The sequence below is a fragment of the Agrococcus casei LMG 22410 genome, assembly GCF_900163565.1.
Taxonomy (GTDB): Bacteria; Actinomycetota; Actinomycetes; order Actinomycetales; family Microbacteriaceae; genus Agrococcus; species Agrococcus casei.
This window is the reverse complement of record NZ_FUHU01000048.1, coordinates 1-54,957: the sequence shown is the minus strand read 5'-3', so window position 1 is coordinate 54,957 and position 54,957 is coordinate 1. Positions and strand designations below refer to the sequence as shown.

At 64.7% G+C, this 54,957-nt stretch carries 51 protein-coding genes and 1 tRNA gene; 16 read left to right on the top strand and 36 right to left on the bottom strand.

Annotated features, from left to right (window positions below; all coding sequences use genetic code 11):
• Positions 1–776, top strand: a 776-nt coding sequence (locus tag CZ674_RS13865) for an ISL3 family transposase (RefSeq protein ID WP_143244760.1), incomplete at its 5' end; no start/stop codon positions are given.
• Here CZ674_RS13865 and CZ674_RS13860 read toward each other — a convergent pair.
• The 6 genes from CZ674_RS13860 to CZ674_RS13835 all read right to left on the bottom strand — a co-directional run bounded on the left by CZ674_RS13860 (position 759) and on the right by CZ674_RS13835 (position 8,629).
• On the bottom strand, positions 759–1,862 hold the full coding sequence (locus CZ674_RS13860; RefSeq protein ID WP_086993111.1) for a DNA methyltransferase: 1,104 nt from the start codon (positions 1,860–1,862) through the stop codon (positions 759–761). The two genes, CZ674_RS13865 and CZ674_RS13860, sit on opposite strands and share 18 nt — an antisense overlap.
• Positions 1,863–2,309: 447 nt before the next feature.
• Entirely contained in the window at positions 2,310–5,444 is a 3,135-nt protein-coding gene (locus CZ674_RS13855) for a type I restriction endonuclease subunit R (protein WP_086993110.1), read from the bottom strand.
• Entirely contained in the window at positions 5,441–6,604 is a 1,164-nt protein-coding gene (locus tag CZ674_RS13850; RefSeq protein WP_086993109.1) for a restriction endonuclease subunit S, read from the bottom strand. The genes CZ674_RS13855 and CZ674_RS13850 overlap by 4 nt, the downstream gene beginning before the upstream one ends.
• Positions 6,601–8,169: a type I restriction-modification system subunit M gene (locus tag CZ674_RS13845; RefSeq protein WP_086993108.1), complete on the bottom strand. Its 1,569-nt coding sequence runs from the start codon at positions 8,167–8,169 to the stop codon at positions 6,601–6,603. The genes CZ674_RS13850 and CZ674_RS13845 overlap by 4 nt, the downstream gene beginning before the upstream one ends.
• Positions 8,170–8,263: 94 nt before the next feature.
• Entirely contained in the window at positions 8,264–8,407 is a 144-nt protein-coding gene (locus tag CZ674_RS13840; protein WP_081014865.1) for a TrmH family RNA methyltransferase, read from the bottom strand.
• Between the two features lie 6 nt (positions 8,408–8,413).
• Entirely contained in the window at positions 8,414–8,629 is a 216-nt protein-coding gene (locus CZ674_RS13835; RefSeq protein WP_081014864.1) for a helix-turn-helix domain-containing protein, read from the bottom strand.
• Between the two features lie 120 nt (positions 8,630–8,749).
• Here CZ674_RS13835 and CZ674_RS14470 point away from each other — a divergent pair, with 120 nt between their 5' ends.
• Both CZ674_RS14470 and CZ674_RS13825 read left to right on the top strand, forming a co-directional pair.
• Positions 8,750–9,634, top strand: coding sequence for a transposase (locus tag CZ674_RS14470; RefSeq protein WP_234988611.1), 885 nt, complete (start codon positions 8,750–8,752; stop codon positions 9,632–9,634).
• Positions 9,635–9,801: 167 nt separating this feature from the next.
• Positions 9,802–10,725 (top strand): toll/interleukin-1 receptor domain-containing protein, encoded by a 924-nt coding sequence (locus CZ674_RS13825; RefSeq protein WP_159457007.1) that lies wholly within the window; start codon positions 9,802–9,804, stop codon positions 10,723–10,725.
• Positions 10,726–10,787: 62 nt separating this feature from the next.
• On the opposite strand, the gene CZ674_RS13820 is transcribed toward CZ674_RS13825, so the two are convergent.
• The 11 genes from CZ674_RS13820 to leuC all read right to left on the bottom strand — a co-directional run bounded on the left by CZ674_RS13820 (position 10,788) and on the right by leuC (position 22,852).
• Positions 10,788–11,975 carry a serine/threonine protein kinase gene (locus CZ674_RS13820; protein WP_086993106.1) on the bottom strand — a complete coding sequence of 396 codons (1,188 nt, stop codon included), beginning with the start codon at positions 11,973–11,975 and terminating at the stop codon, positions 10,788–10,790.
• Between the two features lie 527 nt (positions 11,976–12,502).
• Positions 12,503–13,576 (bottom strand): redox-regulated ATPase YchF, encoded by a 1,074-nt coding sequence (gene ychF, locus CZ674_RS13815; RefSeq protein ID WP_086993105.1) that lies wholly within the window; start codon positions 13,574–13,576, stop codon positions 12,503–12,505.
• Between the two features lie 32 nt (positions 13,577–13,608).
• Positions 13,609–14,859: an alpha/beta fold hydrolase gene (locus tag CZ674_RS13810; RefSeq protein WP_086993104.1), complete on the bottom strand. Its 1,251-nt coding sequence runs from the start codon at positions 14,857–14,859 to the stop codon at positions 13,609–13,611.
• 9 nt (positions 14,860–14,868) lie between these two features.
• Positions 14,869–15,765 carry an alpha/beta fold hydrolase gene (locus tag CZ674_RS13805; RefSeq protein WP_086993103.1) on the bottom strand — a complete coding sequence of 299 codons (897 nt, stop codon included), beginning with the start codon at positions 15,763–15,765 and terminating at the stop codon, positions 14,869–14,871.
• A 39-nt stretch (positions 15,766–15,804) separates the two neighbouring features.
• Positions 15,805–16,572: a CPBP family intramembrane glutamic endopeptidase gene (locus tag CZ674_RS13800; RefSeq protein WP_086993102.1), complete on the bottom strand. Its 768-nt coding sequence runs from the start codon at positions 16,570–16,572 to the stop codon at positions 15,805–15,807.
• Positions 16,573–17,691, bottom strand: coding sequence for a D-alanine--D-alanine ligase family protein (locus CZ674_RS13795; protein WP_086993101.1), 1,119 nt, complete (start codon positions 17,689–17,691; stop codon positions 16,573–16,575).
• Positions 17,681–18,691, bottom strand: a complete 1,011-nt coding sequence (locus CZ674_RS13790; RefSeq protein ID WP_234988610.1) for an NAD(P)H-dependent glycerol-3-phosphate dehydrogenase — start codon at positions 18,689–18,691, stop codon at positions 17,681–17,683. The genes CZ674_RS13795 and CZ674_RS13790 overlap by 11 nt, the downstream gene beginning before the upstream one ends.
• A complete protein-coding gene (locus CZ674_RS13785; RefSeq protein ID WP_234988609.1) occupies positions 18,684–19,424 on the bottom strand; it encodes a lysophospholipid acyltransferase family protein in 741 nt (246 codons plus the stop codon). Before CZ674_RS13785 ends, CZ674_RS13790 begins: the two co-directional genes overlap by 8 nt.
• A gap of 4 nt (positions 19,425–19,428) precedes the next feature.
• Positions 19,429–20,745 (bottom strand): UDP-N-acetylglucosamine 1-carboxyvinyltransferase, encoded by a 1,317-nt coding sequence (gene murA, locus CZ674_RS13780; RefSeq protein WP_086993114.1) that lies wholly within the window; start codon positions 20,743–20,745, stop codon positions 19,429–19,431.
• Between the two features lie 62 nt (positions 20,746–20,807).
• Positions 20,808–21,416: a 3-isopropylmalate dehydratase small subunit gene (gene leuD, locus CZ674_RS13775; protein WP_086993099.1), complete on the bottom strand. Its 609-nt coding sequence runs from the start codon at positions 21,414–21,416 to the stop codon at positions 20,808–20,810.
• 2 nt (positions 21,417–21,418) lie between these two features.
• Positions 21,419–22,852, bottom strand: a complete 1,434-nt coding sequence (gene leuC / locus CZ674_RS13770; protein ID WP_086993098.1) for a 3-isopropylmalate dehydratase large subunit — start codon at positions 22,850–22,852, stop codon at positions 21,419–21,421.
• 105 nt (positions 22,853–22,957) lie between these two features.
• On the opposite strand from leuC, the gene CZ674_RS13765 reads away from it, so the two are divergent.
• Positions 22,958–23,941, top strand: a complete 984-nt coding sequence (locus CZ674_RS13765) for a malate dehydrogenase (protein ID WP_086993097.1) — start codon at positions 22,958–22,960, stop codon at positions 23,939–23,941.
• Between the two features lie 42 nt (positions 23,942–23,983).
• On the opposite strand, the gene CZ674_RS13760 is transcribed toward CZ674_RS13765, so the two are convergent.
• From CZ674_RS13760 to pdhA, 9 genes are all read right to left on the bottom strand, one after another.
• Positions 23,984–24,056 (bottom strand) — tRNA-Glu (locus tag CZ674_RS13760).
• A 67-nt stretch (positions 24,057–24,123) separates the two neighbouring features.
• Positions 24,124–25,293: an acyl-CoA dehydrogenase family protein gene (locus CZ674_RS13755; RefSeq protein ID WP_086993113.1), complete on the bottom strand. Its 1,170-nt coding sequence runs from the start codon at positions 25,291–25,293 to the stop codon at positions 24,124–24,126.
• Positions 25,294–25,362: 69 nt separating this feature from the next.
• The gene (locus CZ674_RS13750) at positions 25,363–26,175 is read right to left on the bottom strand and encodes an HpcH/HpaI aldolase/citrate lyase family protein (RefSeq protein WP_086993096.1); all 813 of its coding nucleotides are present in this window, start codon (positions 26,173–26,175) and stop codon (positions 25,363–25,365) included.
• Positions 26,172–26,648, bottom strand: a complete 477-nt coding sequence (locus CZ674_RS13745) for a MaoC family dehydratase (RefSeq protein WP_086993095.1) — start codon at positions 26,646–26,648, stop codon at positions 26,172–26,174. Before CZ674_RS13745 ends, CZ674_RS13750 begins: the two co-directional genes overlap by 4 nt.
• On the bottom strand, positions 26,645–28,624 hold the full coding sequence (locus CZ674_RS13740) for an acetyl/propionyl/methylcrotonyl-CoA carboxylase subunit alpha (RefSeq protein WP_086993094.1): 1,980 nt from the start codon (positions 28,622–28,624) through the stop codon (positions 26,645–26,647). The genes CZ674_RS13745 and CZ674_RS13740 overlap by 4 nt, the downstream gene beginning before the upstream one ends.
• On the bottom strand, positions 28,624–30,228 hold the full coding sequence (locus tag CZ674_RS13735; RefSeq protein WP_086993093.1) for a carboxyl transferase domain-containing protein: 1,605 nt from the start codon (positions 30,226–30,228) through the stop codon (positions 28,624–28,626). Before CZ674_RS13735 ends, CZ674_RS13740 begins: the two co-directional genes overlap by 1 nt.
• A 17-nt stretch (positions 30,229–30,245) precedes the next feature.
• Entirely contained in the window at positions 30,246–31,535 is a 1,290-nt protein-coding gene (locus CZ674_RS13730; protein WP_086993092.1) for a dihydrolipoamide acetyltransferase family protein, read from the bottom strand.
• Positions 31,532–32,557 carry an alpha-ketoacid dehydrogenase subunit beta gene (locus CZ674_RS13725; protein ID WP_234988608.1) on the bottom strand — a complete coding sequence of 342 codons (1,026 nt, stop codon included), beginning with the start codon at positions 32,555–32,557 and terminating at the stop codon, positions 31,532–31,534. Before CZ674_RS13725 ends, CZ674_RS13730 begins: the two co-directional genes overlap by 4 nt.
• Positions 32,554–33,672: a pyruvate dehydrogenase (acetyl-transferring) E1 component subunit alpha gene (gene pdhA, locus CZ674_RS13720; RefSeq protein ID WP_086993091.1), complete on the bottom strand. Its 1,119-nt coding sequence runs from the start codon at positions 33,670–33,672 to the stop codon at positions 32,554–32,556. Before pdhA ends, CZ674_RS13725 begins: the two co-directional genes overlap by 4 nt.
• Positions 33,673–33,822: 150 nt before the next feature.
• On the opposite strand from pdhA, the gene CZ674_RS13715 reads away from it, so the two are divergent.
• The 4 genes from CZ674_RS13715 to CZ674_RS13700 all read left to right on the top strand — a co-directional run bounded on the left by CZ674_RS13715 (position 33,823) and on the right by CZ674_RS13700 (position 36,284).
• Entirely contained in the window at positions 33,823–34,305 is a 483-nt protein-coding gene (locus tag CZ674_RS13715) for an Lrp/AsnC family transcriptional regulator (protein WP_086993090.1), read from the top strand.
• Between the two features lie 114 nt (positions 34,306–34,419).
• The gene (locus CZ674_RS14290) at positions 34,420–34,905 is read left to right on the top strand and encodes a hypothetical protein (RefSeq protein WP_086993089.1); all 486 of its coding nucleotides are present in this window, start codon (positions 34,420–34,422) and stop codon (positions 34,903–34,905) included.
• Between the two features lie 226 nt (positions 34,906–35,131).
• Positions 35,132–35,602 (top strand): hypothetical protein, encoded by a 471-nt coding sequence (locus CZ674_RS13705; RefSeq protein ID WP_086993088.1) that lies wholly within the window; start codon positions 35,132–35,134, stop codon positions 35,600–35,602.
• A 49-nt stretch (positions 35,603–35,651) separates the two neighbouring features.
• Positions 35,652–36,284 carry an MBL fold metallo-hydrolase gene (locus tag CZ674_RS13700; RefSeq protein WP_086993087.1) on the top strand — a complete coding sequence of 211 codons (633 nt, stop codon included), beginning with the start codon at positions 35,652–35,654 and terminating at the stop codon, positions 36,282–36,284.
• 21 nt (positions 36,285–36,305) lie between these two features.
• Here the strand turns inward: CZ674_RS13700 and CZ674_RS13695 are convergent, their stop codons facing one another.
• From CZ674_RS13695 to CZ674_RS13685, 3 genes are all read right to left on the bottom strand, one after another.
• The gene (locus CZ674_RS13695; RefSeq protein ID WP_086993086.1) at positions 36,306–36,728 is read right to left on the bottom strand and encodes a DUF4870 domain-containing protein; all 423 of its coding nucleotides are present in this window, start codon (positions 36,726–36,728) and stop codon (positions 36,306–36,308) included.
• Positions 36,721–38,409: a leucine-rich repeat domain-containing protein gene (locus tag CZ674_RS13690; RefSeq protein ID WP_143244758.1), complete on the bottom strand. Its 1,689-nt coding sequence runs from the start codon at positions 38,407–38,409 to the stop codon at positions 36,721–36,723. The genes CZ674_RS13695 and CZ674_RS13690 overlap by 8 nt, the downstream gene beginning before the upstream one ends.
• A 118-nt stretch (positions 38,410–38,527) precedes the next feature.
• Complete coding sequence (locus tag CZ674_RS13685; RefSeq protein ID WP_159457006.1) at positions 38,528–39,460, bottom strand: NAD(P)/FAD-dependent oxidoreductase; 933 nt, start codon at positions 39,458–39,460, stop codon at positions 38,528–38,530.
• A 28-nt stretch (positions 39,461–39,488) separates the two neighbouring features.
• On the opposite strand from CZ674_RS13685, the gene CZ674_RS13680 reads away from it, so the two are divergent.
• Positions 39,489–39,881 carry a helix-turn-helix domain-containing protein gene (locus CZ674_RS13680; protein WP_086993083.1) on the top strand — a complete coding sequence of 131 codons (393 nt, stop codon included), beginning with the start codon at positions 39,489–39,491 and terminating at the stop codon, positions 39,879–39,881.
• 6 nt (positions 39,882–39,887) lie between these two features.
• Here the strand turns inward: CZ674_RS13680 and CZ674_RS13675 are convergent, their stop codons facing one another.
• Entirely contained in the window at positions 39,888–41,258 is a 1,371-nt protein-coding gene (locus CZ674_RS13675) for an MFS transporter (protein ID WP_086993082.1), read from the bottom strand.
• 125 nt (positions 41,259–41,383) lie between these two features.
• Between CZ674_RS13675 and CZ674_RS13670 the strand changes: the two genes are divergently transcribed.
• From CZ674_RS13670 to CZ674_RS13645, 6 genes are read left to right on the top strand one after another with little or no spacing between them, the layout of a single operon-like run.
• The gene (locus CZ674_RS13670; RefSeq protein ID WP_086993081.1) at positions 41,384–42,862 is read left to right on the top strand and encodes a fumarylacetoacetate hydrolase family protein; all 1,479 of its coding nucleotides are present in this window, start codon (positions 41,384–41,386) and stop codon (positions 42,860–42,862) included.
• Positions 42,859–43,545, top strand: a complete 687-nt coding sequence (locus CZ674_RS13665) for a GntR family transcriptional regulator (RefSeq protein ID WP_327078630.1) — start codon at positions 42,859–42,861, stop codon at positions 43,543–43,545. The genes CZ674_RS13670 and CZ674_RS13665 overlap by 4 nt, the downstream gene beginning before the upstream one ends.
• Positions 43,542–45,038, top strand: a complete 1,497-nt coding sequence (hpaE, locus tag CZ674_RS13660; RefSeq protein ID WP_086993079.1) for a 5-carboxymethyl-2-hydroxymuconate semialdehyde dehydrogenase — start codon at positions 43,542–43,544, stop codon at positions 45,036–45,038. The genes CZ674_RS13665 and hpaE overlap by 4 nt, the downstream gene beginning before the upstream one ends.
• Positions 45,039–45,071: 33 nt before the next feature.
• Positions 45,072–46,238, top strand: a complete 1,167-nt coding sequence (hpaD, locus tag CZ674_RS13655) for a 3,4-dihydroxyphenylacetate 2,3-dioxygenase (protein WP_086993078.1) — start codon at positions 45,072–45,074, stop codon at positions 46,236–46,238.
• Entirely contained in the window at positions 46,238–47,056 is an 819-nt protein-coding gene (locus tag CZ674_RS13650; protein ID WP_086993077.1) for a 2-keto-4-pentenoate hydratase, read from the top strand. The genes hpaD and CZ674_RS13650 overlap by 1 nt, the downstream gene beginning before the upstream one ends.
• Positions 47,057–47,066: 10 nt before the next feature.
• Positions 47,067–47,891 carry an HpcH/HpaI aldolase family protein gene (locus CZ674_RS13645; protein ID WP_086993076.1) on the top strand — a complete coding sequence of 275 codons (825 nt, stop codon included), beginning with the start codon at positions 47,067–47,069 and terminating at the stop codon, positions 47,889–47,891.
• Between the two features lie 30 nt (positions 47,892–47,921).
• On the opposite strand, the gene CZ674_RS13640 is transcribed toward CZ674_RS13645, so the two are convergent.
• From CZ674_RS13640 to CZ674_RS13630, 3 genes are all read right to left on the bottom strand, one after another.
• On the bottom strand, positions 47,922–49,667 hold the full coding sequence (locus CZ674_RS13640; RefSeq protein WP_086993075.1) for an L-aspartate oxidase: 1,746 nt from the start codon (positions 49,665–49,667) through the stop codon (positions 47,922–47,924).
• Positions 49,668–49,790: 123 nt separating this feature from the next.
• Positions 49,791–50,075 (bottom strand): PLDc N-terminal domain-containing protein, encoded by a 285-nt coding sequence (locus CZ674_RS13635; protein WP_086993074.1) that lies wholly within the window; start codon positions 50,073–50,075, stop codon positions 49,791–49,793.
• Positions 50,076–50,084: 9 nt separating this feature from the next.
• A complete protein-coding gene (locus CZ674_RS13630; RefSeq protein WP_159457005.1) occupies positions 50,085–51,344 on the bottom strand; it encodes an acyltransferase family protein in 1,260 nt (419 codons plus the stop codon).
• Positions 51,345–51,433: 89 nt separating this feature from the next.
• Here CZ674_RS13630 and CZ674_RS13625 point away from each other — a divergent pair, with 89 nt between their 5' ends.
• Positions 51,434–52,462: a threonine ammonia-lyase gene (locus CZ674_RS13625; RefSeq protein ID WP_086993072.1), complete on the top strand. Its 1,029-nt coding sequence runs from the start codon at positions 51,434–51,436 to the stop codon at positions 52,460–52,462.
• Here CZ674_RS13625 and CZ674_RS13620 read toward each other — a convergent pair.
• From CZ674_RS13620 to CZ674_RS13610, 3 genes are all read right to left on the bottom strand, one after another.
• Positions 52,394–53,590: a Dyp-type peroxidase gene (locus tag CZ674_RS13620; protein WP_086993071.1), complete on the bottom strand. Its 1,197-nt coding sequence runs from the start codon at positions 53,588–53,590 to the stop codon at positions 52,394–52,396. The genes CZ674_RS13625 and CZ674_RS13620 overlap by 69 nt on opposite strands.
• Positions 53,590–54,087, bottom strand: coding sequence for a copper chaperone PCu(A)C (locus CZ674_RS13615; RefSeq protein WP_086993070.1), 498 nt, complete (start codon positions 54,085–54,087; stop codon positions 53,590–53,592). The genes CZ674_RS13620 and CZ674_RS13615 overlap by 1 nt, the downstream gene beginning before the upstream one ends.
• A gap of 92 nt (positions 54,088–54,179) precedes the next feature.
• A complete protein-coding gene (locus CZ674_RS13610; protein WP_086993069.1) occupies positions 54,180–54,800 on the bottom strand; it encodes a hypothetical protein in 621 nt (206 codons plus the stop codon).
• Positions 54,801–54,957 lie beyond the last annotated feature (157 nt).

Below are 54,957 nucleotides of genomic sequence, written 5' to 3'. Positions count from 1 at the left end.
AGCCGTCACACTGGCGGCATAAACCCCCCGACTCAACCAAACCCTCAGCAGACCCCTCACGCCTGCTGGACGTGGTCGAAGGTCGGTCGAAGAAGGCGTTCAAGGACTGGCTGGCCGAGCGGGACCAGGCTTGGCGCGATGGGATCGAGGTCGTGGCCATGGATGGGTTCGCGGGCTTCAAGACCGCCACTACCGAGGAGCTGCCGGACGCCGTCACGGTTATGGATCCCTTCCACGTCATCCGGTTGGCCGGGGACGCTCTCGATGAGTGCCGCCGCCGAGTCCAGCAGGAACTGCACGGACACCGCGGACGCAAGGGCGACCCGCTCTACACCGCGCGGCGGACCCTGCACACCGGGGCTGACCTGCTCACCGACCGCCAGCACGAGCGCCTTGACAAGCTCTTCGCTGGGGACCGGCACGTGCAAGTCGAGTGCACCTGGGGGATCTACCAGCGCATGATCTCCGCCTACCGTCACCCCGACCGGGCAGCCGGCCGCGTCGAGATGAGCTCCGTGATCGACGCCCTCGCCGACAGTGTGCCTGAGGCGTTGGTAGAACTGCGCAAGCTCGGCCGCACCCTGACCAGACGCGCCTGCGACGTCCTGGCCTACTTCGACCGGCCGCGCACGAGCAACGGACCTACCGAAGCCGTGAACGGTCGCCTCGAGCACCTGCGTGGCCTGGCCCTCGGCTTCCGCAACCCCACCAACTACATCGCCCGCGCACTCCTCGAAGCCGGCGGATTCAGACCACACCTACACCCCGAATTGTGAAGAGCCCCTAATAGGCCAGATCGGCGTCAGGCCATCCTGCGGACTGAAGTCAGGAGTTTCGTCAAGTGGCAATGCTTCGCCCGCGTGGCTGAGTCGCCCAGTCGACTCATCGAACCACACCGGATAGAACATATCTTTACGGTCAGCTCGAAGCGAGTCGTCGCCCGACCGCAAGAGCCCCTTCCATCGAGGCCTCTGCAGTTCCCCTTCAGCATCGGCCATGTCTCGATGCGTCAGAAGGTCGTCATCGACCGAACCGATTCGCGCGTCAGGACCAAATACAAAGAACGCATACTCTTCGACCCTCGAAAGATATCCCTGAGTAACGCCTTTAGGGTTGTTGACAATTGTGACGAGTTGCCGCGTAGATTCCGGGAAGAGCTGATCTAGCAACACGCCCAAACGGTTTACTTCATGCTCATCGATAGTTGCCACAAGAGTAGCATCGCTACGCATGAGCTCCCGACAGATCTTCAACCGTCGCTCCATGAACGCCAGCCATTTCGAGTGTCGATAGTCGTCATCACTCGCGACGTAATCGTTGTCGTACTTCCAGTCCCTCGCCCCGGTGTTGTACGGCGGGTCGATGTAGATGGCGTCGATGGAATGCCGGTGCGTATAGGTCAGCATCTCCAGCGCGTGGTAGTTCTCAGCGTTGACGACCGTGTGGAACGGCTTGTCGCCGCCCCGCTCAACCCTGCCTGTCTCCACCAGGCCGGGGTAGATGCGATCCCGGAACTCCGCGACGACCACCACGTCGTCGGCAAGCACTGCCCGAGTCTCGGGTTCTTCGACGTCGAGCTCCGCGAGATGAGCCACACGCTGCCCGTCGACGCACTCGATCCGAGTTGTCCACCACAGCCGTTGGTCACCTGCCTTTGTCCCCCCTCGCGGAGGCAGCACCCGCACCTTGTCGCCGCGACGGACGACCCTGCCGGGCAGCTCGACAGCCTCAGGCTGATGCTGCTCAAAGACGAGCCCGAAGGTGCGACGCTTGGTCAGCGCAGCGACCTCGGCTTCCAGGTCAGTACCAAGTTGCGCGTCCGCCTTGCGCACCTGCCGCAGCAGTTCCGTCAGTCTCGACACGGATAGGGCTCCTTCGTCATCATCCGTAGCGCGTCCGGGCTATTTCTTACTTCCCGACGTAAGTCCCGTCCGGAACTCCACCGCATTCCGGTGATTTCGGAACCTTTGGCGCTAAGGCTGTCCCTTTGCCGCCATATGACCTGAAACCAAGCTATCACCCAGGGTTCTGGCAGAGTCGCGAGGGTGCCAGCCGGCGCGCCACTGGACGGCTTGGCATGGCTACCCGACTCCCTCTACCGAGATGGGAGGTTTGGCCTACCGCCAACGCTGACCCAGTACGGACACTCGCCATCGTGGTTCCCCCAGTCGCAAGCGTGAGGGCCCTCGTGGTGGTGCCAGCCGCCGAAGCGACCAAGCTCCTCAGACCAGTGCTCACAGCGGATGACCTTCGGCGCGCGCTCGGGGTTGTCCTCGGTCATGAGCCCATGATCCCACTCATTGCTGGCCTCAGTCCCTAGACTCTTCATCCCCCGAGGCAAGCCCGCGGAACCGCTCGAAGAATCTGGAGAGCGCTTCGATGACCCGCTTCTTCTTGTCGCCGTGGTTGGACTCGCGGTTGAACCGTGACACTGGCTGCAAGATGCGGGTGATCTCAGTTCCCGCCGTGCGCAGCTGTCCGTCCCGGAACGCCTCATCCACGAACGACTGCGTCTCCTCCAGCTTGAGCTTGTGCGCTTCGATGAGCTCCTGAAGCTCAGCCTCGCGCTTCGCGGCGATATACGCCTGCCACTGCGCATCGACCGCGCCCAGCAGCGACACCGACTCGACGAAGTCCTCGACGAGATCGCGCTTGCTTCGCAGGGTCGGGCTCGCATCGACAGCGCGCGTGATCTCGGCGCGGACTTCCTTGTCCTCTCCGTCGCCCTTCTCGGCGCGGAGCTTCTCGACGAGCATGAGGATGTAGTCGACGTTGATCTCGACCTGCTTGACGAGCTCGATCTCGAACACGACGTCCTCGTTGATGACTTCTCTGTCGCCGTCACGATCGCGCGTGAACTCATCGCGGAGCCGCAGGTAGATGCTGGTGTAGTCCTGCCGCTGTCGCTCGGTCAGTGGGTCGTTGCCGTCGAAGTCGTCGAAGGACGTGAGGATGTTCTGCAGCCGCAGGATCGTGCCGAACAGCTGGATGAAGTCCTTCTGCGCCTGCTCCCCCACGATCTGCTGCCCAATTGGGAAGTGCGTGAGCAGTTCGGTGACCTTGTCGACATACTCGCCGTAGTAGTCGCCGTACGGTTTCAACAGGACGACGCCTCGGGCATCCTTGTTGCCGAACAGCTCCAGCGCGGCGTTCGTCTCTTCCTCGAGATCGCGGAAGGCGACGATGTTGCCGTAGGTCTTCACCGAGTTGAGGATGCGGTTCGTGCGCGAGTACGCCTGGATCAGTCCGTGGGCGCGCAGGTTCTTGTCGACGAACAGCGTGTTCAGCGTCGTCGCGTCGAAGCCGGTGAGGAACATGTTCACCACGATGACCAGGTCGATCTCGCGGTTCTTCATCCGCTGCGACAGGTCCTTGTAGTAGTTCTGGAACCGGTCGGCGCTCGTGTCGTAGCTGGTCCCGAACATGTCGTTGTAGTCCTGGATCGCATCTTCCAGGAACGAGCGCGCGTCAAGGTCGAGCGCATCGGTGTCGAACGCTTCATCATCGAGGATTCCGTCGGCTTCGGCCTCGTTCGCGCCGTAACTGAAGATCAACCCGACCTTCAGCCGCTTGTCCGGTGGCAGCTCCTCCATCTGTAGTTGGAACTGGTTGTAGTAACGGCGTGCGGCATCGATCGACGCCGTCGCGAACAGCGCGTTGAATCCGCGAACTCGTTTCCGCTCCTTGAGTCCCTCCGCCTGACGACGGCCCCGCACCGAGTCGGCGACGTTCGTCACGACGCCATGCTCGTAGCTCGATGAGCGCTTCGTCTTCTGATCGAAGTGCTCCAGGGTGTACGCCACGACGTCGCGGATCCGACGCACGTCCAGGAGAGCTCGCTCACGGTCGATCGCTGACACCTGCGAGTCGTCGGGGTTCCCGACCTTGATGGTGTTGATGTAGTCGATCCGGAACGGCAGCACGTTCTTATCGGTGATGGCGTCGACGATCGTGTAGGTGTGCAGTTTGTCGCCGAACGCCTGCTCAGTCGTGCGCAACTGTGGGTTGCCACCGCTGCCGGCGTTCGCGGCGAAGATCGGCGTGCCAGTGAACCCGAACACGTTGTACTTCTTGAACGCACGGGTGATGTCTGTGTGCATGTCGCCGAATTGCGACCGGTGGCACTCATCGAAGATGATCACAGCGTGGCCCGAGAAGACTTCGTGACCCTTGTTCGCCTTGATGAACGTCGACAACTTCTGAATCGTCGTGATGATGATCCGCGCACCGGGGTCCTCGAGCTGCTTCTTCAGCACCGCAGTGGACGTGTTCGAGTTCGCCGCGCCCTTCTCAAACCGGTCGTACTCGCGCATTGTCTGATAGTCGAGGTCCTTGCGGTCCACGACGAACAGCACCTTGTCCACACTCGGCATCTTTGATGCGAGCTGCGCCGCCTTGAACGAGGTGAGCGTCTTACCCGAACCAGTGGTGTGCCAGACATATCCTCCGGCGTCGAGTGTGCCGAGCGTCTTGTAGTTCGTCGAGATCTGGATCTTCTGCAAGATCCGCTCGGTCGCGACGATCTGGTACGGCCGCATCACAAGCAGGTCCCGATCCGCGGTGAGCACGCAGTACTTCGTCAGGATGTTCAACAGCGAGTGCTTCGCGAAGAACGTCTTCACGAACGCCGTCAGCTCGGTGATCGGCTTGTTGTTCGCATCGGCCCACCAACTGGTGAACTCGAATGAGTTACTCGTCTTCCTACCCCCGCCAGCACCACCAGAATTCTTCTGCTCGGCCAGGTGCCTGTTGCGAGTGCTGTTGGAGTAATACTTCGTGAGAGTGCCGTTGCTGATCACGAACAACTGCACGTACTCGAACAGGCCCGACCCCGCCCAGAAGCTATCGCGCCGATAGCGATTGATCTGGTTGAAGGCCTCCCGGATATCCACACCGCGACGCTTCAGCTCGATGTGCACCATCGGCAGCCCGTTGACGAGCACGGTCACGTCGTAGCGATTGGCGTACCTCGCACCGCCCTCGCCAGCGTCGCCCTCACCGCGTCCGATCTCGTACTGATTGATGACCTGCAGCCGATTGTTGTGGATATTCGTCTTGTCGATCAGCGCGATGTTCTTCGTCGTACCATCGTCGCGCCTGAGGATCTGGACGTGATCCTCCTGCACACGCACCGTCTTCTCGACGATGCCGTCGTTAGCACCTGCGATCTTCGTCGTAAAGAACTGCTCCCACTCGGCATCCGAAAAGGTGATCCTGTTGACCTTCTCGAGCTGCACGCGAAGATTCGCGACCAGCTCCGCCTCGGAGGTGAACGGCAGGTAGTCGTAGGCCTGCCCCTGAAGGAGTCGGACAATCTCCTTCTCGAGCGCGGACTCCGACTGATACGCATCAGCCTGCGACGGGTCGTGAACGTACTCCGCGACGACCGTGCTCTCCGACGAGACAGCGATCGGATCGTACGCACGCGCCGGAACATCGCTCATGCCGTCAGCTCCTTGAACGTCAGGAGCCGGTCACGGTAGTACTCGTACTGCTTGCGACGTGCCGTGAGCTCGGCCGGGAGGCCGATGCTGATGTCGTTGACGAGGGCGTCGAATTGGTCCAGGATTGTGACAATCTCGCGCTGGCGCTTCAAACTCGGAACCGGGACCGTCATCTCCCTTGCAACAGTCCAGTGCCGGTTGTACCCACGACTCGGAATCTCTAGTTGCTGGAAAGCAAAGAATGCGTATCGAGGTAGTACCCCCTCTCGAGCACGAAAGACTCGTGTGCCGTCCGCGCCGGGAGCAAAATCGTGATCGACCCACTTGACGGCACGAGTGTGGTCACCAAAAACGATATGCTCGCCGGCCGGAACGCGGAAGGAATCGTCATCCGTGAAACCGGCGATCGCAGACTTCCCTTGGTCGACAATTGGGATCGCGCTCCCGTCTCCGTAAGCGCCCCGCTTGACGCCTTTCGGAACTCGAACTGAGATCAGCAACTTCCCGAGCGGCTGGAGAGAATCGCGTTCTTCAGCACCCAGGAGCGCTCGGCGATAAAGCTCGTACTGGGCGCGTCGAGCTTCCAGCTCCGCTTCCAGCTCCGCTTCCAGCTCCGCTTCCAGCTGAGTGAACTTATCCAATACTCGCACGATCTCGCGTTGCACCTCGAGAGGTGGCACGGGGATGCGGAACTTCTTCACCACGTTGTCAGGAATAGCCGGATAGCTAGCACCGCGTTCGTTCGTTTGGACGTATTCGTAGAACGTGGCCGTTCCGAGAAGATGGAAGAGGAAGTTCGTCAGAATGCGATCGGTGTTCGCGCGAAGCACACAAAATCCGGTACTCGCTACCTGCCCGTCGTAATCCGCCGGAACGATGCAGTATCGCTTGAGCATCGGCCGCGTCGTCCCGAACAGAACGTCGCCTTCGCGCACCACTTGCTGCGCTCGACTCGGAGCGTTCTCTTTCGTGATCGTCTCTGTGCCGTTGATTGAATGCGTGACACGGTCAACCGTGCTGAGGTCGATGTAACGAAATTCGTCGGTCTGATCGAGGTCGTCCCAATGCACCTTCTCACTACGAGTGATGAGTTCCGCGATCGCCTCGTACTCCACACCGGACGGACACAGGTCCTGAATCAGTTCGTCGATGCGGCTCACCTGGAGCCCTCCAAGTCCGTCACGATCTCATCGATCGCCGTGCGGAGCTCGGCCTGGCGCTCGACGATGCGCGCGATCTCGGCGTTCAGCTCCGCGATGTCGACTTCCTCGCGAGTGTCCTCGGCCTCGACATACGACGACACCGCGATATTGTAGTCATTCGCCGCAATGTGCTCGTTGCCTACGATCGTGGCGAAGTGAGCCTGGGGCTCGCGCGTCGTGAACGCCTCGAGGATCCTCGCCTGGTGCTCCTCGAGCAGCTTGTTCTTGTTGCCGACGCGCTTGAACTCGGCCGACGCGTCGATGAATAGCACGTCGCCGGACTTCTTCGACTTCTTCAGCACGAGGATGCAGGTCGCGATCGTCGTGCCGAAGAACAGGTCCGGCGGCAACTGAATGACCGCATCGATGTAGTTGTTGTCGACCAGGTACTGGCGAATCTTCTGCTCAGCTCCCCCGCGGTACAGCACGCCGGGGAACTCGACAATCGCCGCCGTGCCGTTGACGGCGAGCCAGCTGAGCATGTGCATCGTGAAGGCGAGGTCGGCCTTCGATTTCGGCGCGAGGACGCCGGCTGGCGAGAATCGCTCGTCGTTGATCAGGAGCGGGTTGGCGTCGCCTTCCCACTTGATCGAGTAGGGCGGGTTGGAGACGATCGCCTCGAACGGCTCGTCGTCCCAGTGGGCGGGGTCGAGTAGTGTGTCGCCGTGCGCGAGGTTGAAGTCCGCGTAGTTCACGTCGTGCAGGAACATGTTGATCCGCGCGAGGTTGTACGTGGTCAGATTGATCTCCTGACCGTAGAACCCCTGGCGGACGTTGTTCTTCCCGAGCACCTTGTCGAACTTCAGCAGCAGCGACCCCGATCCGACGGCCGGGTCGTAGACCTTGTTGACCTGCTTCTTGCCGACCACAGTGATGCGCGCCAGCAGCTCCGAAACCTCCTGCGGCGTGTAGTACTCACCACCGGACTTACCCGCGTTGGCCGCATACATCTGCATCAGGTACTCGTAGGCATCACCGAACAGATCGATCGAGTTGTCCTCCCACCGCGCCAGCGGCAGATCACCGATCGCGTCGAGCAGCTTCACCATCTTCTGATTGCGCTTGGCAACAGTTGAGCCCAGCTTGTTGCTGTTGACATCCAAGTCGTCGAACAGACCCTTGATGTCATCCTCACTGTCCGTACCCATCGCCGACGCTTCGATGTTCTTAAAAACCCGCTCGAGCGTCTCGTTGAGATTCTCGTCGCCCGAGGCACGATCGCGCACATTGGCGAACAGGTCGGACGGCAGGATATAGAACCCCTTCTCCGCGACGACCTCGTCGCGAGCGAACTCCGCGTCGGAATCCGCCACCAGCCGGTAGTCGAACGACACGTCGCCCGCATCGTGCTCGTGCTTGTTGAGGTACGCCGTGAGGTTCTCGGAGATGAAGCGATAAAACAGCATGCCCAGCACGTAGGACTTGAAGTCCCACCCGTCGACGCTGCCACGCAGGTCGTTCGCGATGCGCCAGATCGTCTTGTGCAACTCAGCTCGCTGCGCCTCTTTGGTGGTCGGTGCCATAGGTCGTGCTCCTCCGCGCCACTGCGCAATCACGGTGTTGGGGTATTTGCTCTCACGATATCGGGTGCCACTGACACTCGGGCTTCCCGCATCATCACCGCGTCGACTCGTTGAACGCCACAGCCGCTGCGGCCGTCATGTTCAACGAGTCGACGCGGCCACTCATCGGGATCGTGACCCGGCAATCGAGCAGTGCGTCGGTCTCAGGCGTGATGCCGTGGCCCTCCAGCTCACGCAACGAGCATCACCGACGAACGATTAGTGCGTGCGCCTCGACGCCGAGTTGCTCGGCGAGGGCGTCGACCGAATCCAGCGTGAGGTTGCGCTCGCCACGCTCGATGCCGGCAAGGTACCGAGTCGACACTCCGAGTTCTTCGGCAAGACCTTCCTGCGACAGGTGGCGCACAAGACGCAGGTCGCGCACCTGCGCTCCGAGCACCTTCTTCAGCGGTTCTGTCACACATCCAGCCTCATGCCTGGTAGTCATGACTTCCAGGAAGTTATCGCTTCCAGTTGCGGCCCGGGTGTTCGCGCACGACTCGCCCCGCGCCCGCATCAGACCTCGAAGGAGAGCGTGACGATGCCCGACCCACAACAGATCCCAGAGGACGGCCCGAACGCCCTCCCCCGCGTCCTGCACACACCACGCAGCAGGGCACTGCTCTCGGAATCGTGGGCCCAAGCGGAGGAGGCAAAGCGAGAGGAGTGGGCAGGCAACGACCCCCAGTTGCCGTATGAAGCCTATGCGGCGGGCGAACCATGCCGCGCGTGTGGGCGTGCCCTTCTCGGTGAGCCGGCCCTGGGCACGGACGAAGAGAGCCTTGCGCGGATCGACGCCGATAATGCCGAGTTCCGAGTCGAGCACACGGCATGCAAGATGGGTGTTTGGCGTCTCGAGAACAACAGGGTGGAGCACTGTCATCTGTGCTGCCCGTTCCCGCCGCTTTCGCCGGCTCAGCGCGATGAGCTCCGACAGCTCCTGTACCCGCCCTCATTGCACATCGACCGCAGCGCCACCTGGCGAGTGGAACTGACCTGCCAGCACGTCGAGACCTTGGTCGGGCACTCCCCTCGCTACGTGGAACCAACCGTCCAATGCACCGAATGCGCTGTCATCCGCGGCGTGGTCAAAGCCGTGCGACTCGATGACCAGGCGAAGAACGGTGACGACAGCACCGACATCGAGAGACTCCAGCCTGGCTATCAACGACTCACGGATGAACAATGGAGCTGGATCAAGCACATCGTTCATTCAGAAGAGGGCCCTCGCCGCGGGCGTCCACGCACTGACGTACGCACGATCGTCGACGCGGCTCTCTACAAGACCCGCACCGGCATCACGTGGCGCGAGCTCCCCGCAGAGTTCGGGTCATGGCAGACCGCCTCACGCCGGCACCGCGAATTGATCGCAAGCTCCCAGTGGGACGAGATCACTCGCACTCTGACGGAACGAGACCTGCCCTAGTGAATGAGGTCGTCCAGGCCCTACTCCACGCCGACAGGTCGCTCCCGGTGTCGCCAATACGGTGCCGAGTCTGGCCATGGCCCCAATTTGTCCGTCGCCGACCGTAGTCTCCTGATGACAGCTGCTCACGTGCGAGCAGCACTCAGCCGATCGGAATGAGGAAACCCATGGGCGCTGACCTGTTCATCTCGTACGCCTGGACGTCGGAGAGGCACCGCGAGTGGGTGCGCCTGCTCGCTGCGCAGCTCAAGGCACTGGGGTTCGACGTCCTGGTTGATGCCGACGTCGACTACGGCGACGACCTGAGCGGATTCATGCGCCGAGTCGCGGACTGCGAGCACGTTCTGCTAGTCGTGGACCAGAACTACGTCGAACGAGCCGACACCAAGCCCGAGTCAGGTGTGGGCAAAGAGAGCCGCTGGATAGCCGAGGTCTACGAGGACCGCGCCCCTGCCTGGCTCTCCACCCTCTTCGTCGACAACGCCTCGTGCGCCCTGCCAGCATGGTTCGGCGACCGGATGCCCAAGGGCTTCGATTTCAATCACTCCCCCGGCAGCCAGCAGGAGTTCCCCGGGGCAGGGCAGATCGAGGATCTGTGGCGCTGGGTCGCAGGGCTGCCGGCCAACCGCGACAGCGCTACACCTATCGCGACTCTACGTGAGCGAGCCACACGGCTCGAGCGGCAGGACCTGAGCAGTTCCCCAGCCCAATGGAGAAGTCCACATCTCGTCGGCGAGACCCACTTCATGTACGAAGACGCGCCCGGTAACAGGTTCCATTGGGGCTGTGGAGCTTCTGAGTTCGCGCTCGATATCAGCGGACGCTCGTACGACTCGGTGTACGTGCACAAGGACCCAATCAAGTCCGTCGGCCTGATCCGAGGCAACGACGTCGACGACGCCGATCTCGCACAGCACCTCACGCCCGGACGATCTGTCACTCCACAGGTTGGCCACAGCGTCGTGCTCATGAATGCGCACGGGCGACTGGCCGTCGTCGAAATCCTCCGGGTACAGCACGAGGACACCAACGGCAGTCAATACGTCCCACCCTTCGTCGACTTCCGCTGGAGAGTCGTCGAATCGTCCTGACCGTCACTCCGCACACGAAGGAGCTCATATCGCCGTCCGTGGCCGGCGCGAAGCGTGGAAGTCTACGCTGGGGCTTCGCCAGTCACGGTCGTGTCCAGTGCCTCAACGTCAGCGATCAGGTCCATCACCGACTGGTAGCGCCGGCCAGGCTGAGAATCGACGCACTTGTGGATGATCTGCTCGATCGGAGTTGCATCGTTCCGCCCGGTGCTTTTCCGCCCAGTGAAGATGTACAGCAGTACGAAGCCAGCCGCGAAGATGTCATGGACAGCAGTGAAGTCCTTGAACGAGCCGAGAGCTGGATCGATCTTCGTACCCTTGAGTTCGGTCTCCGTCATCGTGAACTCGGACCCTTTGAGCTTGGCCAGGCCGAAGTCGGACAGTTTAACCAGCACAGCTGAACCGCCGAAGGTGCGGAGCAAGACGTTCTTGGTGCTCAGATCCCGGTGGAAGTGCCCCTTGGAGTGGATGAAGTTAAGGCCGTAGAGGAACTGCAGCGCGATTCGCTTGCGGGTGGTCGGGCCGAAGCCTGGCTGATTGTTGCGTTTCGCAACGTACTCCTCCAGCGAGGTGTCGCAGTGTTCCATGGTGTACGACCAGTCCGACTCCTTGAAGTTGAAGACCTCAAGGACATACGGGAACTGAAGCTCTTTCATCAGCTCGAACTCCCGGCGGAAGCGCTCCTTCTCCCGATCATCAGCCCCTGGTTTGAGCTTCTTCCTTGCCAGGGTCATGCCGTAGTTCGGATCAGTGAACCGATGAACCAAGGCGAATGCACCCTCACCGATGGGCGTCAGCTTCACAATGCGGGAATCGGACACTGGTACGGCTTGGTCACCAAGGCTGAAGACTGGCGCGTAGCTTTCGACCTCGACGGGAGTGAAGCCTTCTGGGATGGGGCTCCCTCCACTATCAACGAGCCATGCCGGCGCGTTCTCGATGACCCGCTGGTACTCGGGAGCCATGGTCAGCGAGTGACCGGCCTTGTTGAGCATCGTGCGGGCTTCGGTCAAGAGGTCGATGAGACCTAGTAAGTTCCTCGAGTTGTCAGCATTGAAGTGCCCGCTGCTACCACCACGGGCCTTGTAGTTCATGTGCTTGAACTCGATATCGAGGCCAGCGTGGATGTAGGCGAAGGCCCGGGGCAGGACCTGCTCCCGGCGGTACAACTCGAGGTAGGTCGAGTCGATGTCTCTCTCATAGAACGTGCGCTCAAAGCGCTCCACCCGCTCCTGCTCCATGGTCTTCATACCTCGAGGCTATCGATGACCTGTGAAGGAGTCTCCGAACTGCTCCACATGGCGTATCCCGAGCAGCCGCAGGAGCTGGCGTGGCCTGACCGCCTATGGCATCTAGCCCCGGTCACGGCTCGCTCTCGCCGTCGCCAGCGTCTCCGCCAAGCACCCGCAAACACTGGTGACTCGACCAGTGCCTGCGGCCTCCGCTGGTTACGCTCGGAAGCATGGACGGTATGTCAATGAAGGCTGATCTCCCAAGCATTGAATATTGAGTCGGAGTGATTTTTGAATCAGCGCTCGCGCCGAAAGGCCGCCCGTCGAACGACTCGAACCCGATCCGGAACAGGCCAACCGAGGCCGCTTGCCATCGACGCTCATGCACCCACGCAAAGAGAATCGTCCCCTGCGGAACTTCCGCAGGGGACGATCAAAAGAGCAGGTCAGCGCGACAAACGCTTAGCAACTGATGGTAAAGCGGAACCTGTCCATCGAACCCAACCGGAGGCCGAGAAGATAAAACCCCTGGTCAGAGGCCCTTTTTAGACATTGAACCTGAATTCAACCACGTCACCATCAACCATGACGTAGTCCTTGCCCTCCATGCGCACACGGCCGGCAGCCTTCGCATCCGCCATCGATCCGTGCTTGTCGAGATCCTCGAACGACACGATCTCGGCCTTGATGAAGCCGCGCTCGAAGTCGGTGTGGATCACACCGGCCGCCTGCGGAGCCGTCGCACCCTTGCGAATCGTCCAGGCACGAGCCTCCTTGGGCCCCGCCGTGAGATACGTCTGCAGACCAAGAGTCTCAAACCCAACGCGCGCAAGTTGATCGAGACCAGACTCGTCCTGGCCGAGTGACTGCAGCAGTTCGAGCGCTTCGTCAGCCTCAAGGTCGATGAGCTCCGACTCGACCTGCGCGTCGAGGAACACAGCCTTGGCCGGCGCCACAAGATCAGCAAGCTCCTGCTTCTTCGCCGGGTCAGAGAGCACTGCCTCGTCGACGTTGAAGACAAACAGCACCGGCTTCGCCGTCAGCAGCCCGAGCTCGCGAATCGGCGCGACGTCGAACCCGGCCTGCGTGAGCGTCTCACCCGTGTTCAGGATCTCAAGTGCATCCTTTGCTGCCTGCAGCGTCGCGGGGTCGGCCTTCTTGCCCTTGACCTCTTTCTCGAGACGCGTGATCGCCTTCTCGAGGGTGTCGACATCGGCGATGATCAGCTCGGTGTTGATCGTGTCCATGTCGGCCGCCGGGTCGACGCGACCGTCGACGTGCGTGACGTCTTCATCCGCGAATCCGCGCACGACCTGAGCAATGGCATCTGCCTCGCGAATGTTCGCCAGAAACTTGTTGCCGAGCCCCTCGCCCTCGCTCGCGCCGCGCACGATGCCGGCGATGTCGACGAACGACACTGGAGCTGGCAGCAGTCGTGCGGATCCGAAGATCTCTGCAAGCCGGTCGAGCCGCGCATCCGGCAGCTCGACGACTCCGATGTTGGGCTCGATCGTCGCGAACGGGTAGTTCGCTGCGAGAACCGTGTTCTTGGTCAGTGCGTTAAAGAGGGTCGACTTGCCCACATTGGGGAGTCCCACGATTCCGATAGTCAGTGCCACAGTCGACCAGTCTACTTGGCGTTCTCGCGCTGCTAGCGCAGACGCTTACCTGAGGCCAGATCGAAGAGGTGCTCGAGCACGTCTCCCCCGCTCGACCGCAGCCCCGAGTGCTCGTGCTCACTCGTCACCAGCAGCCGCAGACCAGGCATCAGCTCGGCGGTCGCAAGCGAGTGCTCCATGGGCACGAACACGTCGTTGACGTAGACCGCGGCTGCTCCAGCGACATCGGATGCGCGAATCGCCTCAGCGTCGTAGAGCGCGGGCCAGTCGTGGTCGGCAAGCAGATCTGCCACCTCGGCCCACTCCTGCAGCGACGGCACTGTGTCAAACCATTCGCGTCGCACATGCTCGCCGGTGAACAGGGTCCCGTCGTCGACGAAGTCCTGCGGCATGACCCGCTCGGCAGCCCAGCGCGTTGCTCCCCCGTCGGCCCAGCACGACTCGTGCAGCACCGCGTAGACGGGGTTGCGACCGGAGAACGGCAGGGCCTGCGCGAGATCATGCAGAAAGCGATTCGACGCGAAGTCGGCGTCGAGCAGCGTGTGCAGCTGCAGCCACGCGTCGTTGCTGCCGAGCAGATGCCCGAGGCTGCGCACGCGCGAGGGGCTCACAACCTCACCGTCGGGCAGCACGACCGACCCGGACGCGGCCTGCTGCAGCAATGCGCGCATCCGCTCTCTGTGCGCCGGGAACCGCCGGTAGTATTGCTCGGATGCGCGGCGCATCTTCTCGTACGTGGTGCTGTAGGCGTCGTCGATCGAGCCGCCGACGTTCGGCAGCCCGCCCGTGAAGAAGACGCGATCGAGCGACTCGGAGTGCTCGCTCACATACCGAAGCGCGGTGAAGCCGCCGAATGACTGCCCCAGCAGGCTCCAGCGCTCGACGCCGAGATGCTCGCGCAGCGCTTCGCAGTCGCGCACGATCGCGTCAGCGCGAAAGTGCTGCATGTATTCGGCGAGGTGGTCGGCGCCACCGGCCAGCGACCGGTCGTCAATCGCCGACGAAGCGCCGGTGCCGCGCTGGTCGAGGAACACGACGCGATGGTGCTCGAGCGCCGTGCGCAGCCAGGGCGGCGAGTGCGGATCGAGTGATGGCCGAGGCGACTCAACGCCCGGGCCGCCCTGCAGATACACGAGCAGCGGAAGATCGCCGCCGCCCTCACGCGCGACCACACGGGCGAACACGGTGATCTCACGAGAGTCTGACGCATCCGCCGTGAGGGAAACACGAATCTCGACGTCATCGAGCGACAGGGATCCGAGGCTGTTCGAACTGGTCTGCATGCCAGCATGCTAGCTGCCCTGCGCGGTTCGCCTCGCCTCGATCTCGGCGAAGAACCCCTCGAGCGCGTTCTTGAAGATGGTCGGCTTCTCGAGCTGCGCCCAGTGTCCGCAGCTCGGAATCAGATGGATGCGCGCATCGGGCATCAGCGCAGCCGCGACCTGCGAGTCCTGCGGGCAGACCATGGGGTCTTCGGCACCGTGGAAGAACAGGGTGGGCGTCTCAATCTCGTGCACTCGCGAACGGAGGTCGTTCTTCATGCCCCACGGCCCGAGGGTCGCCTGGTTGTAGCGGGCGTAGCCGACGTTCGCGCCGGGTCGTTGCTGTTCTGCGACGAACTCGCGCAGCACGGCATCAGGAAGCGTGCTCGACTCGTGGATGATGCCGCGAACCATGCGCTCGGCCTGTGTCGTCACCATGCGCGAGAGCCCGAACAGCACAGCATCGGGCAGCTTGCCCGCAGCCCATGACGAGAACTGCACCGCCTTGCCGCGCAGCACCGGCGAGAGTCCGCCGGGTGCGACCAGCACAATCCCGGCGAGGCGTTCGGGATGCAGGAGCGCCACGTTCAGCACGACGTCGCCGCCCATCGAGACCCCAGCCATCAGCACCCGGTCGAGGCCGAGCGCATCCAGCACCTCGATCGTGAACTCGGCCATGGCCGCTGGCCCGCCGAGCGGATCGATGTTCGCTGTCTCACCGAAGCCGGGAAGGTCGAAGGCGATGACATCGCGGTCGTCGCCGAAGTCCGAGAACGCGAAGTGCCACGAGATCGCGGCATTGTCGGTGCCGCCGCCGTGCACCAGCACCAGCGGCGTTCGCCCGGGCGCGGCTGCCGTTCTGCGAAGCACCCTCACCTGGCCGCCGCGCACAGCAGCACGCTCTTCTGTCGCCTGATGAGGAATCATAAACTGAGGCTAACAGGCCTCAGCCGCGCCGCGCATCCGTCAAGAGGTGGATATTTCGGCCGCTCTCGCCGTTCGGCGCTTGGTCGCGACGACGAACATCGCCATGAACACAGCTGTGACGACCACGGCAGCGATGGCGACTGCGATCTGCACCTGGACTCCCCCGATGCCTGCCATGAACATCACCGGCAGCGTGAGCAGCCAGTGCACGAGCGCCGTGGTTGCGACGCGCTGCCAGGCGGCGCCGTTGCCGAGGTGGCCCAGCAAGATGCCCAGCGGCACGTACGTTGCGAACAGCAGCAGTCCGGTCAGCAGATCGGTGAGTGCCGACACATGCCACAGCGACCACAGCATGCCGACGATGACGGCTGCCCCGATCCTCGGCATGCGGCTCTCGAGCAGCGGCTGCAGGTAGCCGCGCCAGCCGATCTCCTGCACGACAGCACCGGCGAGACCGCCGAGCAGCGCAACGATGACGGTGCCAGCACCTGTGCGAGAGAGGTCGACGCCCGGAACACCGAACAGCGTCAGCCCCGCCCAGACGATCAGTGCGAAGACCAGCGCGGCTGCAACGCCCAGGATCGTGTGCGCGATCCACTGCTTGCGAGCGACCGGCGACGGCCCGTTCGGCATCGACGACGCTGAGACCAGCAGAGCGGCTGCGATCGCACCGATCAGTGGCCCCAGCTGATGCAGCTGAAAGGCCTCGCCTGCGAGCCCGTAGACCTCTTCGAGAAGCCGGAGGCCGAACGTCGACGCGATCGTGACGACTACGAAGATGACGAACGAGAGCGCGTACCCGCGCATTCAGCGCTCCTCTTGCAGAGCCAGCTCGATCAGCTCGGTGATGAGCTCGCGATACTCGATGCCGGTCTCGCGCCACACGACCGGATACATCGAGATCGGGGTGAATCCGGGCATGGTGTTGATCTCGTTGAGCACGAGCTGGTCATCGGGCGTCACGAAGAAGTCGACACGCGCGAGTCCAGCTCCGTCGATCGCCTCGAATGCACGGATGGCCGTCTGCTGCAGGCGCTGCGTCACCTCTTCAGAGAGGTTGGCAGGGCATTCCGTGCGCACGCCGTCTGCGTCGCCGTACTTGGCCTCGAAGTCGTAGTAGCCGCTGTCGACGACGATCTCGCCCGGCAGCGACACACGAGGCGCTGCTCCGCCGCGGCCGCCGAGCACGCCCAGCTCGATCTCGCGCCCGGTGATGCCCTCTTCAATGAGCACGCGACCGTCTTCTGCGAGCCCCTTCTGCATGGCCGCATCGAGCTCGTCGATCGTCGACACACGCGACACCCCGACGCTCGAACCGGCTCGTGCCGGCTTCACGAATAGGGGCAGCTGCATCCGCGATGCGCGCTCGCGCACCGACTCAGGCGAGTCGCGCCACTTGCGACGCGAGACCGTGAACCACGGAGCGACGGTGATGCCGGCGTGCTCGAGCACAGTCTTGGTGAAGTGCTTGTCTTGCCCGACGGCGCTCGCCAGGATTCCGGCGCCGACGTACGGGCGGTCGAAGAGCTCGAGCATGCCCTGAATCGTGCCGTCTTCGCCGAAGCGACCGTGGAACAGCGGAAAGAACACGTCGATGCGATCGAAGTCGATGTCGCCGGTCGCGGAGTGCAGCACCAGCCCCTTGCCGCCTGCACGGTTCTCGAGGGCGACCTCGCTGGAGGCACCGTCGATGATCGCGGCGCCCTCGCTGCTGTCTTCGTCGATCTCGACCTTGTGCTCGAGCGAGAAGTGCAGCTCGCGCGGGTCGACCTGCAGCCACTTGCCCTGCTTCGTGATCACGATCGGCACCGGCTCGAACCGCTCGCGGTCGATGTTGTCGATCACTCCGGCGGCAGTCACGAGCGAGATCGTGTGCTCGCTCGAGCGGCCCCCGAAGAGAATGCCGACGCGCAGCTTAGAAGTCATGGGTCTCTCCCTCAGGCTCATTGCCGGTGGTCAGGTGAGGTGCGATCTCGCGCGGCAGCATGCGACCCAGCAGAACGGCACGCACCTGGTCGAGGATGGGCATGCGCACGTCGCGCAGTTCGGCAAGCGAGGCAATCGGCTCGACAGATGCGAGACCCTCGGCCACCTGCTGCATGCGCTCGACGACGTCGTCGCGGCTGTAGCCCATGCCGAGGAGCCGGCCGGCCGAGAAGTTGCGCGACAGCGGAGAGTTGCAGGTCGCGATCAGGTCGCCGAGCCCTGCGAGACCATGCATCGTGGTGCGCTCGGCACCGTGTGCAACGGCGAACTCGGTGACCTCGGCAAGCCCTCGTGTGAGGATCGACGCCTTCGTGTTCTCGCCATAGCCGACGCCGTCGACGATGCCGATGGCCAGGGCGACGAGGTTCTTCAGCACGCCGCCGTATTCGGTTCCGACGACATCGGTGTTGACGAACGACGTGAAGTAGCTGTTGCGCGCTGTGCGAGCCACAGCCATCGCGGTCTCGGAGGAGTCGCTCGCGACCACCGCCGCCGTGGGCTCTTCGCGGGCGATCTCGAGTGCGAGGTTGGGCCCGCTGACAACCGCGATGCGGTCGCTGTCGATGCCCCCAGCCTCGGCGATGACCTCGCTCATGCGCATCATCGTGCTCGCCTCGACGCCCTTCATGAGGCTCACGACCGGCACACCAGCCGGGATGCTCTCGCTGACGTCGTCGAGCAGTGCGCGCAGCTGCTGGCTCGGCACGCACAGGAACACCTGGTCTGCGCCTTCGAGCACGCTCCTGGCATCGCTGTCGGCACGGAGGCCCTCGGGCAGCGTCACGCCCTGCAGGTACTGCGTGTTGCGTCGCGACTCGTTGATCTCGTGCGCGAGCTCGGCTCGACGCGCCCACAGCCTCGTGTCGGCACCGCCGTCTGCCAGAACCTTGGCGAAGGTCGTGCCCCAGCTCCCGGCTCCGAGAACTGCGACCCTATTCACTGAACCGCCCGGTCTCGCTCTGACCAGCCCGGGCAGGGTCCCAGCGTTCCTTGGGAGGCTCGAGTCCGCGAAGCTCGCCGACCAGAGCCGAGATGCTGTTCATCAGCTCGGCCGTCGCCGCAGTCACCTGCTTGTTGCTGTGGCTGCTCGTGACACCAGACAGGTCGATCGGCGCACCGAACACGACGTCGATGCGCTTGCGCGGAAACGGCCGGATGCCGCGGCCGTAGCGGGGCATGAGCCGGTGGGTTCCCCAGTGGGCAGCGGGAATCAGCGGGATGCCCGCGTCGACGGCAAGCCTGACGGCGCCGTTCTTGCCGCGCATGGGCCACATCTCAGGGTCGCGGGTCAGCGTGCCCTCGGGGTACACAATGACCCCGGCCTGGTCTTCGATGATCTGCGCTGCGGCATCCATCGGTGCTGATCCGCTGGTCTTGGTGCGGCTTCGCTCGACCGGAATCTGCTTGAGCCCGTTGAGGATCTGCTTCACCACCGGGATCTTCCAGAGTGACGCCTTGGCCATGAAGTGCGGAGCACGCCCCGACTTCCAGACCGCGACACCCATGACGATCGGGTCGATCTCGGAGTAGTGGTTGGGGGCCAGGATGAACGGCCCCTCCTGCGGCAGAGCCTCAGGGTTGCGGACGCGCACTCTGGCCATCGCACCGAACACGGGCAGGGTCACCGCGGCAGTTGCGTGGAATGCCGCGGTCTTCTCACGTGACTTGGCCACGGGTCTAGCCGATCACCTCGAAGTCGACACCGAGCGTCTGCATCTTCTCGAGGAAGTGCTCATAGCCGCGTGCGATGATGCCGACGTTCTTGATCGTGGACTCGCCCTCAGCCGTCAGCGCGGCGACGAAGTGGCTGAATCCTCCGCGAAGGTCGGGAACCGTGATGTCTGCTCCGTGCAGCTCGACCGGGCCCGCGATGACAGCAGAGTGCTGGTAGTTGCGCTGGCCGAAGCGGCACGCGTGGCTGCCCAGGCACTCGGTGTGGATCTGGATGTACGCGCCCATCTTCACGAGGGCCTCCGTGAATCCGAACCGCTGCTCGTAGACCGTCTCGTGCACGATCGAGATGCCGTTGGCCTTCGCCAGGGCGACCACGAGCGGCTGCTGCCAGTCGGTCATGAACCCGGGGTGCACATCCGTCTCGACGACGACGGGCTTGAGATCGCCGCCGGGGTGCCAGAAGCGAATGCCGTCGTCCTGTACCTCGAACGCGCCTCCGGCCTTGCGGAAGACGTTGAGGAAGGTGATCATCTCGGGCTGCTGTGCGCCCTCGAGGAACACGTCGCCGCCGGTCGCGAGTGCCGCACAGGCCCAGCTCGCAGCCTCGTTGCGGTCGAAGAGCGCGGTGTGGCTGTATCCGTCGAGCGAGTCGACGCCCTCGATGCGGATCGTGCGGTCGGTGTCGACCGAGATGACTGCGCCCATCTTCTGCAGGATGTTGATGAGATCCATGATCTCGGGCTCGACTGCTGCTCCGCTGAGCTCAGTGCGTCCCTTGGCCATGACCGCGGTCAGCAGCACCTGCTCGGTTGCGCCGACCGACGGGTAGGGCAGGTTGATCTTCGCGCCGTGCAGCCCTTCGGGAGCAGACATGCGGATGCCCGTGGGCAGCTTGTCGACGACGGCACCGAAGTTGCGCAGCACGTCGAGGTGGAAGTCGATGGGGCGATCGCCGATGTGGCAGCCGCCGAGGTCGGGAATGAACGCTTCGCCGAGGCGGTGCAGCAGCGGGCCGCAGAACAGGATCGGGATGCGGCTCGAGCCAGCGTGCGCGTTGATCGAGGTCTCGTGTGCGCGCTCGACGTTTGCGGGGTCAAGCCGCAGCGTGTCGCCGTCGCTCTCGACGACGACGCCGTAGACCTCGAGCAGACCGCGGACGACCTGCACATCGCTGATCTCGGGCACGCTGCGCAGCTCGCTGGGCGTCTGGCCGAGCAGTGCTGCGACCATCGCCTTGGTGACGAGGTTCTTGGCGCCCTTCATCTTGAGGCGCCCCTGAATGGGCTTGCCGCCGCGCACACGGATGGCGTCGGCGGTCATGCCCACGGATGCGCCTGCGCGTGAAGAGAAGTCGTTGTTGTCCACTCGATGTCCTAAAGGTGTCAGGCGTCCGATGCGACAGCTGGGAGCGTTGTGGGCATCCAGCTTGGGCGTCGCTTCTCGAACTCGGTGATTGCGTCTTCGTGCTGCAGCGTGAGGGCGATGTCGTCGAGCCCCTCACGCAGTCGCCAGCGAGTGTAGTCGTCGATGTCGAACCCGAAGCGAAGCTCACCGCTCACGACGCTCTTCTCATTCAGGTCGACAGTGATCTCGGTGCCGGGTGCGGCCTCGGCTGCTGCCCAGAGCTGCTCGATCGCATCCTCTGGGACCTGTGCGGTCAGCAGCCCCTGCTTGCCGGAGTTGCCCTTGAAGATCTCGCCGAAGCGAGGGCTCAGAACAGCCGTGATGCCGAAGTCTCGCAGCGCCCAGACGGCGTGCTCACGGCTCGATCCGGTGCCGAAGTCGGCGCCGGTGACGAGGATGCCGCCGTTCGCGTACTCGGGCCGGTTCAGGATGAAGTCGGGGTCTTGACGCCATCCGTGGAACAGCGCGTCTTCGTAGCCGGTCTTCGTGACTCGCTTGAGGAACTTCGCCGGGATGATCTGGTCGGTGTCGACGTTCGAATAGCGCAGCGGGATGATGGGCCCGGTCAGCGTGCTGATCTTCTCCATGGCTATGCCTCCTTCGCGATCTGGTCGTTCTGGTTCTCGAGGTCCCATGGGCTCGAGAGGGTGCCGCGGATGGCCGTGGCAGCGGCGACGAGCGGCGAGACGAGGTGCGTGCGACCGCCCTTGCCCTGGCGTCCTTCGAAGTTGCGGTTCGAGGTCGACGCACAGCGCTCGCCCGGCTGCAGCTGGTCGGGGTTCATGCCGAGGCACATCGAGCAGCCGGCGAACCGCCATTCGGCACCGAAGTCGGTGAACACCTTGTCGAGGCCCTCAGCCTCTGCCTCGAGGCGCACCCGAGCCGAGCCCGGAACGACCATGACGCGCAGCCCATCCGCCTTCTTCTTGCCCCTGATGATGTCGGCTGCCGCACGGAGGTCTTCCATGCGCGAGTTGGTGCACGAGCCGATGAAGACCGTGTCGACCCTGATGTCTTTGAGCTTGGTGCCCGGCGCGAGGTCCATGTACTCGAGCGCACGCTTGGCCGCCGAGCGGTCGTCGGGGTCGGAGAAGCTGTCGGGTGCGGGGATCTCGTCGCTCAGCGACACGCCCTGGCCCGGGTTGGTGCCCCACGTGACGAACGGCTCGAGCTCGTTGGCGTCGATCGACACCTCGGCGTCGAACACTGCGTCGTCGTCGGTGCGCAGGGTCTCCCAGTACTCGACGGCCGTGTTCCAGTCGTCGCCGGTTGGGGCGTGGTCGCGGCCCTTGATGTAGTCGTAGGTGGTCTGGTCGGGGGCGACCATTCCGGCGCGGGCGCCTGCCTCGATCGACATGTTGCAGATCGTCATGCGGCCCTCGACCGAGAGTGCGCGGATGGCGCTGCCGCGGTATTCGAGCACGTAGCCCGCTCCGCCGCCGGTGCCGATCTTGGCGATGACCGCCAGGATGATGTCTTTTGCAGTCACGCCGGGACGCAGCTCGCCCTCGACGTTGATCGCCATGGTCTTGAAAGGCTTGAGCGGCAGCGTCTGCGTTGCCATGACGTGCTCGACCTCGCTGGTGCCGATGCCGAACGCCATTGCGCCGAACGCACCGTGCGTGGATGTGTGCGAGTCGCCGCACACGACCGTGATGCCCGGCATCGTGAGGCCGAGCTGGGGCCCGACGATGTGCACGATCCCCTGCTCTTTGTCGCCGAGCGAGTGGATGCGAACACCGAATTCAGCCACGTTGTCGCGCAGCGTCGAGATCTGCTTTGCGCTCGTGGGGTCTTTGATCGGCTTGTGGATGTCGATCGTCGGGGTGTTGTGGTCTTCGGTCGCGATCGTGAGGTCGCGGCGGCGCAGCGGCCGACCCGCCTGGCGAAGGCCGTCGAACGCCTGGGGACTCGTCACCTCATGAATGAGCTGCAGGTCAATGTAGAGAAGATCGGGTGCACCGTCTTCGCCCTTCACGACTACGTGGTCCTGCCACACTTTTTCTGCAAGCGTTTTGCCCATGAGTGCCTCCAAACTGTCTTTCAAGTCTACGCCGTAGATCGCTCAGGCATTCCCGACTGGCCCGAGCCCCTGGTGCAGGGCAGCGGTCGGGTGTTGGATGGAGGCATGACTGACTCCCCCGTTCGCATCACCGTGACCGGCGGCGCCGGCGCAATCGGCTACTCCCTGCTCTTCCGCATCGCCAGCGGCGAGATGCTGGGCTCTGACGTGCCCGTGCAGCTTCGAGTGCTCGAAGTGCCGCAGGCCCTCGACAAGCTGAAGGGCGTGGCAATGGAGCTTGCCGACTGCGCCTATCCCCTGCTCGAGGGAGTCGTCACGACAGCAGATCCCGCGGAGGCATTCGACGGCGCCCAGCACGCTCTGCTGGTCGGCTCGAAGCCGCGTGGTCAGGGCGAGACCCGTGGCGATCTGCTGAAGGCGAATGCGGCAATCTTCGCAGGTCAGGGCCGAGCGCTGGCTGCGCATGCGTCGGCGGATGTGCGAGTGACGGTCACGGGCAATCCTGCGAACACGAACGCGCTCACCGTGTCGGCTGTCGGCGAGAGCATCGACCCCCGTCACATCACTGCCTTGACCAGGCTCGACCACGACCGTGCTGTTGCTCAGCTCGCTGCTCGCGCTGGCGTCACCGCCGGCGAGGTGCGCCGCATGATCATCTGGGGCAACCACTCTGACACACAGGTGCCCGACCTCTCGCATGCACTCGTGTCGGGGCGACCGGCAGCTGAGCTCGTCGATGCGGACTGGATTCGCGACACCTTTCAGCCGACGGTCGCGTCTCGAGGGGCTTCGATCATCGCGGCACGCGGGGCATCGTCAGCTGCGTCTGCGGCGAACGCGACGCTGTCGCACGTTCGTGACTGGATGCGCGGCACCGGCGACGACTGGGTCTCGATGGCCGTGGTCTCCGACGGGTCGTACGACGTTCCTGCTGGGCTTGTGTCGTCGTTCCCTGTGCGCTGCTCGAATGGCGAGTGGGAGATCGTGCAGGGGCTGGAACTCGACGACGCCACGCGCGAGGCGATTCGCGCATCCGCCGACGAGCTCGTCGCTGAGCGGGCTGCGGTGCAGGAGCTAGGGCTGCTCTGACTGAACGACGAAACCCCCTCCGTGAGGAGGGGGTTTCAAACGTGACCCCAGCGGGATTCGAACCCGCGTTACCGCCGTGAGAGGGCGGCGTACTAGGCCGCTATACGATGGGGCCAGATCAGCGTGTGTCGCCCTTTCGGGCAACTTGAATATTGTGCCACACGCTGAACCCTATGTGCAACTCAGGCGCCGAATGACTTCTCAAAGCCGAGTGCACGGGCGATGATCGCCAGCTGAACTTCGGTTGAGCCTTCGCCGAGCGTCAGAATTCGAGCGTCACGGTAGTGGCGTGCGACGACATTCTTGTTGAGGAATCCGTTGCCGCCCCAGATCTGCGTGGCGTCGAGTGCGTTGTCGACTGCAGCCTCTGAGCCGATCAGCTTTGCGAGCGATGCCTGCTGCGTGAACGGCAGGCCCTGGTCGATGCGACGTGCCGCGTCGTGCATGACTGCGCGTGCTGCGTGCACTCGTGCCTGCATCCGTGCGATCTTGAATGCGACGTCCTGGTTGTCGCCGAGCGGGCGTCCGAACACGACACGCGTCTTGGCACGCTCGATGGCCTGCTCGAGGCAGCCCTGAGCAGCGCCGACGCAGAGCGCTGCGAATGCGACGCGGCCCTCGTCGAGGATCTTCAGGAAGTTCGAGAAGCCCTTGCCGCGCTCGCCGAGGATGTTCGCCTCGGGAACACGCACGTTCTCGAACACGAGCGGGTGCGTGTCTGAGGTGTGCCAGCCGACCTTGTCGTACTGGGGCAGCGCCTTGAATCCGGGGGTGTCGGTCGGCACGATGATCGTGGTCAGCTCGGGCTTCTCCTTGCCGTCGCGACCGACCTTGGTGCCGGTGACGGCGGTGACCGTCACGACCGAGGTGATGGGGGTTCCGGAGTTCGTGATGAACTCCTTCGTGCCGTTGATGACCCATTCGCCGTCGACGAGCTCTGCTGTGGTCTTGGTGCCACCGGCGTCAGAGCCGGCGTCGGCCTCGGTGAGGCCGAATGCCGCGAGCGCACGGCCGGCAGCAAGGTCGGGCAACCATGCAGCGCGCTGCTCGTCGGTGCCGTAGTGGAAGATCGGCATGGCGCCGAGCCCGAGGCCTGCTTCGAGCGTCACTGCGATCGACTGGTCGACGCGTGCGAGCTGCTCGACTGCGACGCAGAGCGCGAGGTAGTCGCGGCCCTGTCCGCCGTGGTCCTTCGGCAGCGGCAGGCCGAACAGGCCCATGTCGCCCATCTTGTTGATGATCTCGATCGGCAGACGACGCTCGGTGTCGTACTCGTAGCTGGCGGGCGCGACAACGGTGTCGGCGAATTCGCGCACTTCGCGTGCGAGCTGCTGGTGGTACTCCGGCAGCATCTCGGTGCCATCGACGATGGTTTCAGTCACAGTCACTCCTCTGTTGGGTTGCAGTCAGTGTGTTCACTGTCAGTTGGATGCGCGGCTCATGACCGCACGTGCATGCCGCAGGATCGGTTCATCGATCATGCGGCCCTGGTGGTTGAAGACTCCTCCGGCGTGGGCTTCGGCAGCCTCGAGCACGCTCACGGCCCAGGCCACGTCGTCAGCGCTCGGTGCGAATGCCTCGCGGTAGGGCGCGACGTGAGACGGGTGGATGCAGGCCTTTGCATCGAAGCCGCTCGCTGCGGCGTCCTGAGCTTCGGCGAGTGCTCCGTCGGTGTCTGCGATGTCGGTGCGGATCGAGTCGATCGCAGCCTTGCCCTGCGCCTTGGCGCCGAGCAGCATCGATGCGCGGGCGAACCTCGCGATGTCGCGGTACTCCCCTGCTTTGTTGCGGCTCGATGTTCCGCCGAGCGATGCCACGAGGTCTTCGGCACCCCACATGAGGGCGACGACAGACGGATGCGCGGCAATCGCACGCACGTCGGCGACACCGAGTGCCGTCTCGACGAGTGCGATGACGCTGAACCCCTCGCACAGGTCGATGTCTGCGACGCGCTCTGCCTTCGGCAGCATGATCGTGGTCGCGCCGAATGCCCGGGCCGCCTCGAGGTCGTCGGCGAGCATGCCCGCTTCGATCGCGTTGATGCGCACCACGGTGCGTGCTGGGTCGAGCGCGGCGCTCGCAATAGCGCTGCGGGCATCCGCCTTCTTGTCGGGACCCACTGCGTCTTCGAGGTCGAGAATGACCGTGTCTGAGCGCTCGGCCGCCTTCTCGAAGCGGTCGGGGCGGTCGCCGGGGCAGAACAGCATTGCCGGCCCGAAGGTGAAGTCGCTCATGCGGGCTCCCCCTGCATGAGCGCCTTGCGCACAGCCTTGGCGACGACATCGCCGTGCTGGTTGCGGCCGATGTGCTCCATGGTGACGATGCCCTGGCCGGGGCGCGACTTCGACTCGCGCTTGTCGAGGATGCGGGTCTCGGCGTAGAGCGTGTCGCCGTGCTTCATGGGCGCCGGAAAGCTGATCTCGCTGAAGCCGAGATTCGCGACGATGGTGTTCATGGTGAGCTGCCCCACTGACAGCCCGACGAGGGTCGCGAGTGTGTGCATCGAGTTGACGAGACGCTCGCCGAACTCGCTGCTCTCGCTCCACGCGGCGTCGAGGTGCAGCGGCTGCGGGTTCATCGTGAGGGTCGTGAACAGCACGTTGTCGGTCTCGGTCATCGTGCGACCGGGCGAATGCCGGTAGACGACACCCGTCTCGAACTCGCCGAACCAGAGTCCGCGCTGTGTGATCTCGCGCTCGTCGCTCACTGCATCCCCCCATTTGCTGACTCGGCAGCCTCGATGTGCGCGAGCAGCTGCCCGCGCGTGACCTGCTCGCCCTCGGCGACTTCGAGCCGCACGACGCCAGCCTGTGTCGCCATGAGCTTGTGCTCCATCTTCATCGCCTCGACCGAGAGCACGTGCTGCCCGACCTCGACGGTGTCGCCGTCAGCAACTGCGATGGCCACCACGGCACCGGGCATGGGTGCAGTGATCGCAGCCTCGCCCTCGGCAAGAGCGGCTTCGGCAGCACGGTGCCTCTCGACGCGGTACGTGTGGCCATGCAGCTGCACCCACACAGCGTCATCGTCGACATGCGTGCCTGTCGGGTGGCGGTCTTCGTAACTCGTCCACCCAAAGGTCGCGAATCCAGACGGCTCATTGTCAGTGTCGGGCATCAGCGTCGCGGGGTCGTCGGCGACGACGCGCGTCTGCATTGTGCGCGGGTCGATGAATACAGTCGCATCGGCCAACCGTGAGCGGATTTCTGCCGGACCGCCGATGCGCCAGCCGTCTGCCTGCCACGCGGTGCCGATGCGATTGCTCGACGGACCTGAGACCGCGAGCGCAGCCTTCGCATACGCCGCTGTCGGCACGCGGGAATCGGTCAGGCTCTCGACATTGCGGTCGATGAACTCGGTGTCGATCTCGCCTGCCACCACCTCGTCGCGTGCAAGCAGCGTGGTCAGGAAGCCGACGTTCGTGACGACTCCCGCGATGAACAGGTGCGCAAGGCCCTCCTGCAGCGTCGCAAGCGCTTCGTCGCGCGTCTCACCCGTGGCGATGACCTTTGCCAGCATCGGGTCGTAGTTCGACGAGACGACGCTGCCCTCTTCGACTCCGCTGTCGAACCGAATTCTGGGATCGTCATAGTGCGGCTGACGCAGCCGAACAATCGTGCCGCCCGTCGGCAGGAACCCCTCGTTGGGGTCCTCTGCATAGATCCGCGCCTCGATCGAGTGCCCCGTGAGCACGACATCTGTCTGCTCCAGCGGCAGCGGCTGCCCGGCGGCGATCGTCGTCATGAGCTCGACGAGGTCGAGGCCTGTCACTTCTTCTGTGACCGGATGCTCGACCTGCAGTCGGGTGTTCATCTCAAGAAAGTAGGGCTCGTCAGGGGCGTCTGAAGCGACGATGAACTCGACCGTGCCGGCACCGACGTAGTCGACGCTCCTGGCGGTCTCGATCGCGATCTGCCCGTAGCGCTCGCGCTGCTCGGGGCTGAGGAATGCGCTGGGCGCCTCTTCAATGACCTTCTGGTGGCGGCGCTGCAGCGAGCACTCGCGCTCGCCCAGGTGCACGACATTGCCGTGCTTGTCGGCCATCACCTGCACCTCGATGTGCCGGGGGCGCTCGATGAAGCGCTCGACGAACACGGTCTCGTCGCCGAAGGCCTTGCCCGACTCGCGCCTCGCCGTCGGCAGCGCATCGCGCAGCTCGTCGAGCGTGCGAGCAACGTGCATGCCCTTGCCGCCGCCGCCCATTGCGGGCTTCACGATCATCGGAAACCCGATGTCCTCGGCGCGCGCCAGGATCTCGTCGTCGCTTGCGCCCACGATGCCCGGCACCGTCGGCACGCCTCGCGCTTCGACGGCCTTTCGAGCAGCGATCTTGTCGCCCATGATCTCGATGGCCTCTGCACTCGGCCCCACGAACTCGATGCCCGCATCCGCGCACGCCCTGGCGAATGCCGGATTCTCAGAGAGGAATCCGTAGCCCGGGTGAATCGCCTGCGCACCCGTGCCGACGGCCGCCTGCACAACCGCATCGATCTTCAGGTAGCTCTCGCGAGCATCCGCCGGCCCGAGCCGCACAGCCTCGTCGCAGAAGCCCACGTGCGGCGCCTTCGCGTCAGCGTCGGAGTACACGGCAACCGTCTTGATGCCCATGTCGCCGAGCGTGCGTGCGATGCGCACGGCGATCTCGCCGCGGTTTGCAATCAGAATCTTGTCGAACACCTGCATCACATCCTGAAGACGCCGTAGCGGGGCTCTGCAGCCTCACCGCGGTCGATCACGTCGAGCGCCATGCCGAGCACGCGCCTGGTCTCGGTCGGCGGGATCACGCCGTCGTCCCAGAGGCGAGCGGTCGAGTAGTACGGGCTTCCGGCCTCTTCATACTGCTGGCGGATCGGCGCTTCGAATTCGGTCTGCTCTTCGGCGCTCCAGGTGCCGCCGGCGCCTTCGATCTGGTCGCGCTTGACCGTCGAGAGCACGCTTGCCGCCTGGGCGCCGCCCATGACCGACACGCGCGCGTTGGGCCAGAGCCACAGGAATGCCGGGCTGTATGCGCGGCCGCACATCGAATAGGTGCCGGCGCCGAACGAGCCGCCGACCACGACGGTCAGCTTCGGCACCGAGCAGGTGGCAACAGCATTGACCATCTTCGCGCCGTGCTTGGCGATGCCGCCGCGCTCGTACTCGGAGCCGACCATGAAGCCGGCGATGTTCTGCAGGAACACCAGCGGAATGCCGCGTTGGTCGCACAGCTGAATGAAGTGGGCACCCTTCATGGCGCTCTCTGAGAACAGCACGCCGTTATTGGCGACGATGCCGACGCGGTGCCCCTCGATCTTGGCGAAGCCGGTGACGAGCGTCGCACCGTAGCCGGCCTTGAACTCGCTGAACTCGCTGCCGTCGACGATGCGTGCGATGATCTCGCGCACGTCGTACGGCGTCGTCAGCTCGACCGGAACAGCGCCTTCGAGCTCGTCGGGGTCGACCCGCGGCCGCTCGATCATGTGCTCGAGCTCATGCATGGTCGGCTCGGGCAGGGTCGCGACGATCTCGCGCAGGATGCGCAGCGCGTCTTCGTCGTCGTCGGCCAGGTGGTCGGCAACTCCAGAGACCTCGGTGTGCAGCTTTCCGCCGCCGAGGTCCTCGGCGCTGACGATCTCGCCTGTCGCGGCTTTGACCAGCGGCGGCCCGCCGAGGAAGATCGTGCCCTGGTTTCGTACGATCACGGTCTCGTCGCTCATGGCAGGCACATACGCGCCGCCTGCGGTCGACGACCCCATGACTGCCGAGAGCTGCGGGATGCCGGCCTTCGAGAGGTTCGCCTGGTTGTAGAAGATGCGGCCGAAGTGGTCGCGATCAGGAAACACCTCGTCCTGCATCGGCAGGAAGGCGCCGCCCGAGTCGACGAGGTAGATGCACGGCAGCCGCTGCTCGAGCGCGATCTCCTGCGCACGCAGGTGCTTCTTCACCGTCAGCGGAAAGTACGTGCCGCCCTTCACCGTCGCGTCATTCGCGACGATCATGCAGTGGCGTCCTTCGACGAGGCCGATGCCGGCAATCACGCCAGCCGACGGCACCTCGCCGCCGTACATGCCGTTGGCTGCCAGCGGAGCGACTTCGAGAAAGGGGCTGCCCGGGTCGAGCAGCGCATCGACGCGCTGCCTCGGCAGCAGCTTGCCGCGCGAGAGGTGACGCTCACGAGACTTCTCGCTGCCGCCCTTGCTCGCCTCTGCAAGCCGCTCGCGCAGCTCGTCGACCAGCCCGCGCATCCCTGCACGTGCTGCCATGAATTCGTCACTCGCCGCATCCGTGCGGCTCTGAAGTCGTGCCATCGTCACAACCCTATGTTCTAGTCGACCAGAGCGATGCCGGGCCGCTCGAGCACATCTGCGATGTCGCGCACGAACGTGCTCGCCTCGGCACCGTCGATCAGCCTGTGGTCGAACGAGACAGCCAGCTTCACGATGCTGCGCAGCTGGATGTCGTCGCCGACAGCCCACGGCTTCTTGCGAATGGCACCGAGCGCCAGGATCGCCGACTCACCGGGGTTGATGATCGGGATGCCCGTCTCGACGCCGAACACGCCGACGTTCGAGATCGTGAGGGTCGAGCTGGTCAGCTGCTCATGCGTGAGCTGGCCGTCGCGCGCCTGCTGCGCGGTCTCGGCGATGTTCGCCGTCAGCTCGGTCGCACTCTGCTCCTGAGCGTCGTCGATGCTCGCCACGACGAGCCCCTTCGGCGTCGCGACTGCGATGCCGAGGTTGACGTAGTCGTAGTACTCGATCTCGCCAGCATCTGCCTTGAAGGTCGCGTTCACAGACGGCGTGCGGCGTGCTGCGCGCACGACAGCCCGAGCCACGAGGCTCAGGAACGACACCTTCGTGCCTGCTGCCTTCATGTCGCGCATGAGTTCGAGCGTCTCGGTGACGTCGACTTCGTGCATGACAGCGGCGTGCGGCACTTCGAAAGCGCTCTTCACCATTGCGGCGGCAGTGTGCTTGCGGAGTCCTGCGACGCGCTCTGTGCGCGACTTGGCAGCGGGGGCGGATGCGGTGGCAGCGCCGGTGAGGTGCGCATCGACATCCGAGCGGCGAACGGTGCGGTCGTCACCGGCCACCCGCACGTGAGCGAGCTCGACACCGCGGTCCTTCGCATACTTGCGCACGGGCGGCGTTGCGCGAACCGGGCCGTCGGCCGGGCGCTCTTCGCGCTCGTATGCCGAGACCTCGTACGAGCGCTTCGAGCGCTTCGGACGGTTCTTCGAGATGGTGACGGCGCCCACGAGGGTCTCGATGCGCTCGTCTTCTACGGGCGCGTCTTCGACGGGTGCTTCAGCGGCAGCAGGTGCTGCAGTGGGCGCCTCAGCAGCAGGTGCCGCCTCGGGCTCGTCTGCTGCCGCTTCGCCCTCGAGCTGGAACTCGATGATCGGCGCGCCGACATCGACAGTCGTGCCGGGCTCGGCGTGCAGCTTGGTGACGATGCCCGCGAACGGGCTCGGCAGGTCGACGGTCGCCTTGGCGGTCTCGACCTCAGCCAGCGTCTGGTTGAGCTCGACGTGATCGCCAACGGCGACCTGCCACGAGACGATCTCGCTCTCGGTAAGGCCTTCGCCGAGGTCAGGAAGCTTGAAGACGGTCATGCTGCTGCACCTCCGCGCATGAAGTCGCGCGAGTTCTTGCGGCCGAGCGTACGGTCGACGGCGTCAAGCAGTCGGTCGACACCGGGAAGGAACTCGCCCTCCCACGCGGCCGGCGGATATGGAATGTCATAGCCCGTGACGCGCTCAGGAGCGGCCTCGAGCGATGTGAACGCGGTCTCGCAGATCGAGGTGATCAGCTCACTGCCGATGCCGCACTCGGCCTGTGACTCGTGTGCGACGACGAGGCGGCCGGTGCGGCGCACGCTGGCCGCGACGGTGTCGACGTCGAGCGGTGAGATCGACCGCAGGTCGATGACCTCGATCTCGATGCCCTCGTCGGCTGCCGCCGCCGCAGCGCCCATGGCGAGCTCGACCGTCGGCCCGTAGGTCGCCAGCGTCACGTCACGGCCTGACTGCAGAACAGCGGCAGTCTCGAGGTCCCGCACGACGGTGCGGTCGACCTCGCCCTTCGACCAGTACTTGGCCTTGGGCTCGAAGAACAGCACGGGGTCGTCGCTCTTGATCGCTGCGCGCAGGGTCGAGTAGGCCTCCTGCGAGCTCGAAGCGGTCACGACTCGAAGGCCAGCGGTGTGCGCGAAGTAGGCCTCAGGCGACTCGGAGTGGTGCTCGACCGAGCCGATGTGCCCGCCGAACGGCACTCGGATCGTGATCGGCATGCGGTGCAGGCCCCCTGTGCGGTACTGCAGCTTGGCGACCTGCGCGACGATCTGGTCGAACGCCGGGTAGATGAAGCCGTCGAACTGGATCTCGACGACGGGGCGAAGGCCTGCGTAGGTCATGCCCACTGCGGTGCCGACGATGGCCGACTCGGCAAGCGGCGAGTCGAGCACGCGGTCTTTGCCGAAGCGGTCCTGCAGGCCGTCGGTGACGCGGAAGACGCCTCCGAGCTGCCCGATGTCCTCACCCGAGAGGATGATCGAGGGGTCTTCTTCGAGCGAGTCGGCGAGGGCGGCGTTGATCGCCTTGCCCATTGCCATCGTCTCGGTCTGTGCGGCGCTCATGAAGCTGCCTTCTCGTAGCTGGCGGCGAATGCCTTGTACTCAGCACGCTGGCGCTCGATGCGCGCGTGGGGCGAGGAGTACACATTGTCGAACATCTGCTCTGCCGGGTCGGGCTGGATGGCGATCGCACCTGCGCGCAGCTGCTTGGCAAGCGCATCCGCGTTCGTCTTGGCGTCAGCACGAAGCTGCTCGACGTTGAAGCCCTCTGACTCGAGGAAGCGCTCGACGCGCAGCAGCGGGTCGCGCTCCTTCCACGACTCGACTTCGTCGTTCTCGCGGTAGCGCGAGGGGTCATCGGTCGTGGTGTGCGGGCCCATGCGGTAGGTCACTGCCTCGATGAAGCTGGGGCCGTGGCCCGTGCGAGCACGGTGCATTGCGAGGCGTGTGGCAGCGAGCACCGCAAGGATGTCGTTGCCGTCGACGCGGTAGGCGGGGATGTCGAATCCGGATGCGCGGCGAGCCAGCACGTGCTTGGCCTGCACGCTCGTCGGCTCAGAGATCGCGTAGCCGTTGTTCTGGCAGAAGAACACAACCGGCGCGTTGTAGGTGCTCGCGAAGACCATGGCCTCGCTCACGTCGCCCTCAGTGGTCGCGCCGTCGCCGAAGTAGGCGATCGAGCAGGAGTCGTCCTGCTTGAACTGGGCACCCATCGCGTAGCCGACCGCGTGCAGGGTCTGTGCTCCGATGATGATCTGGTTCAGGCCGATGTTGTGCTCGTGCGGATCCCACGCCGTGTTCGACGTGGTCTTCCAGACCTTGAGCCAGCGGTCGATGTCGACGCCGCGAAGAATCGGCAGCGCGTGCTCGCGGTAGCTTCCGAACGACCAGTCGCGGTCTTCGAGTGCGCGTGCGGAGCCCACCTGAGCGGCCTCCTGACCGAGCAGCGGCGGCCACAGCGCGAGCTCGCCCTGGCGTGTGAGCGAGAACGCCTCGGTGTCGAAGCGGCGCACCAGCACCATGTCTGTGTAGAGGTCGGCGAGCTGCTGCAGATCAAGGTCTGCGACGTGCTCATCGAGGATCTCGTGGCGCACTCGGACGCCCTCAGCGGTCAGCAGTCGAGCAGGACTGTCGAATTCGTCTGCAAGCTGCTCGGTGGTCGAAGTTGTGATCGACATCGGCGAACCTCCTTGTTCTCCGTGCGGCCCCTCATGAGAGCCACAGTTGCCCAGAAACTACCCGAGATTGGCACCTCGCACAAGAGACATTGATTTGAATGATCAGTGTGACAACGCTCGAGATGCAGAGCCTGCTTATACTTGAGCAGTATGACCAACGTTGACAACACCGATCGTCGCATTCTGCTCAGCCTCGTCGAAGAGCCCCGAGCATCGAATGCGGGCATCGCAGAGAAGCTCGGACTCGCCCGCAACACCGTGCAGTCTCGCGTCGCAGCGCTCGAGCAGAACGAGGTGCTGCGCAACTACGACCGGCGGCTGCACGCGGCATCGATCGGCTACCCGCTCACGGTGTTCATGGCGACGCATGTCGATCAGCCGCACGTCAACGCCGTCGTCGAGGCGCTGGCCGCGATTCCCGAGGTCGTGCAGGCCCACGGGCTCTCGGGCCAGGCCGACATACTGCTGCGCTTGGTCTGCAAGGACACCGACGATCTCTACCGCGTGAACCAGGCAGTGCTCGCGACAGAGGGCGTCATCCGCACCGAGACCTGGCTGTCGATGGGCGAGCTGATTCCGTTCAGGCTCTCTCCCCTGCTGCAGCGCGACCAGGAGGCCGGAAAGCAAAGATGAGACGCTCCTCATCCTGTTCTCCCGCGTGCCTCATGGCCAGGTCGTTTACTTGGTGACAAGCCGGAAGACACGGCACGACCAGCCGGTCAGACGGCACAAGACCAGGAGGAAATCATGAACAAGCAGAAGTGGATCGCACTCACAGCAGCCGGAACCCTCAGCCTCGGCCTCGTCGCCGCAGGCGCAGTCAGCACCGCCAACGCGCTGCAGCTGCAGGATGCACAGGGCACGACCCTCGAGCAGGGCGCAGCCTCTGGCCAGAGCGTCGACCTCGGCAAGCGCTACGTCGCCTCCGCATCAGACACGCCCTCGATCAACTCGGTGCAGAGCGCCAACACGACCGTCTCGGCTCAGTCGACGCACTCGACGCAGAGCCCCGTCTCGGCGCAGTCGCCCCAGAGCGCCCAGTCACCGCAGTCGGCACAGTCACCACAGTCGGCACAGAGCCCGATCTCGGCGCAGTCGCCGCAGTCGGCACAGTCGCCGGTCTCGGTGCCGTCGCCGCAGTCACCGCAGAGCCCGGCTTCGCCCGCGAGCGCCAACTCGCCCGACAGCCCGAACTCGCCTGACAGCCCTGACTCGCCGGCCAGCAACGACTGACATCGACAGGCCCTCAACAGGCCGAACGGAACGCGGATGTGCCCAGCGCGCATCCGCGTTTCTTCGTGTTCCAGCCCGTTCGGCAGGCTGAGGCGACTCTCACCCATATGAGACGGCTTTCATGCGCCTCTCCCAGTGGCCTCACCCTGGCTCGGTTAAGTAATAGTCAGCCGGGCAGACCGGCAGCAGAATCCCTCGAAGAACAGCATCGAAACAGGAGTACACCATGAACAAGCAGAAGTGGATCGCCCTCACAGCCGCAGGCACCATGAGCCTCGGTCTTGTGGCATCAGGCGCGATCGCAGCAGCGAACGCAACCGGACTGCAGGATGCACAGGGCGAGGCCCTGGCTTCGGCGCAGGGGGGCGCAGTCCAGCAGGCAGAGGTGCACGAGAACAAGCGCTTCACCGTTGGCGCTCACACCAACATGAAGCTCGTGTCGGTACAGAGCGCCGATTCGCCGGCGAGCGCCAAGAGCGCTGCCTCGGTGTCTGACTCGTACAGCGCACCCTCGGCTCCCTCGGCACCGGCGCCGCAGCAGCCTGCTTACAACAACCCGGCACCCGAGCCCACCTACAACAACCCCGTTGTGCCGAACAACCCGCAGCCTGACTCGCCCAACTCGCCCGACAGCGGCTGGAGCGCACCCTCAGCCGACAGCGGCTGGAGCGCGCCTTCGGCAGACAGCAACGACTGATCTGATTCAGCCGACCACCCGCATGCCCCTCAGCGTTACGCTGGGGGGCATGCGCATTGTGAAGCGCGGACACGCGTGCCTCGAAGTCACCGAGTCCGGCAAGACCCTCATCATCGATCCGGGCGACCACACCGAGGCCCTCGACCCGTCTGACCTGGTGGCTGTCGTCATCACGCACGAGCACCCCGACCACTGGGATGCCGCGCATCTCAGTGCCATTCGAGAGCGGTTTCCTGAAGCACCGATCTTCGGCCCTCCCGGTGTGCTCGAAGCTGCTGAGGAGTTCGAGCTCGTGCCCGTGCACGCGGGCGAGACCCACACTGTCGGCCCGTTCGAGCTGCAGTTCTTCGGCGGCGTTCACGCCGTCATCCACGAGTCGATCCCGGTCGTCGACAATGTCGGCGTGCTCGTGAACGGCATGCTCTACTATCCGGGCGACTCGTTCGCGGTGCCCGATGCAACCGTCGACGTGCTGGCTACTCCTGCCGGAGCGCCCTGGCTCAAGATCTCAGAGGTCATGGACTTCGTCGTGGCCGTTGCCCCGAAGCGCACGTTCGCGACCCATGTGATGTCGCTCTCAGAAGCCGGTCTCGCGATGTCGAACGCGCGCATCCGCGGTGCTGTCGAACACGTGGGCGGGACCCACATCATGGCAGAGCCCGGCACCGTCATCGATGCCTGAGCTCTGCCCTGATGCTGCTGTCTACTTGATCCAGCGGTAGTTCATCGGGTACCGGTACGAACCGCCGTTCTTCACCTTGAGTCCGCCCATGATGGCGAACGCGAGGTTGGCGATGAGCACGGCCCAGATCAGCAGCGTGATCAGAATCCATGCGACGGCTCCGATTACTGGGATCATGGCGAGGATCACGTTCAGCACATTGAGCACGATGACCACTGCGGCGACGTTGATCGTCCAGTTCAGGGCCTCCTTGCTCTCGACCGCGACCCGCTGGCCGCGATCCTTGAACATGATGTAGATGATGACTGCCGGAATCACCAAGATGATGTTGAGGAAGTGCACCAGGCTTGCCATGTTGGCGTCTTCAGCCGGGCTCATCGGCGGTGATCCCGCGGGCTGGTGGTGCTGTTGCCCCTGAGTCGGGTGTGCGGTTGGGTCAGACATTGTCGGCCTTTCTTGTGGGTATGAGCAGGAATCCACCGAGCGCGAGCAGCGAGAGCGCTGCCCCAGCGACAGTCAGCGAAGCTTCACTGCCCGTCTTCGGAAGCGTCGGGGCGTCCGTTGCAACAGGGTCGGGGGCAACGATCGGATCGTCGGCTTCAATCGGGTCGTCGGTCACGACGGGATCTTCCGGATCCGTCGGGCACGGCTCGCCGGTGTCGGGTGCGTAGCCGTACTCTCGAGTATCGGTGCCGAGCTCGCCAGTCGGGTCGCTGAAGGCGTAGCCGTCATCGGCCACCGCGATCAGCCGGCCGTCTTCCTCGACCATCCAGGTGAAGCCGACAGGGGCATCGTCACCGGTCGGCAGGATCCAGGTGGCGTTATCGGGGCCGCACTTGTCGTCGACCGGCAGGTCGCCGTTGGGAGCATCGATGACGATCGGCTCATCACTGCAGTCGATGGCGTCGAGGGTGATCTCGAGTGTGGCGTAGATGTGGTCGCCCGATCGATCGACCCAGTCGCTTGCCGGGTCGACATAGATGGCGTGGTTGTCGTCAGCGGGGACTGCCTCGATGGTGACGGTGTTGCCAGGAACGACGTCGCCGACGATCGAATACGCGATGCCGGTGGTGTCGGGCAGCGTGATCATCGGATCGATGACCTCGGGGCCCATACAGGTTGCCTGCTGCACCACGGGGTCTTCAGGCGCCACCTGTGCAGGTCGGACTCTCTGACTGATCGTGCCGGTGAACTCCACCAGTGTGCCGTTGGCCAATGTGATCTGCGAGTCCCAGGTCATCGTCGCGGTGCCGGTCTCAGTGAACACCCATTCGTTGAGGGCGGCGTCATACGAGAACCCCTGATCGACTGAAGCCACCGGCACCGCGTTCCCCAAGGCATCGATCACGGGGTTGGGTGTCGGGACTCCGATGGCAGCGGGCGGGGGCGTCACTGTCTGCCGAAATGCCTTCAGCTCTGTCAGCCCAGTCAGAGCGCCTATCGGTGAGAGGTCGGCAATGCTGTTGTCGGCGAGGTCCAGACGCGTCAGAGACGCCAGGCTTCCCAGCGGCAAGACATCAGCAACGCTGTTCTTGCTCAGAGACAGATACTCGAGGCCGGTCAAGCCCGACAACGGCGCGACATCCTCGATGCTGCAGTTGTACAGGCTCAGATGCGCCAGCGAAGTCAGGCCTGACAACGGCGTCAGGTCATCTACCCGTCTGTTGTCGAACAACGAGAGGATCTCCAGTGTCGATAGCCCAGCGAGCGGCGCGAGGTCGCCAATGCCCGTTGCCGACAGATCGAGCTGCTTGAGCGCAGGAAGGTTCGACAACGGCGAGAAGTCACGGATGCTGTTGCCATAGAGCCACAGCCCTGTGAGTCCGACCATCGCCTCAAGCCCCGTCAGGTCGCGAATTCCTTCAGAAGGAGCGTGAAGTTCGACCACGCTCGCGGCATCAGCTTCGGTAATGGGAGTGCCATGAGGGTTGCCCAGCTCGTCATTGACAGCGTTCTCGAGGTTCACGTCGTCGAAGACGACCACATCGGCCGGTGCGGCGTTCGCACCGGGTGCCATCGTCAGCGTGCCGCCGAGTGCGAGGGCGGCCGCCGCCATCATCGCGATCCATCTATGGCTCGATTTCAGTCGTGACGCGAGTGCGCCCGATGCATTGTGATTGTCCACGGTGACTTCCCTGCTGTTGCTGGTGCATGACGGCGCGCAGACTGTCAGCCCGCTTTCGCCACCCCAACATCTACTCGGGCACGCTCACATGGCGCTCACACGCAGCGAAACCTCCCGATCAGGCCAGCACGCTGCGCACGATCGCAGCAGCCGCCCGCTGGCCGCCCGACATCACGTCGACGACGCTCATGGGGCGCATTCCCGTTGCAGGGTCGCCAGCTGCTTCGCCGACAGCCCAGACGCCCGGCACCGAGGTGTGGCCGAATGCATCGGCGAGCATGACGCCTTCGAGTGGCATCGCGTCGCCGAATGCCACACCGAGTTGCCGGGCGAGGTCATCGTTCACGAGTGTCGGCGCATGCGTGAGCACACTGTCGCAGGCGACTTCGGAACCGTCGGCCAGGCGCAGGGCCGTCAGCTGCCCATCCGTCTCGATCGTCTCAGTCACTGTGCCCTGCTGCCACGCGATGCCGTCGGATCGCAGCCGCTCGACGAGTGCAGGCTCAGGAACCAGCTGGTCGGTCAGCCACGTCACGTCGCGGCCGAGGCGGGCGAGCATCTGCGCGGGTCCGCTGAGGTGCGGCAGGTCGCCTGCCACGACGACAGCCTGACCGGATTCGCGGCCGTGGCAGAACGGACAGTGAAAGACTGCGCCGCCCCAGTGTCGTGCGAGCCCTGCCGGCAGCGCATCGAGATCGTCGCGAATGCCGGTCGCGAGCACGATGCGCTCGGTCGACACCTGCCTGCCGGAGCCGAGGTCAAGCGTGAACAGCGTGCCGCCTGAGGGCTCGGCAGTGGCACGAGCGACGCTGTCGTCGATCAGGTCGACGCCGTATCCCGCAAGCTCTTCGCGAGCGATTCGGCGGAACTCCTCCGGCGGCGTGCCGTCGCGCGTGACGACGTTGTGGATGTGCGAGGTGCGTGCGTTTCGGCCCGCTCCCGCATCGATGAGTGCTACGCGAATGCCCACCCGCGACATCGTGAGCGCGGCCTGCAGCCCCGCTGGTCCTCCGCCGATCACGGCGCTTTCGTACTGTGCTGTATTTGCCATGCTCGCCATTCTGTGACCTAATGTTCACATGAGGTCAAGTGAGCAGCTCTCCATCGGCGTGTTGGCAGCCGAATTCGGTCTCGAGGCGCACGTGCTGCGGCATTGGGAGACGGAGGGGCTGCTCGAGCCGGTCACGCGCGTCGGCGGAAAGCGGCGGTACGACAGCAGCGCACGTGCACGCATTCGCACCATTCTCGCGGCGAAGGAGGCGGGAATGACCCTGGCGGGCATCCGCTCGGTGTTCAGCACCGACTCGGGACACGACCGCCATGCGATCCTCTCGGATCAGCTCGTGCTGCTCGAGCAGCGTCGCAGCGACCTCGAACTCTCGATCGCAGCCCTCGAGCACCTGCGCGTCTGCCAGAATTCGGACTTCGCAAAATGCCCCGACTTCATTGCGATAGCCGGGGCACCTGCGTGAGCTGACCTACTTCTTGGCGGGCTCGTCCATGATCTTCTGCCACGTGCCGTCGATCTCGATCTGGCTCGTGAGCGGGATGTCCTTTCGATCCTTCATCATGAGCGTGCCGAACACGGCGACCACGATGAGCAGCAGCAGGTACGGAATGACCGCCCAGGTGTTGCCGTCGAACGTGTTCATGATCCACTGTGCGATCAGCGGCGAGAACGCACCGCCGATGACGGCACCGATCGCATAAGAGATCGAGACGCCCGAGAAGCGCACAGAAGCGGGGAACGCTTCGGCGTACCAAGCCGCCTGGGGTCCGTAGGTGAGGCCGAGGCCGATTGCCAGCAGGCACCCTGCGACACCGATCATGAGCGGGCCCTGCTTGACGAGCTCGAACAGCGGAATCGTCGCGGCGGCAAGCACTCCGTAGCCGATGAGGTACGTGTTCTTGCGACCGATGATGTCAGAGAGCCAGCCTCCGACGGCGGTGAATATCGCCCACATCGCGGCGGCGCAGAGCACCGCTATCTGCACGGCAGGTCCGTCGAACCCGAGCCCGGGAACCGGTGCGTCCGTCGGCCTCGATGCGTAGCCCTGCACGAATCCGCCGGTGATCATGTAGCCGACGCCGTTGTTGCCCGCGAAGATGAGCGCAGCGAAGATCACGATCGGGAGGGCTGTCTTGAACAGCACCGCGATAGGCGCAGATTCGCGAACCTTGAGCGACTGCATCTCTTCGAAGACAGGCGACTCTTCGACAGTGCGACGCACCCAGAAGCCGACCAGGATGAGCACGATCGAACCGAGGAACGGCACGCGCCATCCCCACGACAGCCACTGCTCGTCCGTCGTGACGGCCTGCATGATCGCGAGCACTCCCGAGGCGATGAGCATGCCGAACGGAACACCGAGCTGCGGGAACTGCCCGAAGAGGCCTCGTCGACCCTCGGGTGCGTGCTCGACAGCCATGAGGATCGCGCCGCCCCACTCGCCGCCGGCGGAGATGCCCTGCAGGATGCGGCAGAGAATGAGCAGCACGGGAGCCGCGATGCCGATGGTCTCGAAGGTCGGCAGCAGGCCGACTGCCACCGTCGCCGTGCCCATGAGCAGCAGCGTGATGACGAGCATGGGGCGACGTCCGAGGCGGTCACCGAAGTGGCCCGCGAGGAAAGCACCGAGCGGTCGGAACAGGAACGAGAGTCCGATCGAGGCCAGTGCGGCCAACTGCCCGACCTCGGGGCCGGCCGGTGCGAAGAAGAGCTGCTGGAACACGAGATTCGCAGCGAAGGCGTAGATGAAGAAGTCGTACCACTCGACAGTGGTGCCGACCACGGTGGCGGCGACGATCCTGCGTCGCTCCGCTGCCGCTTTGCTTGCTGTGCTGGTCAAAACAGACTCCCTTGTCCCTGATCAATCGGTCACTGTCGATGCGTGACACCCAGATCGTATACGACCTGACCCCCCACGCCGTCAACCTCTTGTCGACGACACGCTGATCGTATACGATATGCCATATGGACAACGCGACGAAGCAGTCTTCACTGTCAGATCATTCAGCCGCCGAGGCATGGCAGCTGCTGGGCGCCAAGCCCGGCAAGGTGTTCGCCATGCACATCGGCTACCGCTCAAGAGCCGAGCAGAAGGGCCGCATGCCCGAGGCTCCTGGCTACTTCCTGAAGCCGAGCACATCCCTGTCGCCGGCCGGTGAAGTCGAGCTGCCCGCTGGGGCCGAGATCCTCGGCTTCGAAGGCGAGATCGCCCTCGTCATGGGCGAGACCTGCCGTGCAGTGAGCGTAGAACAGGCATGGTCGAAGGTCGCCTCGGTGACAGCTTCGAACGACCTCGGCGTCTTCGACTTCCGCTGGGCCGACAAGGGTGCAAACGTGCGCTCGAAGGGCGGCGACGGCTTCACCCCGATCGGTCCCGAGCTCATTCCCGCAGCCGAGATCGACCCCGAGGCTGTCGAGATCCGCGTGTGGCACGGCGAAGAGCTCGTGCAGGCCGACAGCAGCGACACTCTGCTGTTCTCGCTTCCCCAGATCGTCTCTGACCTCTCACAGCTGATCACGCTCGAGGCGGGCGATGTCATCCTCACAGGCACGCCTGCCGGCGCATCGACATTCGCGCCAGGCGAGACCGTCACGGTCGAGGTCACGGCGAACGGCTTCACCAGCGGCAAGCTCATGACAACAGCCGTGCAGGGCACACACCACGTCGCCGAGTACAGCGCACAGCCAAAGGCGACGCCTGAACAGTGGGCTGATGCATCTGGTCGTCCGCTGACTGATTTCGTGCCCAAGACGCCGAGCCTCACGCCCGAGCTCAAGCAGCGACTCGAGGGCGTGGCGCAGGCAACGCTGTCGAGCGTGCTGCGCAAGCGTGGCCTCAACAACGTGACGATCGAAGGCCTCGTGCCGACCGTGCCCGGCCAGAAGATGATCGGCACTGCTCGCACGCTGCGATACATCGCGAATCGCGAAGACCTCTTCAAGCAGCACGGCGGCGGGTACAACGCACAGAAGCGCCTGTTCGACTCCCTGAACGAAGGCGACGTCCTCGTCATGGACGCTCGCCGAGACGCCCGCTCAGGAACCCTCGGCGACATCCTCGCCCTCCGCGCCCGCAGTCTCGGGGCGGCCGGCATCGTCACCGACGGCGGCGTGCGCGACCTCGAGGAGGTCACGGAGATCGGTGTTCCGACATTCCACGGCGGCGGCCACCCGGCAGTGCTCGGACGACTGCATGTTCCCTGGGCTGTCGACGAGACCATCTCTTGCGGCGGCGCTGCAGTGCAGCCCGGCGACATCATCTACGGCGGCCCCGACGGTGTCCTGGTGATTCCTCCGGCGATGGCAGAAGAGGTAGTCGCAGAGGCCGAGACGCAGGAAGCGGCAGAGGAGTTCATTGCACGGATGGTCGACGAGGGTCACCCAGTCGACGGCCTGTTTCCGATGAACGCCGAATGGCGCCAGAAGTTCGAGGCCCAGCAGTGACACTTGCCGCGACGTCAAAGTCTCAGCTTGCGTACGAAGCCGTGCGCGAGAGCATCCAGAATGGCCGATTCGACCCTGGCCAGCGGCTGGTGCTCGAGGGGATCAGCAAAGAGCTGGGCGTCTCCGTCGTGCCGGTGCGCGAGGCCATCAGACGACTCGAGGCTGAGGGACTCGTCACGTTCGAGCGCAACGTCGGAGCCCGCGTAGCGCGCATCGACCCGCGTGAGTTCTTCGTCACGGTCGAGGCGCTCTCCTATATAGAGGGAGCAGCGATCTCACTTGGCGCAGCGCTGGTGACCCCCGAGGCAATCAGCGAAGCACGCGGCATCAATGCGCAGATGCGAGAGATGGCGACGTCTGACCACCTCGATGCGCAGGAATTCTCGCGTCTCAACGAGCGCTTCCACCGCATCCTCTCTGACTCATGCCCCAATGCGCACCTGCTCGACATGGTCGATCGCGGCTGGACCCGCCTCGCCCATCTGCGCAGCTCGACCTTCGGCTTCGTGCCCGAGCGCGCTCTCGCTTCGACCGACGAGCACGATCGCATCGTCCAGCTGATCGAGTCAGATGCTGACGCTCGCGAGGTCGAGATGGCAGTGCGCGAACACAGGCTGGCAACACCGCAGGCATACCTGCAGAAGACACACAACGAATCCGCCAACCGCAAGGAGCAACCATGACTCGCAGGCCCGAAGGCATTCCAGAGCTCATCCCCCACTACATCAACGGCGAGCGCGTCGGCTCGATCGACGGCGACACCTTCGATGTTCTCGACCCGGTCACCAACGAGCCGTACACGAAGGCCGCCAGCGGCAAGCCCGCCGACATCGACGCCGCAGTCGCTGCCGCAAAGAACGCTTTCGAGAATGGCCCCTGGCCGAAGATGCTCCCTCGCGAGCGCTCGCGCATCCTGCACAAGATCGCAGACATCGTCGAGAGCCGTGGCGACCAGCTGGCGCAGATGGAATCGTTCGACTCGGGTCTGCCGATCACCCAGGCGCTCGGCCAGGCTCGCCGCGCAGCCGAGAACTTCAGATTCTTCGCTGACCTGATCGTCGCGCAGGCCGATGACACCTACAAGGTGCCCGGCCGCCAGGTGAACTACGTCAACCGCAAGCCGATCGGCGTCGCCGGTCTCATCACGCCGTGGAACACGCCGTTCATGCTCGAATCCTGGAAGCTCGGCCCGGCACTGGCGACCGGCAACACGGTCGTGCTGAAGCCGGCCGAGTTCACGCCGCTCTCGGCATCGCTGTGGGGAGGCATCTTCGAAGAGGCCGGGGTGCCGAACGGCGTGTTCAACCTCGTCAACGGCTATGGCGAAGAGGGCTTCGCAGGCGACTCGCTCGTCAAGCACCCCGATGTGCCGCTCATCTCGTTCACGGGAGAGTCGCGCACCGGCCAGATCATCTTCGGCAACGCTGCGCCGTTCCTGAAGGGGCTCTCGATGGAGCTCGGCGGCAAGTCGCCCGCTGTCGTGTTCGACGACGCCAACCTCGAAGACGCGATCGACGCGACGATCTTCGGTGTGTTCTCGCTGAACGGCGAGCGCTGCACCGCTGGCAGCCGCATCCTCGTGCAGCGCGGCATCTACGACGAGTTCGTCGAGCGCTACTCGGCCCAGGCCAAGCGGGTCAAGGTCGGCATGCCCGACGACCCCTCGACTGAAGTCGGCGCACTCGTGCACCCCGAGCACTTCGAGAAGGTCATGTCGTACGTCGAGATCGGCAAGTCCGAGGCTCGCCTGACTGCTGGCGGAGGCCGCCCCGAAGGCTTCGAAGAGGGCAACTTCGTGGCCCCCACGGTGTTTGCAGACGTCAAGCCGGATGCGCGCATCTTCCAGGAGGAGATCTTCGGTCCTGTCGTCTCGATCACACCGTTCGACACCGACGAAGAGGCACTCGAGCTCGCGAACAACACGAAGTACGGTCTCGCGGCATACATCTGGACCAACGACCTCAAGCGCTCGCACAACTTCGCGCAGAACGTCGAGGCCGGAATGGTCTGGCTCAACTCGAACAACGTGCGCGACCTGCGCACCCCCTTCGGCGGCGTCAAGGCCTCGGGCCTCGGCCACGAGGGCGGCTACCGATCGATCGACTTCTACACCGACCAGCAAGCTGTTCACATCAACCTCGGTGAAGTGCACAATCCCAAGTTCGGCAAGAACTGACAACGACAGTCACAACTAGGCAAGGACGCTGACATGACCGAGATGAAAGACCGAACGATGACCTCCTCAGGCTTCTATGTGAGCCAGGAGGCGCCCATCCGCTCTGACAACCCCATCCCCACTCCCTCCGCACCGGCACCCGACATCCTGCGGTGTGCGTACATGGAGCTCGTGGTGACCGACATCAAGCGCTCGCGCGACTTCTACGTCGACGTGCTCGGGCTCACCGTGACAGAAGAAGACGAGAACACCGTCTACCTGCGATCGCTCGAGGAGTTCATCCACCACAACCTGGTGCTTCGTCAGGGCGACGTCGCGGCAGTGGCTGCCTTCAGCTACCGCGTGCGCAGCCCCGAAGAGCTCGACAAGGCCGTTGCCTTCTACGAGGAGCTCGGCTGCCGGGTCGAGCGTCGCGAGGAGGGCTTCACAAAGGGCATCGGAGATTCGGTGCGCGTCGAAGACCCTCTCGGCTTCCCGTACGAGTTCTTCTACGACGTCGAGCACGTCGAGCGACTGGCCTGGCGCTACGACCTGTACACGCCCGGTTCGCTCGTGCGTCTCGACCACTTCAACCAGATCACGCCGGACGTGCCGCGTGCGGTCAAGTTCATGCAGGATCTGGGCTTCCGTGTGACAGAAGACATCCAAGACGAACAGGGAACGGTCTACGCGGCCTGGATGCGCCGCAAGCCGACTGTGCATGACACGGCCATGACCGGCGGCGACGGACCCCGCATGCACCATGTTGCATTCTCGACCCACGAGAAGCACAACATCCTGGCGATCTGCGACAAGCTGGGTGCGCTGCGGCTCTCGGACCACATCGAGCGCGGCCCCGGCCGCCACGGCGTCTCGAACGCGTTCTACCTCTACCTTCGCGACCCGGACGGTCACCGCATCGAGATCTACACGCAGGACTACTACACCGGTGACCCCGACAATCCCGTTGTCACGTGGGACGTGCACGACAACCAGCGTCGGGACTGGTGGGGCAACCCCGTTGTGCCCTCCTGGTACACCGACGGCTCGCTCGTGCTCGATCTCGACGGAAACCCTCGCGAGGTCGTGGCGCGCACCGACGACAGCGAGATGGATGTCACGATCGGTGCCGACGGCTTCTCGTACACGCGGGCCGGTGACGAAGACGGCACCTATCGCGGACAGGCTTCGAAGGGCTTCAAGATCGGCAACCAGCTCTGATGAGCACTGCATCCGTTCCGAAGACAGGCCGCGTCCTCACGGGTGCGCAGGTCGAGGAGGTGGCCGACCAGCTGATGTCGGCCGCATCCGAGGGCCGCACACTTCCGCTCATCAGCCCGCAGTACCCCGGCATGAGCGTCGAAGACTCGTATGCCGTGCAGTCGGTGTGGCGCAAGCGTCGTGAAGAGGCGGGCGGCAAGGTCGTCGGCTACAAGATCGGCCTCACGAGCTATGCCATGCAGCAGGCGACCGGAATCGACGAACCTGACTTCGGCGTCATCTTCGCCGACCAGCTGGTGCACTCGGGCGAGACCGTCGAGCACTCGCGGTGGTCGAACGTGCGCGTCGAGGTCGAGCTGGCGTTCGTGCTGAAGGATCGCATCGAAGGCACGAACGTCACCGCTGACGACATCCTGAATGCCACCGAACGCGTCTTTCCCGCGCTCGAGATCCTCGACGCCCACGTCGAGATGCAGGGGCGCACGATCATCGACACCATCGCAGACAACGCAGCGCTCGGCGCCGTCGTCGTGGGCGAGCACGTCGCCGGCCCCCGCGACCATGACCTCGCCTGGATCGGCGCGGTCTGCACCGTCAACGACGCAGTGATCGAGACAGGTGTCTCGGCTGGTGTGCTCGGCAACCCTGCTGAAAGCGCGGCATGGCTTGCGAACCGGTTCGGCGAGCACGGCCAGGCGCTCGAACCCGGCAGCATTCTGCTGGCAGGCTCATTCACGCGACCCGTCTGGGCGCACCCCGGCGACACTGTGCGTGCTGAGTACCAGCACTTCGGCACCGTAGAAGTCACCTTCGAGTAGCGAGGTATTCATGAAGCTCTCCCCCACGTTTCGCGATGTGCTCGCGAGCGCCGAAGGGCCGCTCGTCGGCCTCTGGGCGGCTTCCGGGTCACCGGTCGCGGCCGAGATCATGGCTGGCTCTGGCGCTGACCTCCTGCTGATTGACGGCGAGCACGGGCCAGTAGGAATCGACGGCATCGTGCCGCTGCTGCAGGCAGTGTCGGCGTACCCCGTGACGCCGCTCGTGCGCATCCCGTGGAACGACCACGTGCTCGTGAAGCAGTTTCTCGACGCCGGCGTGCAGAACCTGCTCGTGCCGATGGTCTCCACGCCCGAGCAGGCGACGGATGCGGTGCGTGCGGTTCGGTACCCTGGCCCGGCTGGCGAGCGCGAGGGCGGTCGTGGCATCGGCTCGGCTCTCGCGCGCTCTGCTCGCTGGGGACGCGTACCCGGATACGTCGGCGCGGCTGACGACTTCGTCTCGCTGACGGTGCAGATCGAGACTGCTGAGGGAGCTGCGAATGCCGCAGCGATTGCTGCGGTCGACGGTGTCGATGCGCTGTTCATCGGGCCTGCCGATCTCGCTGGCTCGATGGGGCACCCGGGCAAACCTGGGCATCCCGATGTCGTGACGGCTGTTGACGGTGTGATCGATGCCGCGCGTGCTGCCGGAGTGGCTGTCGGTGTCAATGCGTTCGCCGAGTCGGACGCCGATCGAGTGATCGCGCGAGGTGCGCAGTTCGCGTTCGTGTCGGCCGATGTCACGCTCATGGTGCAGGGGTCGGATGCGGCGGTGGCGTCGTTCCGCGAGCGCACCGGCGGCGAGGCTGCTCAGCAGGAGGCTGACAGCTACTGATCTGCCGGGTGCTCTGCGGGCAACGGCAAACTACTCCACCAGCTTGCCGTCCTGCGACACCTCGCGGATGAGCACCGCGATCTCTTCGGGCACCGGAGGAATCTGCTCACGAGCAACCGTGCCATCAGCTGACCACACGAGATTGACCTGCATCGCCGGGTCTGTCTCGGGATAGTCGGCTCGGTTGTGGCAGCCGCGGGTCTCGCGTCGCTCCAGCGCAGCCTGCAGCGTCGCCCGAGCAGCCAGCGCTGCCGACTTCAGGTCGAATGCGTGGGCGAGATCCTGAAAGCCCGCGATGTCTGGGTGCACGCCGACATCAGCCATGCGCGCCTCCACGGCATCGAGTGCCGCGAGCCCAGCAAGCAGCCCGGCTTCATCGCGCACCACTCCGGCGTGCTCCGTCATGATGTTGCGAATCTCACGCTGCAGCGCCCGCACGTTCTCTCCGCCGTCAGAGTCGAGCAGACGGTCGATCTCTGCACGCGCAGTCGCGACGGCGTCTGCCGACCGCACTTGCGCATCCAGCTCCCTCGAATACTCGGCAGCTGCCTGGCCGACGATGCGACCGAACACGAGCAGCTCGATGAGCGAGTTTCCGCCGAGCCGGTTCGCCCCGTGCAGCCCGCTCGAGGCCTCGCCGATCGCGTAGAGCCCCGGCACGTCGGTCGAGTGGTCGTCTGGCCGGACCCACACGCCGCCCATCGAGTAGTGCGCTGTCGGCGCGATCTCGATCGGCTCGCGAGTGATGTCGAGCATCTGCAGCTCGAGCATGGTCTGGTAGACCCGCGGCAGGCGGCTCAGGATCTGCTCGCGCGGCAGGTGCGACACGTCGAGCCAGACGCCGCCGTTCGCTGTGCCACGCCCCTCCTTGATCTCGGTGAAGCAGGCCAGAGCGACTCGGTCGCGGGTCGAGAGCTCCATGCGCTCGGGGTCATACTGCTGCATGAACCGCTCGCCCAGTCCGTTGCGCAGGATGCCGCCCTCGCCGCGAGCGGCCTCTGACACCAGCGTGCCGGCGGCGTTCTCGGGCTCGATGATGCCGCTGGGGTGAAACTGCACGAGCTCGGGGTCGCGCAGCCGGGCGCCCGCCTCGACTGCAAGCCTGAACGAATCACCGGTGTTCTCGTCACGACGAGAGGATGTGCGGCGCCAGATGCGCGTGTGCCCTCCGGCAGCGAGAATCACCGAGTCGGCGTGCACCAGCACGCGCGTGCCGTCGCGCAGGTCGAAGCCGTAGGCGCCGAACACGGCACCGTCTGCACCCGTCAGAATGCGAGTGATGTACACAGTGTCGACGATCGGGATCTCGAGCTGCTCTGCGCGGCGCACCAGAGTGCGCTGGATCTCGAGACCTGTGTAGTCGCCGGCGAATGCGGTGCGCCTGAAGGTGTGGGCGCCGAAGAAGCGCTGCGAGATGCGGCCGTCCTCTTCACGGGCGAACTGCATGCCGTAGCGGTCGAGGTCGTCGATGCCGCGAGCTGCTCCCTCAGTGACCACCTGCACCGTTCGCGGGTCGGCGAGCCCGTAGCTCTCCTTGATCGTGTCGGCGGCGTGCTGCTGCCAGGTGTCGCCGTCGTCCATCGTGCTGAGCGCTGCGTTGATGCCGCCCGCTGCGAGCGAGGTGTGGGCATCGCTGCGGGGTCGTTTGCCGACGACGACCACGTCGACCCCCGACTCTGCGAGCTCGATGGCTGCGCGCAACCCCGAGCCTCCTGAGCCGATGACGAGAACGGACGTCGCTATGCGGCGCTCACTGCGGACGGTTGCCGAAGTCATGGGATTCCTTTCGGATGAAGCCCCCTGCGATCAGCAGGGGTGCAATCCCTCAACGTAGGCTCGTGCAGCCCGTCAGGCAATGGTGATGTGGCTTGATCTCAAGCCATGTCAGTTTGCTTGATGTCAAGCCATGTCGGCGTCGACGGTGGAGTCGACCTGACGGTCGCGGCTCCAGCGGCGCAGACGGCGCAGCTCGCGTTCGGTGCCCGAGTCGCGCTTGCCGAAGGTGATCCAGATGATCAGGCCCACGGGGCCGAGCAGCGTGACGACGCCCAGCCAGATGATCTTCGCAAAGGGATCGAGATCGGCGCCGATGATGCCGACGACGGCCTGCAGCCAGAGCCCGATGAAGACGATTGCTGCGACGACAAGCATCGCAATGACAAGTCCGTTGGCGAAGTCACCCATGGCACCAGTCTATTCCACCTTGCGCGAGCGGAAGTTCAGCTCGAGCGCCACACAGGCCATGGTCATGAGGGCGAGCCCAGCGGCCGTCTGCCAGAACGGAACATAGCCGAACAGCAGCACGACGCCGACGCCGATCGAGCCGACGACCGTCATGATCCAGGCAAGCCAGATCGAGACGCTGCCCTCTGGCTCTCGCCACAGGATGCCCTCGAGCTTCGGCACGACCACGCAGCAGAGCACCACGACTGCTGCGACCGCCAGGATCCAGAACGGACGAGTGATCCACCAGCCACTGCTCAGAGGCTCAGGGAACGGCAGTCCTACAGCCTGCTGCACGCCGGCCACGAGACCCATCGCAAAGGTGTGCCAGAGGTAGATGACGAAGCCGTAGATGCCGAGCGCCCCGATCCCGACGAGCACGCCCTGAATCTGCATGAGCCGCCTGAAGGCCGGCTGCAGCAGCGTGAGGATCGACGCCTGCGCAAACCCGAGCAGCAGGATCACCAGAGTCGGCGGGTTAAGGTTGCCGAGCATGTCGCCCGAGTATCCGGCGAAGACTACGAGTGCGCCGATGCCCGCATAGCTGCAGGCGATCACGAGCACGTGCCACCACAACGGCCGCTTCGCGAGCCAGCCGTCGAGCACCAGAAACCCGAGCGACTGCACGAACAGCCAGATGAAGGCCCAGTTGAGGTAGCCGATCGGCCAGCCGGTGAGCCGCACCACGACGTCGACCACGACTGCTCCGGCAGCGAGCCCTGCGAATGTCGACCAGCGGTGCCGCTCGTAGAGCCACGCCATGGCGGGCACGGCCGCTGTCAGCGCCAAGTACACCACGATGAACCAGAGCGGCTCTGCCAGTCGATGCGCGAATCCGCCGAGGAATCCGTCGTCTGCTCCGAACACCGCGAACACCGCCAGCAGTGCTCCGGTTGCGGCAACAGCAAGCAGCGTCGGTCGCAGCAGTCGCAGCGTTCGGGTGCGGATGTAGTCGGATGCGCTCCCCTGTCGTTCGCGGATGCGTCGCCACGTGATCAGCCCGGCGAAGCCGCCTGCGATGAAGAACATCGGCATGATCATGCCGCCCCAGGTCACGGTGGCGAGCGGCGGGTAGCCGTCGAGTGCGTTGAAGGTCTCGAGCGGGTCTCCGCCGATGCCCATCTGCAGTGCGTGCAGCACGACGACGATGGGCAGGCAGATGGCCCGCACGAAGTCGATCGAGAGGTCGCGGCCCGCGGGCACTCTGGCGGCGGTGTCGGGTTCTTTCACGCGCGCCACAGTATCTGTCAAGTCTGCATGAATGCTCAGGTACTCACAGCCATTGACGCTGATTCGTCGCGGTCGATAGCGTCGCTGGCATGAGCCTCCCCACACTCGCAGATCTCAGGCAGGCACAGCAGCGGGTCGAGGGCTTCGTCGCACACACTCCCCTCGTGCGCGCCGATCGGCTCAGCGAGCAGACGGGCGCCGAGGTCGTGCTCAAGCTCGAGAGCCTGCAGCCCACGGGCAGCTTCAAGGTGCGAGGCGCCGCAAACACGCTGCTCTCGATGCGCGAAGAAGACCCCACGATGCCCGGAGTCGTGACGTACTCGACCGGCAACCACGGTCGTGCGGTCGCGGCCATGGGCCAGCGGCTCGGCATCCCGGTGACGGTGTGCGTCGCCGAGAGCGTGTCGCAGACGAAGATCGACCTGCTCCGTGAGGCCGGCGTCGACCTGGTGGTGCAGGGAGACACGCAAGACGATGCCGCAGACGTCGCGACCTCCCTCGCCCGCAGCAAGGGGCTGCTGATCGTCGAGCCGTTCGACGATCTGCGGATCATCGCCGGCCAGGGCACCATCGGCCTCGAGCTGCTCGAGCAGAATCCAGCAGTGAGCACTGTCATGGTTCCCCTCAGCGGCGGCGGCCTCCTGGCTGGCATCGCACTGGCAGCCAAAGCGGTCGACCCGCAGATTCGCGTCATCGGCGTGAGCTCGGATCGCGCACCCGCCATGGTCGACAGCGTCAGGGCTGGCAGGCCTGTTGCCAGCAGAGAGACCGCCACGATCGCAGACTCCCTGCGCGGCGGCATCGGCCTGCAGAATCAGCACACGCTGAGAGCTGTGCAGCAGCACGTCGACGAGATCGTGCAGGTGTCAGACGAGCAGGTGCGCGACGGCATGCGCCACGCGCTCCTGCACCAGGGCATCGTCACAGAAGGCGCTGCGGCCGTTGGGCTCGGTGCGATGCTGCACGGGCTCATCACACCTGAGCCCGGCAGCACCGCGGCAGTCGTCGTCACCGGTCGCAACGTCGATCGGTCGACGCTCGAGTCGCTCTTAGCCGAGCAGGGTCTCCCCGATGAAGCCGCCCTCGGCGCACCCAGGCGGGATCGCGAAGACCGCTGAGCCCGTCGGCGTCGTCCAGATGTTGAGGATGTCGAGCTCGGCCAGCCGCTCCTGAATCGGTAGAAACTGCCGGTCGACGTCAGCCTGCAGTGCGATGAACAGCAGCCCCGAGTTCGACGACGCCTCGCCCACAGGCGCTTCGTCGTAGTTGTAGGCACGTCTGAAGAATCGCTCGCGAGGGTCGTCGCTGCGGGCACGGCGCATGTGCGCGTGCCGTGCAATGACCGGATGCCCGCTCGGCTGGAGTTCGTCGAAGTCGGGTTCGTCGAACTCCCCGCCACCGGTCTGCGGTGCTCCTGTGTCGAGCGTGCGGCCGACGGAGTCCTCGCGCTCCTTGCGCCCGACCAGATCCCACGTCTCGAGGTCCATCGCGATGCGGCGCAGCACGAACGAGGTGCCTCCCGCAAGCCATCCGTCCCTGATCCAGACGAGCTCGTTGAAGTCGTCAGTCTCGGGCGTCGCATTGGTCGTGCCGTCGACCTGGCCGAACAGGTTGCGCATCGTCACGCCCGGCTTGCGTGTGCCATGGGCATGCCTGAAGCCTCGCTGCTGCCAGCGCAGGGTGCCGAACCCCCTTGCGTCTTTGACGAACATCCGCACTGCGTGTGCCATTGAAGTGGCGTCGTCGCTGGCCACCTGGATGAGCAGGTCGCCGTCGCTGTAGCGCGCTTCGAGCTTGTCGATCGCGAATGCCGGCAGCGGCCGCAGCCAGCCAGGTGTCGTGCCGCCCGCTCGCTCGACGAGCCTCGGCCCGAAGCCGAACGTGACCGTCAGCCGTGCGGGCTCGAGGGCAAGCTCGGGCTCGGTGTCGGCCAGAGCCGGCTGCCCCTGTGTGAGCCTGGCCGCGTCATCGCTCAGGATGCGCATCATGCGCCCCAGCGCCTCGCGGTCGGTGTCGTCGTGCAGGTCGAATGCGATGAGCGTGGCGTTTGCTTGGGCATCGGTTGCGATGCCCGCCTGGTGCACTCCGTGGAACGGCACCGTCGACAGACCGTGTGCAGGAGCATTCGCCTCGGTGTATTCGACGATCGCCCTGTCTGCTGTGAATCCTGCTGCGACGCCAGCTGCGGCGACAGCCCCTCCGAAGAGGAACTGCCGCCTGCTGGCGCCCCGTCGGGCGTCAGCCATCAGTGATCGCCGTGCCCTTCGTCTTCGTGGTACGGCTCGTTGCCGCCCTCGAAGTCCTTGACGGTCGCTTCGATCACGAGCGGGTCGCCCTCGTCGAAGTTGACGGTGATCGTCACGACCTCACCGGCTTTGAGCTCGTGCTGCAGCCCGATGAGCATGAAGTGGTTGCCGCCCGGGTCGAGGGTGAACGTCTCATCGTCGGGCAGCGTGAAGCCGCCCTCGTACTCCTGCATGATCATGCTGCCGTCATCGCCCATGATCATCTCGTGCATCTCGACGGTCGCCGCGACGTCGGTCTCGATGCTCGCGATGTGCATGTCCTCGCCGGTGTCGTTGACGATCTCGCCGAACATGGCGGTCATCTCGCCTGCTTCGGCCCGCACCCACGGGTCGGTGACGGTCAGACCGTCGCCCGATGCAGCGGATGCGCACCCTGTGAGCGCCAGTGCCGCAGCACCCAGCAGCGCGCCGGTGCGCGCAAATGTCTTCTTGTTCATGTGTTTTCGCCTTCTCAGTCTCTGTCGCGCAGATGCGACGGCGACGCCGCTGCAGAGCGCAGCGGGTCGCGAACGTGTCGTTCAGTGATGGTTCAGATGCTGAGTGCAAGCGGTGGCCCGCGCCGGGCATGCGCAGGAATCACGCACAGCTGCGGCGTGATGGTGGCCTGTGCATCGGGCACAGGAGTCTTCGGGGCCTCGACCGGCGGATGCGGCAGTCGCGCGATCAGGCGCGCTCTGCGGGTGCCCAGCACACGGGCTGCTGCGGCGAGCACTGTCTTGACCGCCGCCTCTCCCCTGTGCAGCGCCGCGATGGTCAGGGCTGCTGCGACGAGGTGCGATGCGAGCATCACTGGGCCGCCGATGAGGTGCTCGTGCACGTGTGCGGCGTCAGCCGGCAGCACTGCGCCCGCCATCGTGGGAGCACCGTGGTTCGCGTGGCCCTCGTGGCTTGCGAACGGCACCGTGCCGAACACGAAGAGGGTGTGGAACAGCGCCTGGCTCACCAGCACCGAGATGCTGAGACGGATGAGCGACAGCCGTTTCGCAGACACGGCAACTGACACAGGCAGGGCCAGGGCGAGTGGAATCAGGATGCCCGCAGCACCCGGCACGGCTCCTCCTGCGAGCACGTGGAACAGCAGCGCGACGACGACTGCGAAGGCGGCGGTGAGTGCGCCTCGCAGTGCCTTCAAGTGACGGTGCTGGTGCATGGTGACTCGATTCTACCGTCGCTTCGAGAGGTGCATTCCGAGGTGCATTCCGAGGTGCATTCGCGGATGCGATTGTGGCGATTGGCAAGACTCGACCAAATGGGCTCTTCGCGGTTCGTGGTGAATGACCCTGCTGTGGCGGGTATTCACGCTACGG

Excerpts from the sequence above, each read along its gene's own strand:
- CZ674_RS13650 (WP_086993077.1), top strand. The coding sequence starts at position 46,238 with ATGAGCACTGCATCCGTTCCGAAGACAGGCCGCGTCCTCACGGGTGCG.
- CZ674_RS13615 (WP_086993070.1), bottom strand. The coding sequence starts at position 54,087 with ATGAACAAGAAGACATTTGCGCGCACCGGCGCGCTGCTGGGTGCTGCG.
- CZ674_RS13855 (WP_086993110.1), bottom strand. The coding sequence starts at position 5,444 with ATGAGCGATGTTCCGGCGCGTGCGTACGATCCGATCGCTGTCTCGTCG.
- CZ674_RS13820 (WP_086993106.1), bottom strand. The coding sequence starts at position 11,975 with ATGAAGACCATGGAGCAGGAGCGGGTGGAGCGCTTTGAGCGCACGTTC.
- CZ674_RS14290 (WP_086993089.1), top strand. The coding sequence starts at position 34,420 with ATGAACAAGCAGAAGTGGATCGCACTCACAGCAGCCGGAACCCTCAGC.
- hpaE (WP_086993079.1), top strand. The coding sequence starts at position 43,542 with ATGACTCGCAGGCCCGAAGGCATTCCAGAGCTCATCCCCCACTACATC.
- CZ674_RS13715 (WP_086993090.1), top strand. The coding sequence starts at position 33,823 with ATGACCAACGTTGACAACACCGATCGTCGCATTCTGCTCAGCCTCGTC.
- CZ674_RS13695 (WP_086993086.1), bottom strand. The coding sequence starts at position 36,728 with ATGTCTGACCCAACCGCACACCCGACTCAGGGGCAACAGCACCACCAG.
- CZ674_RS13670 (WP_086993081.1), top strand. The coding sequence starts at position 41,384 with ATGGACAACGCGACGAAGCAGTCTTCACTGTCAGATCATTCAGCCGCC.
- CZ674_RS13610 (WP_086993069.1), bottom strand. The coding sequence starts at position 54,800 with ATGCACCAGCACCGTCACTTGAAGGCACTGCGAGGCGCACTCACCGCC.
- CZ674_RS13845 (WP_086993108.1), bottom strand. The coding sequence starts at position 8,169 with ATGGCACCGACCACCAAAGAGGCGCAGCGAGCTGAGTTGCACAAGACG.
- CZ674_RS13645 (WP_086993076.1), top strand. The coding sequence starts at position 47,067 with ATGAAGCTCTCCCCCACGTTTCGCGATGTGCTCGCGAGCGCCGAAGGG.
- CZ674_RS13755 (WP_086993113.1), bottom strand. The coding sequence starts at position 25,293 with ATGCTGCCGGAGTACCACCAGCAGCTCGCACGCGAAGTGCGCGAATTC.
- CZ674_RS13625 (WP_086993072.1), top strand. The coding sequence starts at position 51,434 with ATGAGCCTCCCCACACTCGCAGATCTCAGGCAGGCACAGCAGCGGGTC.
- CZ674_RS13635 (WP_086993074.1), bottom strand. The coding sequence starts at position 50,075 with ATGGGTGACTTCGCCAACGGACTTGTCATTGCGATGCTTGTCGTCGCA.
- CZ674_RS13765 (WP_086993097.1), top strand. The coding sequence starts at position 22,958 with ATGACTGACTCCCCCGTTCGCATCACCGTGACCGGCGGCGCCGGCGCA.
- leuD (WP_086993099.1), bottom strand. The coding sequence starts at position 21,416 with ATGGAGAAGATCAGCACGCTGACCGGGCCCATCATCCCGCTGCGCTAT.
- CZ674_RS13810 (WP_086993104.1), bottom strand. The coding sequence starts at position 14,859 with ATGCAGACCAGTTCGAACAGCCTCGGATCCCTGTCGCTCGATGACGTC.
- CZ674_RS13700 (WP_086993087.1), top strand. The coding sequence starts at position 35,652 with ATGCGCATTGTGAAGCGCGGACACGCGTGCCTCGAAGTCACCGAGTCC.
- pdhA (WP_086993091.1), bottom strand. The coding sequence starts at position 33,672 with ATGTCGATCACAACTTCGACCACCGAGCAGCTTGCAGACGAATTCGAC.
- CZ674_RS13730 (WP_086993092.1), bottom strand. The coding sequence starts at position 31,535 with ATGACCGTCTTCAAGCTTCCTGACCTCGGCGAAGGCCTTACCGAGAGC.
- CZ674_RS13800 (WP_086993102.1), bottom strand. The coding sequence starts at position 16,572 with ATGCGCGGGTACGCGCTCTCGTTCGTCATCTTCGTAGTCGTCACGATC.
- CZ674_RS13685 (WP_159457006.1), bottom strand. The coding sequence starts at position 39,460 with ATGGCAAATACAGCACAGTACGAAAGCGCCGTGATCGGCGGAGGACCA.
- CZ674_RS13825 (WP_159457007.1), top strand. The coding sequence starts at position 9,802 with ATGGGCGCTGACCTGTTCATCTCGTACGCCTGGACGTCGGAGAGGCAC.
- hpaD (WP_086993078.1), top strand. The coding sequence starts at position 45,072 with ATGACCGAGATGAAAGACCGAACGATGACCTCCTCAGGCTTCTATGTG.
- CZ674_RS13725 (WP_234988608.1), bottom strand. The coding sequence starts at position 32,557 with ATGAGCGCCGCACAGACCGAGACGATGGCAATGGGCAAGGCGATCAAC.
- CZ674_RS13640 (WP_086993075.1), bottom strand. The coding sequence starts at position 49,667 with ATGACTTCGGCAACCGTCCGCAGTGAGCGCCGCATAGCGACGTCCGTT.
- leuC (WP_086993098.1), bottom strand. The coding sequence starts at position 22,852 with ATGGGCAAAACGCTTGCAGAAAAAGTGTGGCAGGACCACGTAGTCGTG.
- CZ674_RS13620 (WP_086993071.1), bottom strand. The coding sequence starts at position 53,590 with ATGGCTGACGCCCGACGGGGCGCCAGCAGGCGGCAGTTCCTCTTCGGA.
- CZ674_RS13750 (WP_086993096.1), bottom strand. The coding sequence starts at position 26,175 with ATGAGCGACTTCACCTTCGGGCCGGCAATGCTGTTCTGCCCCGGCGAC.
- CZ674_RS13805 (WP_086993103.1), bottom strand. The coding sequence starts at position 15,765 with ATGATTCCTCATCAGGCGACAGAAGAGCGTGCTGCTGTGCGCGGCGGC.
- CZ674_RS13740 (WP_086993094.1), bottom strand. The coding sequence starts at position 28,624 with ATGCAGGTGTTCGACAAGATTCTGATTGCAAACCGCGGCGAGATCGCC.
- CZ674_RS13705 (WP_086993088.1), top strand. The coding sequence starts at position 35,132 with ATGAACAAGCAGAAGTGGATCGCCCTCACAGCCGCAGGCACCATGAGC.
- CZ674_RS14470 (WP_234988611.1), top strand. The coding sequence starts at position 8,750 with ATGCCCGACCCACAACAGATCCCAGAGGACGGCCCGAACGCCCTCCCC.
- murA (WP_086993114.1), bottom strand. The coding sequence starts at position 20,745 with ATGACCGCCGACGCCATCCGTGTGCGCGGCGGCAAGCCCATTCAGGGG.
- CZ674_RS13680 (WP_086993083.1), top strand. The coding sequence starts at position 39,489 with ATGAGGTCAAGTGAGCAGCTCTCCATCGGCGTGTTGGCAGCCGAATTC.
- CZ674_RS13795 (WP_086993101.1), bottom strand. The coding sequence starts at position 17,691 with ATGACTTCTAAGCTGCGCGTCGGCATTCTCTTCGGGGGCCGCTCGAGC.
- CZ674_RS13735 (WP_086993093.1), bottom strand. The coding sequence starts at position 30,228 with ATGGCACGACTTCAGAGCCGCACGGATGCGGCGAGTGACGAATTCATG.